This window comes from Gloeocapsopsis sp. IPPAS B-1203 (assembly GCF_002749975.1).
GTDB lineage: Bacteria > Cyanobacteriota > Cyanobacteriia > Cyanobacteriales > Chroococcidiopsidaceae > Gloeocapsopsis.
Genome location: NZ_PEIG01000017.1, coordinates 57672 through 115342 on the forward strand (window position 1 = coordinate 57672; position 57671 = coordinate 115342).

A 57671-nucleotide genomic window follows, 5' to 3' on the forward strand; every position below is an offset into this window, starting at 1 on the left:
CAGATGTAGCTTGTTTAGTGGCTACGCAAAAATTCAACTTTATAGCCATCGCTCAATCTAATGCATTTGCAATAATATCTGCTATGATGTTAAAGCTGACAAGCGGATGTGGCGGAATTGGCAGACGCGCTAGATTTAGGTTCTAGTTCCGAGAGGAGTGGAGGTTCAAGTCCTCTCATCCGCATATAAACTAAAATAGCTGAAATGGTTATTTCGCAAGTTAGTCTGTAACTTTAGGCAAATTTTCTCTACGTAGGAATTTCTCTAGAGAGATACTTTAATATGAAAAGAATCAGTCTTAACTAGAGTGTTAAAAACAGGGAGCATCACAGATCCCAAAGCCCAAACTCCAAATTGGATAAGATGTTAGGCAAGCTAATACGCGATCGCTATCAGATTGTTCAAGTCCTCAACACAGAAGGCTTCTGTCACACATACCTTGCCAAAGATACTCATCAACATCACCCAACAACTTGTATTGTTAAACATTTTCAGGCTGTCAGTGACCATCCTGAGTCTTTAGCCACTCTTAGAGGATTGTTCATTAGAGAAGTAGAAGCCCTAAAAAAACTGGGTGACTACGACCGAATTCCTCAACTTTTGTGTAATTTTGAAGAAAATCAAGAGTTTTACCTCATACAAGAATTCATTGCGGGAAATCCATTAAGTACAGAACTAGAACCTGGACAGAAATGGAGTGAAAGCCAAGTTATTCAGCTACTGCAAGAAGTATTGCCGATTTTAGAGTTTATTCACAGCCACGGGCTGATTCATCGCAACATTCAACCTAAAAATATCATTAGAAGACAACATGACGATCGCCTAATATTAGTAGATTTTAGTTCTGTAAAACAAGCTTGGACACGAGTCGTTACTAATCAGGGCAAAACTAGTTCTAACTATTTTCTCAGCGGACCTGCAACAATTGCTATCGGCACAGCAGGCTATATGCCAACCGAACAAGCCCAAGGAAAACCACGTCCAAACAGCGATATTTACGCGCTTGGGATAATTGGAATTCAAGCTTTAACAGGTTTAAACCCCACACAATTTACACAAAACTTTGAAACAGGAGAAATTAACTGGCAAGATCATTGTCCTCAGGTTAGCCCAGAGCTTGCTAATGTGTTAAATAACGCAATCTGCTATCACTACAGAGATCGATACCAAAGCGCAACTGAAGCACTGCAAGCAATACAACCTTTAGTTATGAAGCAGTTACTTTCTCCAACAGTTATCAGTCAGAAAACTCCGACATCAAATTCAGATACAACTTATTTAGATAAAGACTTAAAACAGCAAGGAGACAAACGCGATCTCACTTTTCCGAGTAAATCTACACTACTTTTTGGAAGTTTAATTGGTAGTGTGGCTGCTGTTTTGATTATTGGTGGTAACTACTATTTCACGCGATCGCTACAGCGTACTCCAGAAATACGACCTTCTGTTTCGCCTTCCCCAACTACGCTGAACAAGATTGTATTAGATAAAACACTCTCAGGACATTCTGATACTGTCTGGTCGGTGGCGGTAAGACCAAATAGCCAGAATATCTTAAGTGGTAGTAGCGATCGCACAATTAAACTGTGGGATTTTAGCAGTGGTAAACTACTGCGGACTTTTTCTCGACATTCTGGTACAGTTTGGTCAGTTGCTGTTAGTCCTGATGGGCAAAGCTTTGCTAGTAGTAGCAGTGACAACACCGCAGATGTTTGGGATTTAACAACAGGAAAATTTTTATGTACGCTTGCTGGACATTCTGGTATAGTTTGGTCTACTGCTTTTAGTCCAGACAGTGAAACTCTGGCGACTGGTAGTGACGATCGCACAATTCGGCTGTGGAGTATGACTACAGGAAAAGAATTTCGTCAGTTATCAGGACATTCTGATGCAGTAAGAGCGATCGCCTTTAGTCCTGATGGGCAATATTTAGTCAGTGGAAGTAGTGATACGACAATTAAAGTTTGGGACTTCCGTAGTGGAAAAGTTTTAAGAACACTGCAAGGACATAGCGATCGCATTCTCACTGTTGCAATTAGTCCAGATAATCAATTACTCGTCAGCGGTAGTGTAGATAAAACAATCAGAATTTGGCAACTTAGCAGTGGAAAATTATTACGCACTTTGTCTGGAAATCCTCATTGGGTAAATACCGTTGCTATCAGTCCTGATGGTAACTTGCTTGCAAGTGGTATTGGTAAAAAATTAGAAGTTTGGAATCTCAATACTGGCGAGAAGAGATATATACCCTTTCAAGAAGCAAGTGACATTACTTCTATTTTTTTCAGCACAGATAGTAAAAATATTATTAGTAGTAGTAGAGATAATTCAATCAAGATTTTGCGATTATAAAAACAGCCTATCACGGCTTTGACTCATTACGAAAACGCTTAGTAAATTCAGGATAATTTTCTAAATCTTGCAATGACTCCAATGGTAGCATCTCAATCCAGTTTCCTTCTACATGGAGTTTGTCTATATAAGTATAAAAAGCCTCTTGATCGTCTCGATGTGTAAGAACATAATCGTGCAATTCTTTTTGAGACATAGCTTGAAAGTTAAGTTTACTCATGCAATGTATCTCCATCTGCCGTTTGCATATATTTCTATGATATTTTCTTCTCTTGCTAAGCGAAAGATGTTTCCTGTACGTTCATCCATGCGAACGATGTTGATAGGTAAGTAAAGCTTAGTGAAGCAGCAGCACAATACATAACACTGCGTTTTTTGCTCCAGTGTAGGGATACCCTGAACTCCTCAATCTTCTTCAATATTCCGTGATTATCGCACACCTGCCAAGATGAATGCGATCGCCTCTTGAGTATGTTTTTCCAACATTGCTTTACTGAAAACCCGTTTACCTTGAGGATGTTGTTGAATATTTCCCGCACCAATGAAATAAAATAAGCAACTTCCCATAATATTAATTGCTGAGATAAAAGGATCGATTTGACGAAATACTCCCGCTGTAACTCCGCGATCTAAGATATTTACCAAAGTTGTATCAATGCTTAAAGAACTACTGCGCTTATAGTATTTCCCTTGATTTTGTACAGCTTCATGAAACATGATTGTTGGTAATTTTGGGTTGCGTGCGACACAATCAAGCAATGCTGTCAAAAACTTCTCTAATGCTGCTTCAGGAGATAGCGCTTCTAAATTCAATTGTTGAGTAACTTGTAAAAGTTCTGCGTGCGATCGCTCCAACACTGCTTGATACAAACCCTCTTTGTCTTTGAAATAATAATAAATCATCGACTTTGCCACACCTGTTTTTGCGGCGATCGCCTCAGTTCTCGCAGCCATTAACCCATGTTGGGCAAACTCTGCTTCTGCTGCTGTCAAAATAACGGCTTGAGTTGCTTCAGCATCTCGACACTTCTTAACCCTCTGTACTTTTTCAGATTTTGCTGGACGCACCACAGTTGTTTTAAGAATCAATAGCAGTGGTTAGTATAACGTTTATCGACCGAACAGTCAGTTGACAAAGACAAAGTTAACTTATTTAATTAAAATTAATCGACAGACTTGTCAGTTGATAAAAATCCTAGAAGGAGCTAAACAAAATGCATGCGGCAAAAATAATTATCATTGGTGGTGGAATTGGTGGTGCAGCAACAGCATTAGCTTTACATCGTGCGGGCTTTGATTTCACAGTTTATGAACGATCGCAACAATTACGCGAGGTTGGGGCTGGGATTGCACTCTGGGCAAATGCAACACATATCTTGCAGAATTTAGGTTTACTGAATAATGCAATGCAAGTTGGTTGTCTTACCACAAATTATCAATTCAACTCGCAACACGGTAAGGAGTTAGTCAACATTGCTGTAGATAATTTTGAGTTACCCGTTATCGGAATTCATCGCGCCGAATTACATCAGTTACTATGGCAGAATGTTCCGCGTGAAAAGTTCATTTTAGGAGAAACCTTTGAGCGATTTGAACGTAGTGAAAGCGAAGTTTGTGCTTACTTTAAGTCAGGTTTGAGTGTTACCGGAGATGCTTTGATTGGTGCGGATGGTTTGCGATCGCGAGTGCGAACATCACTGCTAGGCGATCAACCGCTAACGTACCGTAACTTTAAAACTTGGCGTGGTTTGACCGATTATATTCCGAGTAGATATCGCCCTGGCTACATTCAGGAGTTTTTAGGGCGTGGTAAAGGTTTTGGGTTTATGATGCTAGGCAAAGGAAAAATGTATTGGTACGCCGCAGCTTACGCCCCAGAAGCCCAACCGGATGCGGCGATCGGTCGTAAACAAGAATTAGAAAGAATGTATCAAGACTGGTTTCCATCGATTCCTGAATTGATTGCTGCCACAGAAGAAGCTAACATTTTGACAACGGATCTTTATGATCGTCCCCCAATCCAACCGTGGAGTCAGCAAAATATAACATTACTTGGTGATGCTGCGCACCCCATGCTACCTACAATGGGACAAGGAGCTTGTACTGCTTTAGAGGATGCGTATGTCATTGCCAAATGCTTGCAAGCATCAGATCCAATAACTGCTTTCCAAAATTATGAATCCTTACGATTTGAGCGCACTAAGGCGATCGTTGTGCAGTCTTTACGCTCAAGCAAAATGGGTGAATTAACACATCCTTTAGCTGTAGGCTTTCGCAATACTTTTATGAAAGTTATGAGTTCAGCAATTAGTAACAGCTTCCAGTCACTTCATGCTTACAGAGCTTAGATATTATTCAATACGGTTTCATAATGTTCTACCGTTGGAAACGGCTCATAGAAATGATGCAATAGAGAACGCCACTCTTGATACTCTGGAGATTGTCGAAATCCAACTATATGATCTTCTAACTTTTGCCAGCGTACAAGCAATATATATCTATTTGTAGTTTCTAAGCAACGTTGCAGTTCATGAGAACTGTATCCAGGCATAGAAGCAATGATAGTTGAAGCAGTTTTGAAAGCAGTTTCAAATTCAACAGCCAAACCAGGCTTAATGTCGAGAATTGCAACTTCTAGTATCACAGGTTGGAATCCTAACTCAACATCGATTGCGACTTCTCTTAAAGTACTACCATTACTAATAAACTTCAGCTAACTTGAGCCTAGATGCTGGTAAAGCTTCAAGTACTGTGCCCCACGCATAGCTTGAGGGTTTTGATACCAATCATGTTTGCCACCGTGACGGATGAAAACACAACCCATTTCCTCAATCTTCTTAATTAAGTCTCTGCGCTTCACAGCACTGCAAGTTCTGCAACTTTACGAACATTTGGAATAGTGCCACTTGTTAACTCATTGTAAATATCGAGCAGATTGTCTCTTAATTCCTCTTCCGTCTCGCCTTGAGTCCAATAGTCAGGATATTCTTCGAGAAAGCCTAACCACATATCATCATCTTGCCAATAAATGTACCTCTGTTTCATCTGGCACCTCTTTTTGAACTAAGAAGTAAGTCAACTGAAGTAAATATTCTTAAGTTAAGGCAGGTAAGATGCCTACCCCACATTTAGTGTTTGATCTAATGCACTTACTTAAATTGTTTGAGTATCAAAAAGTAACTGCTATTGCTTGATATATAGATACATTTACCTCACAGAAAATGCTTCACTAAAGCGCCGTGTTACTGGTTCGAGTAAGAACGTTAAAACTGATTTGCGGCGAGTGACAATTTCGCCTGTTGCACTCATACCTGGAGTCAACTGTACTTCTTGACCGCGAACTTGTAGTGCATTTCTCTCTAATTTAAGTCGTGTGGGAAATACTAAGCCTAACTTTTCGTCGTTAACGGCATTAGGACTCACACTAATCACTTCAGCATTAATTGTGCCAAATTCTTGAAAAGGGAAAGTTGCCAATTTTACTTTTGCCCGCATTCCTTCGCGAATGAAACCAATATCGCGGTTGAGAACGCGAACTTCTAGTAACAATTCTTCACCATCAGGGAGAATAGATAGTAACTCTTCTCCTGGTTGTACTGGTCCACTTGTGGCTTTGATGCTATAAATTGTGCCATCGACTGGAGCTGTAATAACTTCTTGTTCGCGCTGTTTTTGGGCTTGAACTAGTTGTCCTTGAACTGTTGCTTGCTCTTCTCGCCGTCTATTAAGTTGCGTTAAGATTTCGCTTTGGCGTTCTGATGCCAAACTTGCTGCTTGATCGCGTGCTGCTTGATACGCTTGTTCGGCTTGGCGCACTTGTTGTGCTTGAGCCGCAATCTCTTTTTCTATTGACATCACGCGATCTTGTGCTTCGACAATGCGCGATCGCGCATTAGTGATTCCATCTTCGGCGTTAGTCACACCTGCTTGCGCTTGCAAAACAGCGTTTTGTGCTTCGATATAATCGAGGCGAGGTGCTGCACCATCTTCTAGAAGAGTACGCAGGCTAGCTTCGCGTTTTTCAGCGTTTGCCAGTAAACTTTTAGCTTTTTCTGCGATACTTTGGGCATTAGCTTGGTTTTGCTGAGCGTTGGCTACAGTCGTTCTTGCATTCACAAGGTTATCTTGCAAACGGCTTAAGCGTACTCTCGCTTCGTTAGCTACTGCTGCTTGACGATTTGCTTCGGCTACTGCTGCTGCTTGACGTGCTTCAAAGTTTTGCATCCGAGAACTGAGTAACTGATCTTGAAGACCGGTTCCTGATGCTGCTGCGCCAGTACGTTCTGCTTCTAATCGTTCGAGATCTTCACCAATCAATTGTGCCGATCGCGTTAAGCGATCAACTTCAGCTTGAGGTAAATCGGAGTTTCGTTCCACAAGAACATCGCCTTGATTGACGCGATCGCCTTCTCGTACTCGTACCGCTAAGATTGATCCTTCTCCTAGTGCGCGCACTGGTCGTACTTGTGTAGACGCGATTAATTCTCCTGGTGCTACCGCAACTTCATCAATCCTGCTAAAGTGCGCCCAACCAATTGCACCAAACACTAGCAAACTAATGCTTCCTGCTAAAAGTCTGGTGTATAAAGGTGGTAATTCTTGAACTGCTTTACCCAACTCGTATGAGAGGAACTCATCGGGAGTTGCAAATTGCTGCTTCACCTGCCGTGATTGTGCGGGTGAGGAAGCTAGTGTCGGACGTTTTACTCTTTGCTGCGTTGTATCCATCTGAAACTGATGGTGCACTACCTAATGATGTTTAACTGATCTAGCGAAGACTATTCACAATTTTGCTATATCTAAAGTAAGGCTTAACTGATGTTAGTTCTTCAGATTTAGCTAGTAGTTGTTAATTATACTAAAAGTCTTGTATTACCACTTAATCTTTATTTTATGATACTGCAACTGCTTGTCCTGATTCATACAATTCAATCATTTTTAGTTCCCATTTGCTTTGTTTGTGCTTGGGCATTTATGAGTGCGATCGCCTGGAGTTTGTGGACTGCAGTCCGTGACGGTGTTGAGACTAGCAAGCGTTTGCATCAAATACCGTGTAGTCATTGTCAATATTTTACTGGTGACTATCGCTTAAAATGCACAGTTCAACCGAGTATTGCCAGTACCGAAGCAGCAGTTGATTGTCTCGACTACCAACCAAAAACGAATCCTCTACTATACTAAGCAACATCTGACTGCATTAACTCTTTTCAAGTTTTCTCAATGCTCGTACAAAAACTCAATGCCTGTCCTGAATTTCTGGCTGGAGATAGCACGCATTTACGCGAATTATTGCACCCAGATAAACAAGCGATCGCCTTACGCTACAGTCTAGCTCATGCTACTTTACCCGTAGGAGAAACTTCACAGCCGCACTCGTTGAAAACGTCTGAAGTTTACTACATTCTCAGCGGAAAAGGTGAAATGCATATCAACAATGAAACTCAAATTGTCGAACCTGGTGATGCGGTTTACATTCCTCCTCATGCAAAACAGTTTATTCACAGTTGTGGTGATGAACCATTAGTTTTTATTTGTATTGTTGATCCAGCATGGCGCAAAGAAGATGAAACGGTTTATTAAAGAGCGTCTACTACGCATTTTGGTTTTATCATTGGGATTTGTTTGGTTGTATAGCATTCCAACTTATGCTGCAACCACATTTTCCCTAGCCGAGACGTCTTCCTTAACTTTAACAAGAAAAAATTTAGCCTCTTCACCGCAAATACTATCTAATCTGTCAGATCTTTTGCCACATCTAGAGAAAGCAAATGTAGTTTATTTAGGAGAAACCCACGACAACCCACAACACCATCAAATGCAGTTAAATATCATTCAATCACTGCACAAGCGACAGCCAAAAATTGCGATCGCGCTTGAAATGTTCCAACGTCCTTACCAACAATTTCTCGATCAGTATATTGCTGGAAAAATTACAGAGCAAGAACTCTTAGAAAAAACCGAATATAATCAGCGTTGGAGTTTTCCGTGGGAACATTATGCTCCAATCCTCCGCTATGCTCAAGCAAACAACTTACCAGTTTTAGCTTTAAACACTCCTTCTGAAATAACTCGCCAAGTTGCTCGTGAAGGATTAGCTAGTCTGACACGGCAACAACGACAATTTATCCCGCCTGCTACAGAGATTCGCACAGATAATGCTGAGTATCGTCAACTGATTCTCGGTGCCTTCGAGCAACATCAACAAGCTGGACACGGTTCAAGTTCGGACTTGGAAAACTTTTTCCTCGCTCAAGTTTTATGGGATGAAACAATGGCAGAAAAAATTGCTCAGTTTCACCAAGCAAATCCTAGCTATCAAGTTATAGTATTAGCAGGACAAGGACATATTATTTATGGTTATGGTATCCCTAGCCGCGTTGTTCGTCGCTTACCTAAAAATATTATTCAAAGCTCTGTTTTATTAAGTCCTCCGGAAGAAAAGGTTAATACTAATAGACCAATCGCGAATTTTATTATTGATTACCCTAATCTACAACAAATCACTCCTTAAAACGAAAACTTGTGACTAGTGAACTCGCTATTAATCTAAGTAAGTAAAAATAATTATTAATTGCAAATTTTAGGCTGGTTAATAGTTAATTGTTGCTGCAATGAGCAAAAATCATTGACCAATCACAGCACTCAAGTCCTCGAGTTACGTTTATTAGACCTCCTGCGTGAATGCTGGCGAATAAATTCGCACCTAAATAAACAAGATCCACCAATTCAGAGTTCTGAGTGATGAGTTTTGAGTGTTGAGTTAGGCAAATTCTTTATAATTCAAAATTCAAAATTCAAAATTCAAAACTTGCCTGGATAGCCCCGAAGGGAGTCGTAGAGCAACTACGATTCATGCAGGAGGTCTATTGTTCACTCACTTACTTATTCTTTTACATTGCTAAGAAGTTTCTGTTGTAGGTGTGTAGTTTAGTGGTAGCGTAACAGTAAAAGTTGTGCCAACTCCAACTTCACTTTCCACAGTAATTTGACCGCCATGTAAATCAACGGCATCTTTAACGATAACTAGCCCAAGTCCAGTTCCAGGAAGCTTGCCAGTATTACTACAACGGTAAAAGGAAGTAAATAGATTTGCTTGATCTGCCACAGGAATACCGATTCCGCAATCTTGGACGCGAAAGATCGCAGTTTCCTCATCACAAATCAAGTCCAGTTGAATGTTGCCACCTTGAGGAGAGTACTTAATAGCATTTGAGAGTAAGTTTGTGAGGATGTATCTTAACAAAGTTTCATCTAAGCAAGTTTGGTTGCAGTAGCCTTGACTGATAAATGTTATTTGACGCTGATCGCCAGTACCGAGGTGTAGTTCTTCAATTAAAGAATGACAAAAGTCTACAAGATTAAGAACAGTTGGGTTAAATTCTAGTTTTCCTGCTTCTGCTTTACTAATGATCAGAATATTATCTAATAACTGCGTTAACCGTTTGACGCCCGTTTGAATTTGGTCAAAATATCTATTTTTTTGCTCCACGCTTGCTTTGCGATCAAACTTTTCTAGCATGGTAGCACTCATTTTGATTGCAGTTAAGGGTGTACGAAACTCGTGTGATGTATGAGCAATGAAACGAGATTTGAGTTCGCTTAGCTCTTTTTCTTGTGCTAATTCCTGACGTGTTTCTTGTGCTTGCTTGCGCTCGGTGATATCTTGAGTCAATCCAACAATGCGATACACTTCTCCTTTCGGGTTGTGAACTGGAAAGGTGCGAGTCCAAAGCCAGCGCACTGAGCCATTAGGCTGTACGAGTCGAAACTCAACGTTATAGGTTCCATAAGTAGTTTTGCGGTCTTTGGGAAATACGTGTTTGCGATCTTCTGGATAAACAGCATCGAGCCAGGAGTTCGGATTAGCGTACAAACTTTCACAAGTTTTACCCCAGATTTGCTCGTAGGCAGGACTAATGTAGATGATCTCATTCACATCAGGATCGCTAATCCAGAATACCTCTTGAATATTTTCTGCAAGTTGCCGAAATTTCTCCTCACTGGAACGCACTGACTCTTCTGCTTCTTGAAGTTCGCAGATTTTCATCTGCAACTGTTGATTACTGATTTTCAAGTCATTTTCCTGCAAAGTTAGTGTTGAAACTAGCTTGTTAAGAGACTTAGAGAGATTGGCAACCTCATCTCGACCTTGCACAACTGGAATATTGAGTCTTGTATTTCCTTGACGGATGCGGTCGGCGGCGGCAGCGATCGCCAACATTGGTTTTGTAATATGTTCAGCAATTACCCAACCTAGAATTGCAAATAACACACCTAGTGTGACGTTCCAAGCAAATATTTGGTGCTGTAACTGTCGGGCTGGAGCAAAGGCTACATCTGTTCTCTGCCGTACCAATACCAACCACCCCAATCCAGGGTAATCACGATAACCACTACTGCGAGCAAAGCCAGTTAGATAGGTATGTCCATCGAGCCAGGTTTCAATTCTATAGCTATTTAGCCCACGTTGAGCCTCTTTAACACTCATCAAAGGCAAAGGTTCTGCTGGTAAGTTGTCTGCTTGTGGTTGTGCGTTAAACCCTGGTGGACCTAATAATTCGCTGCCATCTTCTCGAAGAACAAACATTTCTGTGTTACGGCTCTGCAGCGATCGCAATAGCGATTTTTGCACTTCCTGAGACCACGTCCAACTGAGATGAGCACCTAGTACGCCTCGCGGATTACCTTGAAGATCTACCACTGGTGCTGCTACATCGACAAAGCGTAGTGGCTCATTACTGGGACTTGGTAGTAACTTAGCAAGCTTGAGGGCTTCATGGACATCACCTACATAAGGAGCTTGTTGTCCACCAATAAACCAAGGTCTTTGAGCAACACTTACGCCTTCTAGCAATTTTCCAGTACTCGCTTGGACAATACCCTGATTATCTGTTAAGCCAATCCATGCATATTTGGGATAAGTACTTTGCAGCTTTTCTAAGAGTGTGCGCTGCTCTAGCAGGTTAGAGTTTGGATTGCGAATAATATTGAGCGTGCTGACGATTTGAAGATCGCGGTAGCGCTCGAACATTCCTCGATCTAGTTTGTCAGTCATCTGATATGCTAGCTCTGCGAGCGATTGACCAACATTAACTTTGATTTGCTCGCTTGCTGTATAACCTACAATTAAACTGGCTAATATCGAGAGTAAGAAAGCAATAACACCAATTGCCAGTCCAAAACGGGCTTTTAAGCTGCGATGTGGATTAAGATTAGCCGTCAAGTCGCGTGAAAACCTAAGCATCCAAAGCATTCTTCGCCATGTTCTCCTGGAGAAAAGTCTTTGGCAGTTGTACCGTTCTTCTATTCATCGCAACATCCACTCTTGCTTTTTTGCGGTATTTACTGATTTCTGGCGTCTACAGTAAAGTGCGTTCTCGCACAGTAGCATTACGCAACAGAACACATAGCAAAACTTAACCTCACCTCAGTTCTACATCCAACCGAAATTTTACTTAAGTTACGCAATTAAACTGAGTTTGTAGCTGGTTTTACCTAAAAAGACAGTATTTTTTTATACTGCAAGATATCTTCCTCACAAATGCGCGAGGTGCTAGTTGTAGAGCAGATAGAGTCCTTTGGTTATAAAATTTTAATGTGCAATTTTTTGCATAAATGGACGAAAAACTGGTACTAATTCAGGGCGACTAACCACTAAAGTGGGAAAAGAGCGATCGCCATAATCTTTGCCAGAGACTAGCGGAAACAGAGGTTGCGAATGCAGGGATACCCAAGCGCCCCCTGCCGCTTTCACAATTACCCAAGCACCAGCAAGGTCCCACACTTTAGGTGTTGCTTCAACTGCACCTAAAGTCGTTCCAGCGGCGACAGTGAGGAAGTTGTAGCTAGCTACGCCAAGCATCCGAATTTTACAAGGAAAGCCTGGTTGAATGACTGAAGTACTCCGCGCACACAAGCTAAAAAAGTGATTAGAACTTGGAGCATCATTACTACTGTGGATCGGACAATGATTGAGAAATGCCCCCGTAGGCATTGCTAATTGTGATTCTCCTGGAAAAAAGCCATGAAAGACTTGATCGAGGGGTGGTAAGTAGATGCACCCAAAAACAGGAGTTCCTTGGTAGAGCAAACCAAGCGAAATTGCCCACAGTGGAATTCCTCTAGTAAAGTTTGTCGTACCATCTAAAGGATCGATGACCCAGCACCACTCACTTCCAGGAAAAGTTTGATCGCCTTCTTCACTCAAAATACCGTGATCAGGAAAATGAGTTGCGATCGCTCCACGAAATTCTTGATCTGCCCATTTATCCGATTGTGTGACCAAACTTCCATCAGCTTTTTGTGACGCTTGTACGTGTCCAAAATCTTTGAGAAGTTGTGTTCCTACACGTTGGGTTGTTGCTTGCGCAAAGTCGAGAATTGATGTCCAAAAATCAGTATTCAATCTAATTCATTCTCCAATATTGAGGCGATCGCTTGTTTAGCATTTGAACGAAATTCTGTGACATCAACGCGGTTCAGGAACCAAATCGCAAGTATCATACCACAAGCTTGCAAGGTAAATACTAAGCCATAAGAGAAGACACGATCGCTAAATAGCTGTTTGCCAATATCTAAAACTGCACCACCCGTTACAGTTGCTACCGCCCGCGCGATCGCTTGTGCCAATCCCCATGCACCGATAAAAGTTCCTGCGGTTTCTGCTGCAGTTAAATCAAGCATCAAACTAATCGCTCCTGTTGTTGTCACACCGGAGGCTAAACCAAATAAAAGCAACGCTCCTTGTAACATCTGAGGATTTGCACTGAACCCCGATACTACAACTAATACTAAAGACATCGCAACCGTAAAACAGCCTAACTGAGCGGTTTTTTGCTTACCAATCCGTGGCACAATCAAAAATCCAGTACTGCTAATACCCAACAGTGTTCCTGTTCCCCAAAAAGCATTTAGCCGCGTCGTCTCCGAGACACACATCCCAAAAACTTCACCACCATAAGGTTCCATCACTGCTTCTTGCATAAATAAGCTCATCGTCATCACAAGTAAAAAAGAGAAAAAGAGCCCCGTTTGACGGCTAGCACTCAGCACTTTCAACGCGCGTGGTAAGGTAATTTTGTCTTCTCTATCTGCTATAGTCGAACGCGACGTGTAGCGCGAATATTTCTTTTCAACACCCAATGTAGATAATACTGCCAAGCCAAAAACAACAGCAGGTAGTACTAAGAACAAGCGATTAATTGCATTTTGCAAAAACGCTAGATTTTGCGGATCGCTAAAGATAGAAACACTAGAAACTGCTTCCTGGCAAGTTGTCGGTGCAGGGAGTAATCCAGCACTAATAATTGCTCCAATAACAATACCAACCATGAGCATTGACCAGACAATACCAACAAGTTGAGAACGATTTTCCTCATCAGAAACATCAACCAGCAGTGCAGCAAAAGGCGTAGAACTTGAACTCAGCGCTAACCCATACAAAGCAAAAATTCCAGCTAACAGTGCTACCCAACCGTAAGTTTGAAATGTCCAACCTTGTGAGTGAACACTATTTCCTAACTGCCAAGTGACTTGTACTGCAAGAAAAGATGCGATCGCAAATAACGCAGCACCAATCCAAACATAACCAGTGCGGTGTGTTCCACCAATCTTTTTAGCATCCGACAATTGTCCAAACCATAATCGCGCCGGAGCAACAAATTGATGCATTGCAATTGTCCCCGCGACTACAGTTGCAGGAATAACTAGCTCATTAATCATGATTCGGTTGAGTACCCCTAGTGTCAGGATAGACATAATGCCCAATCCCATCTGAAATAAGCCCAGTCGAAACATTGTTAAAAGGTTAATTTTGGGAGAATGCTCCAATGACCCCTTTGACATAATGATTCATACCTTAAAATTAGATTTTGGATGATAGAAAGCGTTTTCTAGCTTGCATCAAGTCGATTGGTATCGTTAAAAAGCGAGTTATTCGCTCTTCATATTGTCAAGCAGAGAAAGTGACCTAAAAAGCGATTAAAATGCTCGTTTTCGTAGTTACCTATTACGTAAGTCCTAAGATATAAAACACTGTTTAATAGCCTACAGACACAGACAGCCGCAATCCACAACGATACACTAGAAGAATATAAAGAAGTGTAAAGAAGTGGTAGCAATAGGTGGAAACAATTAGATTAGGACAAGATGGTTCAGCAGTGACACCCCTATGTATTGGTACATGGGCTTGGGGCGATAAACTCTTTTGGAATTATGGTAGTGACTACGATGTCAATCAACTACGAGAAGCTTTCAAAGCCGCGTTAGAAGCTGGAATAACCTTCTTTGATACTGCTGAGATTTACGGATTTGGGCAGTCAGAAGAGTTTTTAGCGCAATTTATGCAGCAGACAACGCAATCAGTACAGATTGCGACTAAATTTGGTCCTTTTCCTTGGAGATTTACAGGTCAATCAGTCTCGGATGCTCTAACTGATAGCTTAAAACGCCTGCAACTACAAAAAGTACCGCTGTATCAAGTGCATTGGCCTTTTACTTTCTTACTCAGTCAAGAAACACTAATGAACACTTTGGCTGATGAAGTGCAACGTGGCAGAATTGAAGCTATAGGTGTCAGTAACTACTCAGCCGAACAAATGCGCGAAGCCCACGAGTTACTTGCTAGACGCGGCGTACGTTTAGCGGTGAATCAAGTACGCTATTCACTAATGACACGGCAAATTGAGACGAATGGTATTTTGGATACCGCAAAAGAGTTGGGGATCACAATTCTAGCGTATAGCCCGTTGGCACAAGGCTTACTCACAGGTAAATACTCAGCAGACAACTCTGAAACTCCTACTGGCGCGCGCAGAATTGATCCGCGTTTTAGTAAAGACGGTTTGCGAAAAATAGAACCAGTATTATCATTACTGCGACAAATTGGTGCAAAACGCGATCGCACTCCTGCTCAAGTTGCGCTCAACTGGTTAATTACCCAAGGTAATGTTATCCCTATTGCTGGAGCAAAAACAGCCGCACAAGTCAAACAAAACGCTGGTGCTTTAGGCTGGAAACTCAGCGACGATGAATTTGGGCAATTAGACTTAGCGAGTCGTTCCTGGCGATAAGCCGAGTACGTAGCATAGGGAAAGCAGTCGTCTTTCCCTACAGAATTTTCTTCGCAACGATGAAACTTTTAACCGATTGGGGCTTCACTCGTGCAGGATGGCGCAGTAATTAACATGGTGAATACTGGGTACTCGCCCAAGCTTTTTTATTGAGTTGTGTTGTATTACCTATTTACCAACCTGCCATGCTTGGCGAATCAAGTAAATTAATCTACTTTGTGTAGGTTATAGCCTTTGGAATAGGATTAGTTGCTGCTGTTTTTCTTTTCAAAGGCTTGTGGGATCTAGGTGATAGTCTTACTCCATTACCATATCCTAAAAATAATGGACAATTAGTGCAAACTGGCGTTTATGGTATTGTGCGCCATCCACTTTACAGTGGTGTAATTTTAGCTGCACTTAGTTGGACTATGTTCGTACTTAGTTTGTCTTACTTAGTAAGAACTGCAATTTTATTGACTTTTTTTGACCTAAAGCTAGCAAAGAAGAAGCCTGGTTAATCCAGAATCCAGATTATCCAGACTATTGTCAACTTGTCAAAAAGCTAATTTCTCAGATTTACTAGAATTTAGCTATTTTTTGAGACTGATTGCGAACGTGGCGATCGCAAAATCGGTTTTGGTGTACTTTGTTTTTCGGGTTCAATTGTTCCGCCTTCTGACTGCATCCAAGCGGGACGAGTTGAATCATATGCCATCTGTAATGCTGCTGCGGCGATCGCATGTACGTCATACTCATTACTGAGATCGCGCACAATTGGCAAGAAAGAAGCTAGACGTTCTCCCGAGAGCACCTCTTGTACTTGAGTTTGCAGCTTTTCTAGATGACGTCCTTCAATTTGCGCCCGTGTAGGAATCGAAAGCACTTTCCAACTTTGGCGAACGTGCCGTTCAATGAGTTGCTGCTTACGCCGTTCAAACGGTTGTACCAGTGCAATTGCGGTTCCTTCTTTACCTGCACGTCCAGTACGCCCGATGCGATGCACATACGTTTCAACACTATCAGGTAAATCGTAGTTGATAACGTGCGTTAAATCTTCTACATCCAAGCCACGCGCCGCAATATCTGTAGCAATGACCCAGCGGACTTGCTTGTTACGAAAGCGCATTAATAGTCTTTCTCGCGCTTGCTGAGTGAGATCGCCGTGGTACTCATCTGCGCTGTAACCTGCAGCTTGCAATTGATTAGTTAGTTCAGCCGCTGTCTTTCTAGTACGCACAAAGATCAATGCTGATTCAGGATCTTCCAGTGCCAAAATGGGCTGTAATGCTCGTGCTTTACTCCAATGACGCGGGATCAAATATGCAACTTGATTGATGCGTGTTGGAGCAGCCTTTGGTTGTTCGACTGTGACTGTTACAGGCGATCGCAAAAACTTCGTTACTAATTGCCGAATTGTTGATGGCATCGTTGCGGAGAACAACGCTGTTTGCCGTTCTGTGGGTGCAGTCTGTAAAATCCTTTCGACGTCGTCAATAAAGCCCATGCTTAGCATTTCATCGGCTTCATCTAATACCATCCAATTGATTTGATTGAGCTGTAGGCTACCTCGGTTGATCAGATCAATGACTCGTCCAGGTGTACCAACAACAATTTGGACACCGCGCTTTAATTGCAACATTTGTCGGTCAATTGATTGACCACCGTAAATTGCTGCTACGCGGACATTTTGATCGCCAATAAAGCTCGAAATTGCTTCTTTTACCTGCACCGCTAACTCTCGTGTTGGTGTCAGGATCAAAGCCTGCACTGATTTTTGGTGGGGATCGATACGCTCTAGAATCGGCAAAGAAAATGCGGCTGTTTTTCCGGTACCAGTTTGAGATTGTCCCACAACATCGCGCCCTGCTAGTAAGTGGGGAATCGCTTGCGCTTGAATATTTGTTGCTGTTGTAAATCCAACTTTTTCTAAATGTTTAATACGTGTTTCTGAAAGACCCAAGCTTTCAAAGGAAAAATTCATCTAGTCTCCTAATATGTATTGTGTTTCGCTTTCAACGAGCCACTAATTAGTTATTAATGGCTATCTGACCGTAAAGGTCGTAAATATCGGCGTCGGTAATCTTGACTGGTACCAGAGAACCTAGCCGCGCTGCACCCTGAACGTAAACTAAACCATCGACTTCTGGAGAGAAGCGGGTAGAACGTCCTACTAAATCCCCAGTTTCTGGATTTTCTTGCTCAATCAGCACGTCTATTACTTTGCCGACTTCCTGTTGATTCTTACGCCATGAAATCGGCTGCTGAATTTCCATTACCGCATCGCGTCGTGCTTCCATGACTTCCTGTGGTAACTGATTTGGCAAACTATACGCCGGAGTTCCTTCTTCTGGAGAGAATGTAAATACTCCTACGTGGTCGAATTCGTGACGCTGAACAAACTGCTGTAGATGCTCAAAGTGTTCGTCAGTCTCTCCAGGAAATCCAACGATAAATGTTGTTCTTAGCACCGCCTGCGGAATTGCTTGCTTAATGCGTTCGATAATTCCATCGTTAACTCGCCCTTGCCAAGGACGGTTCATGGCTCGCAGAATTTCTGGATGTGAGTGCTGTAATGGTAAATCTAAATAAGGTAGAACATTAGGTGTTGCTTGAATTGCCTCAATGACTTTTGGCGTCAGTCCTGTAGGATAGGCATAGTGCATCCGAATCCAAGGAATATTGACTTTACCTAATGCCTGTAAGAGTTCCGCTAAGCGCGGCTCTCCATAAAGATCGACACCATAGTTTGTCGTAATTTGCGAAATTAAGATAATTTCCTGCACTCCTTGCGCCGCTAATTGTTCTGCTTCTGCCACAATTGATTCAATCGAGCGCGATCGCTGATTTCCTCGCAAATGCGGAATAATACAAAACGCGCAGCGGTAGTCACATCCTTCCGCAACACGCAGGTAAGCTACACCTTCAGTTGTTGTTCGGTAGCGTGGCGTTGTCTCATCAGCAATATAAGTTGGTTCTGCAGTTACTTCTTGAACTCTTTCTCCTTCTTCTACTCGGTGAATCACGTTGACTATTTTGTGATAGTCACCTGTTCCTACCACTGCTACTGCTTCAGGCAACTCTTCCATGAGTTCTTGCTGGAAGTGCTGTGCCATACAGCCCGCAATTACAATTTTTTTTCCAGCGTCTGCTAGTTCTACCAAAGTTCGTACAGATTCTTCCCGCGCGGCTTGAATAAAGCTGCAGGTATTTACTATGACATAATCTGCTAGTTCTTCGTTTGTATCTACACCATAACCAGCTTCAACTAGAAGCCCTAGCATGTGTTCCGTATCGATTCGGTTTTTCTCGCAGCCCAAATGAGAAATCGCAATTGTTGGCTTATCAACCATAGAGTAAGTTACTTGTGTTTAGCAGTCTAAAATATCGCTAGCGGATTTTACTGCTTTAAAAACACAGATTCATCAGCTTACTCCACCAGCGCTAACAATGGATTGTAATGCCGTTTCTTTGCTGGGCTGAGAGGATAAAACCGAATTACGTTTAAATTTCTTAATTTTAAACTTAAAGAAATACCAATTGTTAAACTGGTATTAAGCTACCCTACTTTGCCCTGTGCATTGTTTTATTTGTAGGAACAATAGTTGTTACCTACCCTGGTGTTGGAGTGGCAAGCTCCTGTTCACCTGAATAGTATCTTAACATATCTTATGAATACTGTGCTGCTAACTTCAATAAAGGATAAATTATGTCATCGCTGCGTATACTATTTAAGTTGCTTTGTTTAACTGCGCTCAAGCTGAAGCGTCTGTAGTGGAGAAGAAGTGGACTTAAAGCAGCTATTTAAAACTCCTAACCCAATCATAGGCGTAGTTCATTTACTGCCGTTACCCACTGCACCTGGCTGGGGTGGAAACCTCAAAGCAGTGATTGACCGTGCCGAACAAGAAGCAACAGCGCTTGCGAGTGGCGGTGTTGATGGTATCATCATCGAAAACTTCTTCGACGCGCCGTTCACGAAGAACCAAGTAGATCCTGCTGTTGTTAGTGCTATGACAGTAGTGATTCAACGACTGATGCATCTTGTGGCTGTTCCAATCGGGGTAAATGTCTTACGTAATGATGCTCACAGTGCCTTAGCGATCGCCACAGTCGTCAAAGCACAATTTATTCGTGTCAATGTGTTGACTGGTGTCATGGCAACTGATCAAGGATTAATTGAGGGGCAAGCACACCAATTGCTACGTTATCGTCGCGAAATTGGCAGCGACGTCAAAATTTTTGCGGATGTGCTTGTCAAACACGCACGACCTCTAAGTTCTCCTAATCTAACGGTTGCGGTACAAGACACTATTGAGCGCGGTTTGGCTGACGCTGTTATTTTGTCAGGTTGGGCAACAGGTAGCCCGCCAGATTTACAAGATTTAGAACTCGCGAAAGCTGCCGCCCACGACACGCCAGTTTTGATTGGGAGTGGTGCTAGTTGGGAAAATATTTCCATACTCATGCAAGCTGCAGATGGCGTCATTGTCTCCTCATCGCTGAAACGTCACGGTCGCCGCGAGCAAACAATTGATCCAATTCGTGTTAACCAATTTGTAGAGGCTGCAAGGAGTAGCAAGCAGAAGCTCATTGAAGACCAGATAGAAATCAAAGACCAAGGTTCAGAAATTAGAAGTTAGCAGTATGCCACAATGCTAATTTAAACTTGTCAAAATAAAACTGAGGCAATAAAACAGTTTTAGGATGAAAACATATCACTACTAGCCACTAACCATGAGTCGCCGACGTATTCCTTGGATTCATCGATGGTCCCGTCCGCTAATTGCAGCGATCGCGCTGTTAGGTGCAATAACCACCGCGTACTTAACCATAGTAAAATTTACCCAAAGTTCCACTGCTTGCCCTGCGGGTAACTGCGATCTTGTCCTTTCTAGCCCTTATGCGACAGTTTTTGGACTACCACTAGCCTTGTTTGGCTTTTTGGCTTATGCCAGTATGACAGCTTTTGCTTTGGCACCTTTGGGTATTAATCCAGGACGAAAGAAAGAACTGCGTTCCCAAGTAGAGAATTGGACTTGGTTGCTACTATTGGCTGGTGCGATCGCCATGACAGTCTTTAGTGGCTACTTAATGTATCTACTTTTTTCACAAATTCAAGCGACGTGTATTTACTGTATTGCCTCGGCAATCTTCTCGGTTAGCCTACTGGTTCTGACCGTCGTTGGTCGTGCGTGGGAGGACATTGGACAAATTTTCTTCACAGCGATCGTTGTCGGTATGATCACCTTAATTGGTACTCTTGGTATCTACGCAGGAATCAACCAACCAACAGCAACAACTCCAGGACAATCAAGCACAAGTTTAAGTCCAACGACAGCACCAACACCAGGTGTTGGCTGGCAAATTACCACGACCTCCGGAGAAGCTGAGATTGCTTTAGCGCGTCACCTAAATCAAATTGGTGCTAGGGAATTTGTAGCTTGGTGGTGTCCCCACTGTCACGAACAAAAGGAGCTTTTTGGACAACAAGCCTACGCCGAAATCAATCACATTGAATGTGCTGCAGACGGTCAAAACGCACGTCCTGATCTTTGTCAAACGGCAGGTATTCAAAGCTTCCCAACTTGGGAAATTAACGGTCAATTGTATCCAGGTTTAAGATCTTTACAAGAGTTAGCAGAACTTTCTGGCTACAAAGGTTCACAAAATTTTCGATACTCTCCCTCATAATGAATTGTTAGTAGGTATGATTTTGAGACTACCTACCCGAAAGAAGCTAGTCTTTTTTACCTAGCTGTCGATTTCTCAACCTAATCTATGCAAAATATTTTTGCCTTTGTAATGATTCCTCGCCTTTATGGGAAATCTAGCATTAGCGAAGGTTGGGCATCTGAGGCATGGGCAAAACTAGAGATGACAGCAAGGGGCTGAAAAAAAGGCTATTTAGAGAACAACACACACACAATAGTCGGCGGGTGTGGCTTACAGCATTGAGTGTTGCTAGTTGCATCTTATTATCACGTTACTTTGGAATTATCCAATCTTTAGAGTGGGCGGCTTTCGATCAATTTTTTCGTTTACGCCCGCCAGAACCTGTAGACGAACGAATTATAATCGTTGCTATTGAAGAAGCAGATCTTCAGTTTATCGGGCAGTGGCCGTTACCAGACACATTAATTGCACAGCTATTGCAGCAATTGCACCGCCACCAACCTCGCATGATTGGTTTAGATTTGTATCGAGATTTGCCAGTAGAACCTGGACACAAACACCTGCAACAAGTATACAAATCACTTCCCAACCTGATCGGTATTGAAAAACTAGAAGATCAGCACAGCGCCGCAGTATTACCCCCACCAATTCTAAATCAGCAACGTGTCGGTTTTAATAACGTTATCCTTGATGCTGATGGAAAAGTGCGCCGTAGTTTACTTTATTGGACAACACAAAATAAAACTCATGAAAGTTTTGCTCTCAAGCTTGCTTTGGGTTACTTAGCATCTGAAGGAATTTTTCCCCAACCAGCACAAAATCCCAATTATTTACAACTTGGTCAAAGTGTACTCCCCTGCTTTAAGCGCAATGATGGTGGTTACGCACAAGCTGATGATGGCGGCTATCAAATCATCTCTAATTTTCGTCATATCCAAAACAGTTTTCGCACAGTATCGCTAAGTGAAGTGCTAACGAACAAAGTGCCAGCTGAGGCGTTTCGCGATCGCATTGTTCTGATTGGTTCTACAGCACCTAGTCTAAAAGACTTTTTTTTCGTTCCTTACAGTACTAGGTTACCAACAACAGCAGCGCAACCAATTACAGGCGTAGAGTTGCAAGCTAACATTGTCAGTCAAATTCTTGATGCAGCACTGGTTGGACGTCCAGTCATTCAAGTTTGGTCAAAGGTAACAGAAAGCTTATGGATTTTTGCTTGGACTTTACTCGGCGCATCACTCAGTTGGCGCTTGCGCAAACCAACTAAATTTATCTTGACTATTGCAATGACAAGCGGGCTACTTATGGGCATAGCCTACGTAGCTTTTCTTGATGGTTGGTGGATACCTATTGTTCCGCCACTACTGGGTATTTATGGTTGTGCAGTAGCGATCGCAAGTCATATTGCTTATCAACAAGAGGGGTTACAACGTTCTAAAGAATTTTTACAAGAAGTCATTAATACAATTCCCGATCCTGTCTTCGTCAAAAATCAACAACATCAATGGATTGTGTTAAACGATGCGTTTTGTCAATTTATTGGTTATCCACTTGAAGAATTGCTGGAACACTCAGACGATGAATTTCTGCCTCAAAATGAAGCTGACGTTTCTTGGCAACATGATGAAATTGTCTTTGCTATTGGAAGTGCTATAGAAAACGAAGAAGAACTTACTGATTCTGAAGGTATCACTCATCTTGTTGCTACGAAAAAATCACTGCACAAAGACGCGGCTGGTAATTTATTTTTAGTTGGGGTGATGCGCGATATTACAGAACGTAAGCGCATCGAAGAAGAACTCAAGCGTACTGCTGCAGAACTTTTACGCTCAAATACTGAATTACAACATTCGCAAGATCGTTTGCGTTATCTTGCCTATCACGACTCACTAACAGGTTTGCCTAATCGTAAGCTATTTTACGACCATCTTAATCAGTCTTTAGCATGGGCAAAAAGTAATAATTTATCGCTAGCTTTGCTATTTATTGACTTAGATGGGTTCAAGCAAGTCAACGATACTTTTGGGCACGACAGCGGCGATCGCTTACTTGTGACAGTAGCACAACGATTAACTTCATCTCTGCGTGGTAGCGACATTGTTTCTCGACTCGGTGGCGACGAATTTACTGTCATTCTTCCTGGGATTGCTAAGGCACACGACGCTGCTGCTGTTGCTGAAAAAATCTTGACGACTCTCTCTGAGAAATTCGATCTGAACGGGCAGACAATTATTATTACTGTCAGTATTGGAATTAGCTTTTATCCCTTCAATGGTGATACACAAGAAACCTTAGTGAAACAAGCTGATCTAGCAATGTATCAAGCCAAGCAGATGGGTAAAAACTGCTACAAATTTGCTTAGATTTGGTTGCCTCCATACCATAAACCTTTTAAATGAATGCGAGTGCGAGTTCGTTCGCACACTATAAACAAAGTCCAACTCTATGGAGTTCTGAATTATGAATGTTGAATTTTGAATTGAAGAAGTTTTAATTCAAATCTCCTGAAACTTTGCTTGGGTAGCTCCGAAGGGAGTCGGAAAACCTTTGTAATGCTATCTCTTTTTATTTGAAGCTCGTTTTAGTAAATTTACTGACGATAAATATCCATTTTATAAGCTTGTGTAAATTCACTATGACGAATACGTAAATGTACGGAAGTTTTAGGAGAGATATGAAATACTAAATTAAATAGCAATCCATTAGCACGTATGGCGACTCATCTCACAATTAAAACTATTGCCACACTTGTTGTCGGATTACAGTTATTTGACATGATAGGCACAAATGACTTTCTAAGTATTATTTTTAACACAAAATTGCTCAAGCATGTACCAGCAGTAACAATTGTTTCAGCGGCTGATCTAGAGTCGCCGACTGTGAATCCTAACCTACCAGTGAATTTTAATTTTGTTCCACCTCCAAAAGGTGCGCCTACTAGAACTCAAGGTTCCGGAACCAGGTAAGATAGGCTGGTGTAGGAAAATAAAGATAGGTTTTGACTAGGTAAACACTATAGTCCTTGGCTTTTTGTTAAGTTAATCGCTTTTGTACCATTTATCCTCTTTAATCAAGGTATGAAATTGCCAGTTGGGATCTGTTTGAGGATAATCTAAGCGATAGTGTCCACCACGGCTTTCAGTACGAAAAGAGGCACTTTTGAGAATAAGATAAGCTACATCAAGTAAGTTCCGAGTTTCTCCCCACAAACGCAACTGCTGTTCAGTGTCAGATGAATTGACGATCGCTGTCTGTGTTGCAGATAAATCACGTAAGAACAGACTTAATGGTAAAGCAGCAAATTTATGTTGCCAAGCTTCAACTTGAGCGATCGCATCTTCTAATCTATTTGCTTCACGACATATTCCTGCACTTTGCCACACTAAACGCGGTAATTCCTGACGCCACATTGTTAATTGTTGTTGCTGCAAGAACCAGTCATTTTCCGCTAATGGTATATCTATAGTTGGATCAGTATGACTATTATCTTCAACTGAAGTCACTAATTCCGCATTCAAATATGCCATCTGAGCGCCAAAAACAATACATTCAAGTAGTGAATTACTTGCTAAACGATTAGCGCCATGCACTCCTGTACTTGCAGTTTCGCCTACAGCATATAAGTTAGGAATTGAAGTTTGGTTATGCAAATCTGTCACAATTCCACCCATCCAATAATGCGCTGCAGGCGCTACAGGAACGGGTTCAGAAAATACATCAACTCCCCATTGCTGACATACTTGAATAATATTCGGGAAACGATGCAAGATTGTTTCTTGAGGGATTGGGCGTAAATCTAACCAGACATGAGCAGTTGCTGGATCAGCAGCAGTACGCTGTAAGTGATTAAAAATAGCACGACTCACAACGTCCCTAGGTGCTAACTCTCCAGCAGGATGGTAATCAAACGCAAAACGGTGTCCTATTGCATCAATTAAGTGCGCACCTTCACCGCGTACAGCTTCGCTGATTAAAAAGCGGGGCGCACCAGCTTTTGTTAAAGCAGTAGGATGAAACTGCACAAATTCCAAATCTCTCAGTAAAGCGCCAGCCCGCCAAGCGATCGCGACTCCATCTCCAGTACTGATTGCGGGATTCGTTGTTTGGGCGAAAACTTGTCCACCACCTCCGGTTGCCAAAACCACAACCTTTGCTTTTACCCAGGTAATACAACCTTGATAAAGCAAACAAATTCCTTGACAATGTTGCTGGGAATCGAGCCACAAATCTAAAGCATACGCTTGCTGGAACACTTGAATATTTTGACGCTGCAACACTTGTGCTGTGAGTGTTGTTGTCACTTCTCTACCTGTCGTATCAGCAGCATGAAGTACGCGACGGCGAGAATGCGCGGCTTCTAAAGTTAAAGCCAAATCCTGATCGCGGCGATCAAATGCAACTCCCAGCTTGACTAAAGATTGTATGCAACTTGGTGCCATCTTTGCCATGAATTCTACAGAGGAGCGATCGCATAAACCCGCACCTGCTTGTAAAGTGTCTTCAATATGTAGTAACGGTGAATCATCCGGCGCGATCGCTGCTGCAATTCCGCCTTGTGCCCAATCACTAGCAGAAAGCGATACAGTATCTTTAGTCATTAAGCCAACTTGAAGATGTTCTGGCAGACACAATGTAGTGTAAAGCCCTGCAGCACCAGCACCTACAACTATGACATCAAATTGAGTTTGAAAATCTATTTGAGACAAGGCAATCAAAGTTAAACTTTTGAAGTAAATTTTATAGAGTCATTAGCGATTAGCTAATAACAACCCTTCTTATATAAAAATAGCCCACTCCAGAGGAGTGGGTTGTTCGCAGAACGTGTTTTAGACGTTATCGATAGATTCCGTTGTTAACGCGATCGTCGCCCTCAACAAAAGCTGCTTCTGGTTCTGTCACTGTAAATTTGTCTAGATTCGCTTGCAAGAGTTCTTTTTGGCGATCGCTCAATCCCTCAATCTCTAAAACATCCTCAACATTTTCATAGGGAGCATTCTTGATAATTTTCTTGGCTAGATTAGGATACATTCCTGGATATTGTTGAAATGCTCTGACGTTGGTATTGTTTAAATCAATTTTTCTACCAAAGTCTGTAGCTAGCTTATCATCTGCTCGTCTTGGTTCTGCTTCAACTCCCAAAATTGTTACTGAGGGTAGAGTTACACTACTCCAATCAGCAGCAATAGCTTGTTGAGGTACACCAAGCCATCCCATGCACCCTACTATCAAAAACAAAATTGTCAATACACGTATCAATCGTTTCACGATTTTTCTACCTCTTTCCATCAATCTGAAATCAACACACAGCAGGCTTTAGAAACTAATATATAGCTTTATTGATCCTGAAGCTATCACTTGCTGCATGGATTAAGTAGATCTTGATACTTGGAGAGGTGAGAATTTAACTTTTTACATAGCTTTTGTAGAATCATTCCACCAATAGATTACGCCGCAAGTGCAGCCAGCCAAAAGAGAATATCTACCAAAATCGTACTTAAAACAGCACCGCTGAATGCCCAAAAATGCAGTTGCTTCTTAATTAAGGGCAAAATACCAACTGTTAGGAGAACGCTTGCTAAGATCAGTGCCCACAGTTGCCCCCAAGGAGTGTAAACTTGCACTAAGGCACTTTGTAGAATGGGTGCAGCTAGTGTTGGCTCTACCTGCATTAACTGTCGCCAATAAGGAATTAAATCAACTAAATAAAAGTATATATCTGTAACTACAGTTCCAAATAAAGAACCAAGGTAGAAAAAGCTACCTACTAGCCCCCAGTTGCGCCGGATACAAATAATGGCAAATGGCAATGCGATCGCTTCTACAGGTAAATGTAACAAAGGTTCCCAGCGCAGCCAGCCCCAATACAAAGAGCCTGCTAGCCAACTCCAGCTAAATCCGAATAACAGATCGCCCCAAAAATGAGTTGCTGGGCGTGACATTAAAAATAAGCTGATTGCGATCCATACGCCTGTCAGAGCTAGACTTAAGCTCGGTAGCGATCGCACGAGGGGTGCTTCAATAAATACTGGTACGGATACTAAAAACACAGCAGCCGCAAAGACTAACCATGCTTGGCGCGAACCAAGTTTATCTGTAGGGATTGAAGCAGTGTATGAGGACAATGTATGATTAACCAATGATTTGTTATGATTCTTTACTTAACTTAATCTTATTAGACTTTATTCTAACATTAATCCCCCCAGGGGGCATATTTATCATAATCTAAATTGGATTAAAGCGATTAGCTAGTGACTTTACCAGGTGAGTTACTCTGTTCAAGAGAAGGCATCCAACCAAAGTAAGAATTTCTTAAAGATAACTAGCAGATCTGGTTCAGAGAGATATTTGCCGCTATGCTGTACGAGACATTGGTATACAAACTAGGCATATGGCATTATCCCTATCTCGCTGGTTCAAACGCGCAAGCACAGGTATAGCTGCATTCGCAGTTGTCACCTTACCAAGCAAAGTGTTCAGCCAACCGACTTCAGAGATAGTTGCAAGCACTCAACAAATTCAACAGATAGATGTGTTTCAAAGTATTTTTCTCGGTATGGTACAAGGGATAACCGAGTTTTTGCCGATCAGTAGTACTGCACATCTTAAAGTAGTACCAGTTGTTTTAGGATGGGGCGACCCAGGTGTTGCTTATACAGCAATAATTCAGTTAGGTAGCATTAGTGCGGTGTTGTGGTATTTTTGGAGTGACCTGAAGCAAATTACCACAGGAATAGTCAAGGCGATCGCCACAAACAACTATAACTCTTATGACTTCCGTCTCGGACTGGGAATTATTTTAGGCTCGATTCCTATCATTTTTTTTGGACTACTGATCAAATTTTTCATCCCAGATTACGATAATTCACCTGTAAGGAGTCTAGCTGCGATCGCCTTTACCTCGATTGGACTGTCGTTGTTACTAGGACTTGCTGAGCAAGTAGGAAAGCGCAAACGCGATTTAAATAGCCTCAAGCTTCAAGATAGTCTTTGGGTAGGCTTAGCCCAATCTTTATCATTAATTCCTGGAGTTTCTCGCTCTGGTTCTACCTTAACTGCAGCACTCTTCACCGGATTAGATCGCGCACCTGCTGCACGATTTTCATTTTTATTGGGTATTCCGGCAATTACCTTAGCTGGATTAGTGGAACTTAAAGGTGCTTTGGAGATAGGATTAGGAAATACAGGGTTACTACCCTTGGTTACTGGTGTCATCTCTGCTGCTGTGTTTTCCTATGCCGCGATCGCCTGGTTGTTACGGTTTTTACAAACTCACAATACCTGGGTGTTTGTCGCGTATAGGTTAGCATTTGGAATAGCAATCCTTACTGCAATTAGCACTGGACTACTACAAAATACTTAGTAGTCTGCACTTCTGTTCTATGAGTTACGCTGTTCGCCCTGCTAAAATAACTAAAGTGCTTCCGGAGTCCATCGCCGCAGAGATTGGCTTTGAACCTGGCGATGCAATTGTAGCAATCAATGGTAGTCGTCCCCGCGATTTAATCGATTACCAATTTCTGTGCGCGGATGAAGTATTAGAACTCGAAGTTCTCGACGCTGCTGGCAAAAGCCATCAAATTGAAATTGAAAAAGACTACGATGAAGACTTAGGCTTAGAGTTTGAGAATGCTTTATTCGATAACTTGATTCAGTGTAATAACCGCTGTCCGTTTTGTTTTATCGATCAGCAGCCACCTGGTAAAAGGCAAAGCTTGTATTTTAAGGATGACGATTACCGTCTGAGCTTTTTATATGGCTCGTACTTAACTTTAACGAATTTGCCACGCAGAGAATGGGAACGCATCGAGCAATTAAGATTATCGCCATTATACGTATCTGTGCATGCAACTGAACCTGAAGTGAGAGTTCGGCTATTAAAAAATCCGCGTGCCGGACAAATATTACAACACATCGAGTGGTTTCAACAACGACGGCTACAAATTCACGCTCAAGTTGTCGTTTGTCCAGGGATTAATGATGGAGTTCACCTGGAACGAACGCTACTCGATCTCGCCAAATTTTATCAAGGAGACACACCTGCTGTTGCCTCTGTTGCAGTTGTTCCTGTGGGTTTGACACGATTTCGCCCTGCAGAAGATGAACTGATTCCAGTGACTCAAGCAAAAGCACAAGAAGTTATTGCGCAAGTGCGATCGCTGCAAGACAAGTTTCGCACTACATTTGGTTCGACATTTGCTTGGTTAGCTGATGAGTGGTTTTTAATTGCCCAAGCAGATCTTCCACCGGAGTCACATTATGAAGATTATCCCCAAATTGACAATGGTGTTGGTTCAATTCGGGCTTTTTTAAAAGAGTTTGCGATCGCATCTTTAAATCTTCCTGCGAGCGTTTCTGCACCCCGCAGCGTTACTTGGGTTGTCGGTAATGCAGTAGAACACGCTTTTCAACCAATCTTACAGCAACTTAATCAAATCATAGGTTTACGGGTAAATATGGTTGCTTTATGTAGCAATTATTGGGGACAAAATATTACTGTAACTGGGTTACTCACCGGTCAAGATTTACTGCAAGGCTTACAGGGAAAGGATTTAGGAGAAAAAATTTTACTGCCATCGATGATGTTGAAGCAGGGAGATACGTGTTTTCTAGATGACATGACGATTGCAGAATTAGCTAGTAAACTGGAAACACCGGTGGTACCAATCCGAGGAGTAGACGAACTAATCAATATCTGTACTAAGTAATGTCTATATTAAGGTCAGTAGCCCTGGAATCCACTCCGCAGCAGGCTAAATATAAGTTGATAAAAATAAAATTATGCTTATTCCCATTAGCTTCATACTGCTTATCAGTCATGATGCCATTAGTGAGAATACAACCTGCAACAGCAGCAGATACAAGCGTCCTAGGAGTTGTAAAAAGCCAAGAGAATGCGGCGCAGTGGCAGGGAATAACTGAGCGATTGCAAGCAGCGAAAGTTGCGTATTGTGTGATTGACTTAGAAAATGTGAGAAACGCAACAGATTTAAGCGATCGCCCAGTGGTATTTTTACCTAATGTTGCTACATTGTCTCCAACACAAGCAATTGCTTTAGAAGAATGGATTAGCCAAGGCGGGAAAGTTATTGCAAGTGGTCCTGTAGGAAATATGAGTCAACCAGGAGTACGTCAACTATTGCGCTCGCTATTGGGCGCTTACTGGGGTTTTGAGTTGAATCAGCCTTCGCAAGTGCAACCTTTGAGAATCAATACCCAAAGTTGGGTGCGTCAACCAGGACTTGCTGGTACGATTCGTGGGGGAGTTGTGATTCCAGCAAGTTTGACAAGTAAACCCGCAGCAATTTGGCAATCGAAAGATACTCCCTCAGCAGTTGTGACAACGGAACGCTCTACAGTGTTAGGCTGGCAGTGGGGAACCAATACTGCCGCACCAGTAGCAATGGATAGTGCTTGGTTACGCGCAGCAGTGAGTCGCTATGTTCCTGTATCAAATGCGCAAACAACAACACCAAAAAACTGTAACGGTAGTGCAATTGCCATATCTCCGCCGCAACTCCAACCACCTGCACCAAAGCCTACTGCAATCGTCCCTCAACCAAAAGTAACACCACCCGTCAACCGCCAAGAGGAAGAAATTGAACGAATTGCGCCTAGAGGATTACTAGCACCCGATGGTAATAATCGGCTCGCAAATGTAGAAGCGATCGCTCTGCAACAAGAACTACAAAATCTCATCGGTCGGTTTGAGAGTGCTCAACTAGCTGCTAACGCTCAAAGCGGGATCAAAGCTAATCCTACCGTCGAGTCTAGAGCTGTAGCTCAAGCACTAACAGATGCAAAAGCAATTGCCAAGACGCTACCACAGCTAGTTCGGCAAGGCAACTATGTTGCTGCACGCAATCAATGGCTCAAAGCACAGCAAATTTTGTGGCAAAACTATCCAAGCGATCGCTCTCTTGCCCAACCAGAAATTCGGGCGATGTGGTTAGATCGAGGTAGCATTGTACGAGCGGGTTCAGAACAGGGATTAGCCAAAATTTTCGACCAACTCGCCGCTGCAGGAATTAATACAGTCTTTTTTGAAACGGTGAATGCAGGGTATCCAATATACCAAAGTAAGGTTGCACCCCAACAAAATCCGTTAATTCAAGGATGGGACCCTCTAGCTAGTGCAGTGAAGCTAGCTAAAGCGCGCGATATGGAGTTACACGCTTGGGTATGGGTCTTTGCTGCAGGAAACCAACGTCACAATACTATTGTTAATCTACCAGTAGATTATCCAGGACCATTAATTGCAGCTAACCCTGAGTGGGCGAGTTACGATAACCGAGGAAGTATATTTCCTCCTGGTCAAGAAAAGCCCTTTTTAGATCCAGCAAATCCTGAAGTCCGCAGCTATTTACTACGACTGTTTGAAGAAATTGTCAGCCGCTATCAGGTCGATGGTTTACAACTAGATTACATTCGCTATCCTTTCCAAGACCCTGGAGCCGAGCGCACCTATGGCTATGGTAAAGTAGCAAGGCAGAAATTCCAGCAATTAACTGGAGTCGATCCAGTCCAAATTTCACCCCGCCAACCAAATTTGTGGCAGAGGTGGACGCAATTTCGTACCCAGCAAGTTGATAGTTTTGTGGCAGAAGTTTCTGGGCACTTGCGGCGCAAACATCCTCAGATTATTTTATCTGCAGCAGTATTTCCGCTTGCTGAAAACGAGCGAATTCAAAAATTGCAACAACACTGGGAAGTATGGGCAAGTCGTGGTGATGTTGACATGATTGTCCCGATGACTTATGCATTAGATACGTATCGCTTTGGGCGTCTCGCCCAACCTTGGATTACTTCAAATAAGTTAGGTTCAACATTACTTCTACCAGGAATTCGTCTACTTGACTTACCTGTATCAACAGCTGTCGATCAAATTCAACTAGCAAGAGATCTCCCCGTCAGTGGATATTCATTATTTGCTGTAGAAAATTTGAGTGACGAGTTACAAACACTGTTTCAGCAGACTCAAGGTGGTAATACCCAAACACCAGTCCCCTATCGCCAGCCTTTCCAAACCGCAGCAGCTCGTTACAATAGCTTGCAGCAAGAGTGGAACTTTCTTGTCGTAAATAATCAGTTGCGACTCAGTGGGCGATCGCTTTCATTATTTAATGTCCAAGCCGCAGATGTAGAAAATGCCCTGAAGCAACTTGCTGCAGAACCTTCGCTTAGTCGCTTAACAGTGGCTAGAGCCGCGTTAACAAACTTTCAGTTGCAATTTAGAAGTTGGATACGCCCCTATGCTTTGGAAAATCCTTATCAAGCTAAAGTATGGGAAAATCGTTTGGCAACAATCGAAAGACTCCTAAACTATGGTGAAACAGTTGTCCTGAAACGCGAAGTAGCACCAGTTGCTAATCGGGAATAAACATCTTACAGCGCAGAAAACTTGACAGAATATATCTAACTAATTACGCTTGTCTTTCTGGTTTTTTCATCTTACACTGACTGCCGATGGAAAGACTGCTAATGCTTTATGCCGCAATACTTTGGACAATTACCGAGCAACGAACAGCCTTGGCAAACACTGAGTGCAATACAAGAATCGCAAGAAGGTCATACTGTCCGCTTTGATTGCGGTCAGTCATGTCTAAAGATTAATGTCCTTGCCTCTAATTTAATTCGCGTACGACTAGCACCGACAGGAGAGTTTATATCAAGGCGATCGTGGGCAGTTACCCAAGATGATACTGCATGGCTTCCGTCGTTTGAGGTGAAAAAGACAGATACTACTGTAGAGATTCAAACTGAACAATTGCGAGTAGTCGTTCAAAAAGAAAATGGTCAAATAGCTTGCTATGATTTAGCTAATCGTCCTTTTGCGGTTGATGCTGCGGGAATGGGCTGGCGCTTGGGAACAACAGCAGCTTGGAAGCAAATTGCGGCTGATGAGCATTTTTATGGTTTTGGCGAACGTACGGGCTTGTTAGATAAACGCAGTGAAGTCAAAACGAATTGGACAACGGATGCGTTAGATTACGGCTCGCTGACTGACGAAATGTATCAGGCAATTCCTTTTTTTATTGCTTTGCGTCCTGAAGTAGGCTACGGCATCTTTTTTAACACTACATTTTGGAGTCGCTTTGATATAGGTGTCGCACAGCCAGGAATTTGGCATATGGAGACACACGCAGGTGAATTAGATTACTACATTATTTATGGTCCAACACCAGCAAAGATTCTCGATACTTACACTCAGCTAACGGGACGAATGCCTTTACCGCCCAAATGGGCTTTGGGTTATCATCAATGTCGCTGGAGTTACGAATCGGAAACAGTTGTTCGAGAACTTGCCCAAGAATTTCGCGATCGCGAAATTCCTTGTGATGTGATTCATCTTGATATCGACTATATGCGGGGATATCGAGTATTCACCTGGAGTCCGCAGCGGTTTCCTCATCCAGAAAAGTTAATCAAAGGACTTGCAGAAGATGGCTTCAAAACAGTTACAATCATTGACCCTGGTGTGAAGTACGAACCAGAAGCAGACTATCACGTCTTCGATCAAGGAATTGCTCGCGATTATTTTGTGCGCAAAGCCGACGGACAATTATTTCATGGCTATGTATGGCCTGATAAGGCAGTGTTTCCCGATTTTATGCGTGCTGATGTGCGTCAGTGGTGGGGAGAATTACACCAAAGCTTAACAGAAATTGGGATTGCGGGAATTTGGAATGATATGAATGAACCCGCAATCAACGATCGCCCGTTTGGGGATGAAGGTGAGAAGATCTGGTTTCCATTAGATGCACCACAAGGAGGGGTGAAAGAAACGGATTGTGTGACTCATGCAGAGACGCATAACTTGTATGGTTCGATGATGGCGCGTTCTTGTGCAGAGGGGTTAGAAAAGTTACGACCGAATGAGCGATCGTTTGTGTTGACACGATCAGGATTTGCAGGAATTCAGCGGTGGTCGTCGGTGTGGATGGGTGACAACCATTCATTGTGGGATCATCTAGAAATGTCGCTCCCGATGCTTTGCAATATGGGCTTATCAGGGGTTGCCTTTGTCGGATGCGATATTGGTGGATTTGCTAGTAATGCCACAGCAGAATTATTTGCACGTTGGATGCAAGTTGGAATGCTGTATCCCTTGATGCGCGGTCACTCAGCCCTGACAACCGCACAACATGAACCTTGGACATTTGGCGATCGCACAGAAAAGATTTGTCGCGAGTATATTAATTTACGCTATCGGTTATTACCGTACATTTATACGTTGTTTTGGCAAGCTGCAACCACAGGCGCACTGATTTTACGTCCCTTACTCTACGACTTTCCTAACGATCCGCAGACATATACGTTACATGACCAAGTGTTACTCGGTTCCTCACTCATGGCTGCACCAATTTATCGCCCTGGAGTTGAGCATCGGGCAGTCTACTTACCAGCAGGAACTTGGTATGACTGGTGGAGTGGTGAATGCTACATGGGACCAACACATATCCTTGCCCACGCCCCACTAGAAAAAATGCCACTTTATGTTAAGGCAGGAGCCATTATTCCGATGCAGCCTGTGATGCAATATGTTGATCAGCGATCGCTCGATCCCTTAACAATACGTGTTTGGCAAGGTGAAGGTGAATTTACCCTCTACGAAGATGATGGAAACACTTTTGCCTACAAAGATAATGCTTACACAACAACAAAATTCAGTGTAAATACCGAAGAAAATCAAGTGATTTTTGCCATTAATCAACGTGAAGGAAGTTTGTTTTTACCCTCGCGAGAAGTGATTGTTGAGCTTGTGGGAGTCAACGAACAGCGATTTAATGATGATGGCACAGCACGGCAGTTGGTTTTTAATTTAAAACCTCAGTAGGCATCCGCATGAGTATGAACGACAAAACACTGAAAAGCAGGAATTTTTTAGACAAATGGACAAATTAACTAAAATTAAGAATGGTACAACAGATTGAGAATGCGCACTAGCGAGCAAATTCAGGCAGAGATTGAGGAAAAGTTTGGTTTTTTTCCACCATTCTTTAGTCCAGCACTGCATAATTCACAGGTGTTGGAAAATTTGTGGCAGCAAACACTCATTGCCTATATTCATAATCCTCTGTCTGCGGTTTTTAAGGAAAAGCTGAGTGCTTACTTATCGCGCTTTTGTACTGTTCCTTACTGTATGATTTGTCATAGCTGTACTCTACGTCCTTTAGGAATGAAAGCTGAGGAAGTATTGCAGCTATTGGAAACTCCACCTCCAAATGTGGAAGAAATTGAATCTCATCTGCAGATCTTAGCTACGTACGCCGAGTTGAATGTTTTACCTGAAGCAAACTCACCACTAGAAGAAAGTTTACTGATTTGCGCCATATTTATCTTTTTGGAAGGAGAAGCGGCAGAAACCTACCGCACTCAGCTACGCCAAATCTTGGGAGCAAGCAGCTATCAACACTTAGTTGCATTTGTTGCCTATGTAAAAACTTGTCATGTATGGGCAGAAGCTAATCCTGAGGTTTCTTATGAAGCCGATAAACGCGTATTAGATAATCTTAGCTCTCTAGTGACTGAGGAACCAAGATTAATAGAATTTTTTCGTAACTATGCAGAGAAAGTCAAACAAGAACGGCAAACTCGCGCGGAACGTCAAGCAATTCTGGCAGAACGACAACGGAATTTAGAAGTACTGCGAGAAAGTGAAGAACGATACCGTAAATTGGTAGAGTTATTGCCAGATACGCTTTTTGTGCAATGTGAGGGTAAGTTTGTATTTGCTAACAGTGCCGGAGTAAAACTACTTGGTGCTGATAATGTAGAGCAATTAATTGGTCAACCAGTGTTCAATTTTATTCACTCAGAAAGCCAAGAAATTGCCCAAGAACGAATTCAAAAACTCAAAACGGGAAAATCTGCACCATTTATTGAAGAAAAATTTGTCCGGTTAGACGGTAGTGTAGTAGATGTCGAAGTAGCTGCTTTCCCTTTTGTGTATTCTGGAAACCTAGCAGCACAAGTCGTGGCGCGGGATATTAGTCTGCGTAAGCAAGCTGAAAAGGAACGTGCTGAACTTCTTGCACGCGAACAAGCTGCACGCACAGAAGCTGAAAGTGCAAATCGCAGTAAAGATGAATTTTTAGCAATAGTCTCGCATGAGTTGCGATCGCCGCTGAATGCTATGTTAGGGTGGGCTAGATTACTGCGTACTCGTAAGTTTGATGCGGTTACGATGGAGCGAGCTTTAGAAACAATTGAACGTAACGGTCAAGCACAATTACAATTACTTGAAGATTTACTCGATATTTCACGAATTATTCGCGGCAAAATTTATCTTAATGTTTGTACTGTTGATATTTTATCTGTAATTACTGCCGCGATTGAAACTGTACAACTTGCCGCCGATACGAAGTCGATTGAGTTATTGAGTGTAGTCGAAGCATCTTCATCTATTCTTGTTCGTGGGGATTTTGCACGGTTACAACAGGTGATTTGGAATTTACTTTCTAATGCGATTAAATTTACTCCGAATGGTGGGCAGATCGTAGTGCGATCGCAACTTATTGATTCTATCGTTCGGATTTCTGTTAGCGACACAGGTATAGGCATTAGTGCCGATTTTCTACCATTTGTTTTTGATCGGTTTCGTCAAGCTGATAGCACAACTAGCCGAAAAGAAGGTGGTTTAGGTTTGGGACTTGCGATTGTCCGCCAGTTAGTCGAACTGCATCACGGTACAGTTTATGTTACTAGTGCTGGTGAAGGACAAGGAGCCACTTTTACTGTTGAACTGCCATTATCTAACCATCAGGTAACAAACCAGCAGGATGTCGTGTCATCATTTACCACTGCCAGAAATCACCTGACAGGATTGCGCATCCTTATCGTTGATGATGAGGCTGATATTCGCGATTATGTGACTACGGTTCTAGAAGAATATGGCGCACAAGTGCAAGAAACTGCCTCTGTCGATGCGGCACTAATTGCGATAGAAAAATCGCCACCAGATATACTTGTTAGTGATATTGGTATGCCGCAACAAGATGGTTATAGTCTGATTCAAAAAATTAGGACATTAACACCAGAACGTGGTAGAAATATACCTGCGATCGCACTCACTGCTTATGCAAGAGATGAGGATCGCCAACGGGCTTTAGCGGCAGGATTTCAACTTTATGCCACTAAACCTATTGAACCAGTCAAGCTAGTTGTTGCTATTGCAAAGTTAGTTGGGAGAAGTACTTGATGTTAATGGATTAGGTTGCGTTTGTTTTGCTTGCGGTACAACTGTTAAGTAAGGATTCAGTAGGTTTTCTTCTACCCACCCAGAGTAATATTTTAGAGTTGTAGTATTATCAGAAATCTCTGTTAGTTCTAGATCGCCACGTACTGTATTGAAATTACTAGGACGATTTGGTTCTACAATCATACTTGTGGTAATTCCACGAGGACCACCACCAAATTCATTGTGTGCAACTTCATCCCAACCGCGTACAAAGCGATCGCCATGCCAATGCCATTCTGAACCTGCCCAATCAATTGTAGGTTTTCCTGGTGGAATCAACTGAGGAAATTGCGCAGTTCTCACACCTTCATCAAGCGTTATAGTAAAGCCTGGTTCATAGCGAACTTCATAGCGACTTTGACGTGTTTGATAATCGAGAGGATGCGACCACAAAACTTCCACTGCTTCATCTTGGCTATTAGATAATGTCGCTGCCGGAGTTTTTTCTAGCAATCCGCGATAAATTGGTACTTCTGCAGGCAGTTTAGCCATTAATGCAAACCGCCAACACAACCAGCGATCAAGATTTTCACTAGCTTGCCACTGTAGTTGACAAACACCATTTCCTGTCCCTACCCACAGCGTATCGCCTGCTACTTCAAGCTGTGTAGGAATTGCTCCTACAAGCGGGCTATTATGGACAGTATAAGCATTGAGACTACCCGAATCGGGATTTGCTAAATCTGGGCGGTAAGTAACTAGCCCATGCGCAGGAATATGAGGATTACCCTCTCCGCTAATCTTTGTTCCTAACCATAGTGTAGGAGCATCTGCATCGCCAGTAACGACTAAGTCTGTAATCTGCTGTGAAGCAATTTCCTGTGGTTGAAATAATGTAAATTGATCTGTTTGTGGTTCGTAGCTGACAATTGTGGTGATACCATTATTACCTTCACCTTGCTCAAATGCGATCGCCCACCAAATCCGCTGTCCATTACTCACCGCAGCCGTTATTTGTGGTATTCCTAATTTGGTGCCAGTACTTGAATATCCGTTCCGAATAGCAGATTCCTGCAAATCTTTGAGTGTATATAGTATTTTTTGCTGAGGTTGCTGATCAGGAGTAACTAATTCAAATATAACTTTGTCGTCTTCTGGTAATACCTCCGGACGAGATAATAAATCGTCTTCACTCAGAGTATAATTCGGTTCTAGCAGTACGCGATATTGATATGCTCGTTCATCAACATTAACAGATTTAAATGATGGATTAACTATTTCTTTTGCTGCTTCCGAGTAGTTTTGTGGTGGTTGTAAATTGCTAGGTAAAGTTCCTGATTGAACAGTCCAACTGCTGTTAGCACGACAAAATATAAAGTCATATTTTGCTGTTTGAAAGTTTATTGTATTGGTATCTGTAACAATATTACGAGGCTGAAAATCAGAATAGTTAAAGTAGCCTTGAGAACTTTTTTGTAAACCGACTTGTGTAGGTCGTGGACAAGAGTTAGTATTGTTAGCTTGCGAGATTATCTGTGAATTACAAGCGTTTAATAGCCATATAATGCTCAATAAGGTAACGATCTTCATAGTATTAAATCTCAAAGATGCTAGCGACTAGACAAACAAAGTCCATCTTCGTGAACGAATCAGGCAGCAAGCAATTGAGCAATTATTTGTATTTCTTTTTTAAGGATGCGATCGCAGACTGTAGATAAAAAAGATCACTGACCTCTTCTTCGTAACTAAGCTTTCTCAAAATAAATTGACGCGTTTTTTAGTTACTTGGTTCTAATTGCAAACGTTGTAATTCCTGTTGTAAAAACTTGCCCCATTCTGCGGCTAGAGGAATTTCTGTAAATGGGATATGTATTCGTGTTGATGGTAGCAGAAATTCTAAGGCAACCTCGCGACCTTTACGCGGTAAGTCATTCATATTTATAGGTTGTTTGTCAACTACTAATTGAATTAATTGAACGTCTTTTAAGGAAAAAGTTTGTAATTCAATAAGCCCTTTTTGAGTTGGCTTTCCCCAAGTTAAGTCAGTTCCTTGTTGACCCAAAACTGCATAAATATCGTATTTAGCACGCTCAAATTGTTCAGCCCAAACTCGATAGTTTTCTACTTTTTGATATTCGTTTTTACCTTGCCAAGCTAACCAAATAAAAACCCCTAGCAGTGCTAGCCATAAAATTCCCCGTTCCATAATTCAAGTTTCCGTATTTATACTTAATAAGTGATCTAGTCACACTGTAACTATCTTGCAACATCAAGGCACTAGCGACAGTACATACGTTATGTTGATTAGTAAACTAGTGCCGAAGGATGATATGAAAAAACTTTTATTAGTAGGCTTGGTTTTAATTGGACTATGTTTTGGCTTGTTCAACTTTAAGGGCTTAGCAAGTCAGGGTGAATTTGAGGAGATCGTGCTGGACTTTCGGGAAGATATTCCCATATTCCAAATTGACAATCAACTTAGTGCGATCGCCCAACAATTTAATCTCGCCCCCCAATTAAATAGTATCTTTTCTAAACCAGATAATGTGTATATTGTCAAGGGAGATCGCGCCACACTCAAAGCACTTCAGAAATCTCCTGTTGCTAAGTCTACCGAATATATTGAACCGAACTACATTTATAAAGCTTTAGAAGTTCCTAACGACCCAGAATATAACAAACAGTGGAATTTACGCAGTATTAAAGTTGAGTCAGCATGGGATGAAACTAAAGGTAGCGGCGTTACCGTTGCAGTGATTGACACTGGTGTTTCTCCGGTTCCTGATTTAAAGCAAACCAAGTTTGTACGGGGTTACGACTTTGTAAACAACCGTGAAACGGTTACAGATGACAGCGGACATGGAACGCACGTCGCAGGCACAATTGCCCAATCTACAAACAACAATTATGGTGTTGCAGGTATTGCTTATGAAGCAAATGTGATGCCCTTAAAAGTGTTAAGTGCCTTTGGTGGTGGAACAGTTGCCGATATTGCCGAAGCCATTAAATTTGCGGCTGACCATAATGCTGATGTGATTAATATGAGTTTAGGTGGTGGCGGTGATAGTCACTTACTTAAAGATGCGATCGCCTATGCACATCGTCAAGGTGTCGTCATTATTGCAGCTGCTGGGAACGCCAACAAAAATGCAGCTTCGTATCCAGCACGTTATCCCCATGTCATTGGCGTTGCCGCCCTCGATCCTGCGGGTGAAAAAGCACCTTATTCTAACTTTGGTGCAGGTGTTGATATTTCTGCACCTGGTGGTGTGGGTACCGGTGCAGGCGGAATTTTGCAAGAAACAATTAATTCTGATGGACAAGCAATGTTTGTTTCTTTTCAAGGAACAAGTATGGCAGCCCCTCACGTTGCAGGTGTTGCAGCGTTAGTGAAAGCCACTGGCATGAAAGAACCCGATCAAGTTCTCAATGTCTTGAAAAAATCCGCAATGCGCGTTAAAAATGATACGTTAAACCATTATGGTGCAGGACAACTCGATGCGGCAGCTGCAGTTAAACTAGCGGTACGCGGACAAATCAGTTTTCAAGACTTTTTCCGGTGGTTGCGTGACAATGGCTATCTCAATCCGCGATTTTGGATTGATGGTGGTGCGGTGGCACTACTACCCAAACTAGCAATGGTTTTGGGTTCTTATCTCCTTGCATGGTTTCTCCGCGTTTACTTCCCGTTTACTTGGAGTTGGTCATTATCAGGTGGGTTAGTTGCAGGTAGTTCAGGGTTATTCTTTCTGCGCGGATTCTACATCTTTGACTTTCCCCAAGTTCCCTTCCGCGTTATGGGCAGTTCAATTCCGGAAATTGGTAATGCGATCGCAGGTAACAGTATTTTAAATCCGCTCTTTGCTAGTGTACTTATTCCCTTTATCCTAGTTGCCTTCCTCTTAAATAAACCTATGTGGAAGTGGTTTGCAATTGGTACAGCTTTAGGCGTTGCAGCGTGTTTAGGTGTAAATGCTGTTGTTTCACCTGCGGTTTGGGGATTGGGTAGCGGTGCGATCGCCCGCATATTTCTATTCATCAATGCTTTAATGTGTTACAGCCTAGCACTGTTAGCCGTCAAAGAGGAGCAAGCAACATGAGTATTACTGTTACAGGGACAATACAACGAAGTGACATGGGTGCTGGAGCGTGGGCGCTATCAACAGACGATGGTACAACCTATGAAGTTCATAATGCCCCCAAAGACTTACTCCAACCAGGAAAAAAAGTCAAAGTTACAGGACAAATCCGCGAAGATGTCATGACGATTGCCATGATTGGACCTGTCCTAGAAGTGCGATCGTTTGAAACTGTAAGCGAGTCGTGAGACAGATGTCTCTAGTTGAATAACCAGACCGTTGTTTATTCAGTTGCTAGTGCTACTTATTACTCTTCTAACCACTAACGATTACACTAATCACTTGCATCCAACACCGCTTGCAGTTTATTTCTAAATTCTCCCTTGGGATGACCGCCTTTCACTTCGCCTAAGATCTTGAATTCGCCTTCTGGAGAATCACAGATTAAATAAGTCGGCCATCCCATCTCAGCCTTATCAGGATACTGTGTTAGCAGAATTTTACGATACTTACGATAAGTTGCCGTATCCTGCATCTTAACGTCAATAAACTGCAACCCTAGTTCTTCACTTACCTTTTGGTCATAAAACGACATTTTATGACAAATTCCACAGTCCTCTGACGAAAACTTAATAACAGCTCGCTCCATTATTTGTATCCTCTCTCAGATTTGATCTTGATTCAAGACGTAACACAGAATGAATTAAGTTATTTATTTTATACGTCTTAGGTAGCAGATTTAGCACTCCTTAATTCTGCACATTAGGGTATGTAAATGAGTTTGTGAAATAGGTAATTTGAAGTATAAAAAGTTTACATGGTGCTAACAGGAGATTTTACATGGTGCAAGCAGTAATCTTAGACGTTGATGGTACATTAGTACTAAGCAATGATGCTCATGCACAATCTTGGGTTGACGCATTTGAAGCCTTTGGCTACCACATAGCATTTGAACAAGTTCGACCATTAATTGGTATGGGTGGCGATCAAGTGATACCGCGCATGGTACCAGGACTCAATAAAGAAGAGGGCGATGGGAAAAAGGTTTCCGAGCGGCGTAAAGAACTTATTCTCCAGAAATATGGACCCAAGCTACAAGCTGCCTCTGGGGCAAGAGAATTAATACAGCGCATGAAGCAGCAAGGATTAAAGTTAATTATTGCTAGTTCTGCTACAAGTCAAGAGTTAGAAATTTTACTTAAAGCTGCAAAAGTAGACGATTTACTTGATGAAGCAACAACATCAAGTGATGCTGAAGCTTCTAAACCTGAACCAGACATTGTAGAAGCTGCATTAAGTAAACTAAAGGTGCAACCTAACGAGGTTGTGATGCTAGGAGATACACCTTACGATGTTCAAGCAGCAAGTGCTGCTGGTATTGGAATGATTGCAGTGCGTTGTGGTGGGTTTGAAGATGCACAACTTGAAGGAGTTCAAGAAATTTATGATGATCCTGCTGACTTGTTGGCACACTACGATGAGTCACTCTTGAGTAAAAAGTAGAAAAATTCTCAGCAGCATTAATATACACTTAAGAAACTTATCCTAAAAAATATTGGCTAAAAGAATTTAGGATACTGAGCTAGTTTGTGTTTTGTAGCAACCTAGCATTTTTAAATTGCATAATACTTGTACGTTAAATCAAATGTTTTAATTGATATTTGATGAATGACGGCAATGTAGATATTCCTGTTTTTATATAAGAGCAAGGTAACACTTGCATACTTTATTAACGCTTAACAAGATTTACTCACAAAATAACCGCAGCGTCACTTACCATGATAAGCGTCTAACACAAAAAAAGACTCTTTGCAAGAGAAAAGGTACTGACAAATTAAAATCAATTTTTTGCGCGTAGCCCAGCCACTTCAGAGGATTCACGCTCAAAATAATTCAATCATGTAGATATGCTTAATGAAACAAAATGAAATAAATATGGGGAGAAAAAATTGTTATCAAACCGCACTTTTATGCAGAGCAGTCGGTGGTGGGAAATGAGTACTCTAAAACAAACTTTAGAACAATCACCTAAACTGACCAGAGATTCCAAGCTGCATACAGCTACTTCTAACACAATTTGTTAGTTGTGCTATTCAGGATTAACGCCATGAACGTTAGTAATTGGAGAAAAAAGCGTTTTGACTGGGAGCAATATAGCGTTGCATTAGGGACTGTAGCCATCACTCTCATCATCAAGCTGCTACTGACGCCAATCATTAATGACGAAAGTCCTTTCTTGTTATTTTTCTTTGCGATCGTTACCAGTACTTGGTATGGTGGCAAACATACAGGGTTCCTCGCAACAGGTTTAGCAGCTTTAAGTGCTGATTATTTTCTTATTCCACCTTTTCACTCTTTTTTTGTTGATGGTGTAGGATTTGGCTTTCGCCTAGGCTTGTTTGTCTTTGAGGGAACTGCAATTACTCATGTCGTTGCACAGTTGAATACTGCTAAAAAACAAGCTGAAACAAATAAGATAGAAGCCTTACTTTATCAGGAAGTTTTGCAAGAGAGTGAAGAGCGCTTTCGTCTATTTGTCGAAAGTGTTGGAGACTATACAATTTTTATGCTCGACGTTAATGCCAATATTGTTAGTTGGAATGTGGGAGCAGAAAACTTATTTGGATATCAAGAAGGAGACATTCTAGGAAAACATTTTTCTTTGCTGTTTACCATCGAAGATATTAATAGTGGAAAACCACAACAAGAGATAGAACAAGCGATCGCACAAGGACGTACTGAAGGACAATATTGGCATATTCGGAGTAATGGTACGTGGTTCTGGGCAAATAGCGTCATAACAGCCTTACGTGACAAAGAAGGTCGTTTGCGTGGTTTTGCTAAAGTTATTCAGGACTTTACAGCTCATCATGAAGTAGAAGTCGTTTTGCAAAAAGCTAATGAAGAATTAGAACTGAGAGTTCAAAATCGCACATGTGAATTACGTAATGCTAACGAACAGTTACACAGCGAAATTATTGAACGTCAGCAGATTGAAGAAGCTCTATTAGATAGTCAAACTCGTCTTCAACTCATTAACAGTATCTCAACAGCAATGATGTTGGGTATGTCGGTAGAGCAGATTATTAAACGTACTGTTAGACAAATTGGTGAGTGTTTTCCTACGCTACGAATTGCTTACTCAACAATTGATCAAAGTGGTCATTTAACTGTTGTTCATTCTCTAGAACCAGAAGGATTACCACCACTTCAGGGAATCACTTTCGATTTGAATATGATGCCGCAATATCTTCAAGCAATACAGATGAATGCACCCGTTGTGGTAGAAGATATTATGGAAGACTCGCGCTTTTCTAACCAAAATCGTGCTTTATTCTGTACTTACGGGATTCGAGCCTTTGTTGACGTGCCATTACAGCATTCAGAAGACTTGATGAGTTTGTTGTGCTTTGACGCTTCGCAGCAAAGAAAATGGAGTAATCATGAAATTGGAACACTAATTGTCATTACTCAGTATCTTTCAATTATTATTAAAAATGCTTATGCGCAACAAGAACGCGATCGCGCAGAACTCGCTTTGAAACAAGCGCATGATGAGTTAGAACTGAGAGTTAAAAATCGCACAGCAGAACTTGCAAAAGCTAACGAAGAGTTAAAAACAGAAATTTATGAGCGTCGGCGCATCGAGGAGTCACTACGACAAAGTGAGGAGCGGTTACGCTTTGCGCTGAATGCTGCTGATATGTTAGCGTGGGATTGGAATGTCCTCACCGATGAAATTAGTCAGTCAGACAACGCAGATGGCGTCATTGGACTTCCGCCAAATACACAACTCAACAATGCAACCGAATTTTTCACTTTAATCCATCCTGTAGACCGCGATCGCGTGCTGCAAGAGCTTCATAATACTTTAGCCAACAGAAATCTTTACAGCGTAGAGTTTCGCATTGTCCGCCCTGATGGTTCAATCCGTTGGATGGCTAACACAGGAAGGGTTAGTTGTGATGTTGCAGGGCAAGCAATACGTGTAAGTGGTGTTTTACGAGACATTACTGAGCAAAAACACATTTCCGATCAAATTCAAGCTTCACTTGCAGAAAAAGAAGTTTTGCTTAAGGAGATTCATCACCGTGTTAAGAACAATCTACAAATTATTTCTAGCCTCTTGAGTTTACAGTCAGGATATATTGAAGATCAACAAACTCTAGGAATTTTAAAAGCAGGGGAAAATCGCGTAGCTTCAATGGCTTTGATTCACGAGCAATTATATCAATCTGAAGACTTAGCAAAAATTGACTTAGTAGACTATATTCAAAATTTAGTAGCAAACTTATTTAGTTCTTACGATGTTAACTCTCAACAAATTAATTTACATTTAAATATTGGAAATATTCTTCTTTGCTTGGATGTTGCTATTCCTTGTGGCTTGATTATAAATGAATTAATTTCTAATTCCCTCAAACATGCTTTTCCAAACTATAAAAAAGGTAATATCTATATTGAAATGTATACGATTAACGAGCAATATTACCTCAATATTAGAGACGATGGTGTAGGATTACCACAATATATTGATCCAAATAATACTGATTCCTTAGGACTACAAATTGTAGCTGCTTTGACTCAACAACTGGAAGGTAGCCTTAAGATTAATAGTAATAATGGCACAGAGTTTCAAATCAAGTTTCAATGTTAACAATTATTTAAGGTTAATAAATAACCACAATGGGTCAGGCAAATATCTTAATTGTAGAAGATGAGCTTCTCGTTGCCAAAGATATACAAAATCGGCTAACTAAATTCGGATACAATGTTGTTGCTGTGATCTCATCTGGAAATGAAGCCATCAAGAAGGCAGCAGAAAAAACTCCTGATTTAGTCCTTATGGATATTCGCTTAAAAGGAGAAATTGATGGAATTGAAGCAGCACAACTAATTTATCAAAATTTAAATATTCCGATAGTTTATTTAACAGCTAATGCGGATGATAGTACATTAGAAAGAGCTAAATTAACTGAACCATTTGGCTATATATTAAAACCTTTTAAAGAAAAAGAACTCAAGACAACTATTGAAATTACGCTCACAAAGCATCAAATTGAAAAAAAACTGAAACAAAGTGAACAATGGTTAGCAACAGTACTGAAAAGTATTGGAGATGCTGTTATTACTAGCGATGCTTGTGGTGCTGTCACTTTTATGAATCCTGTCGCTGAAGATCTAACAGGCTGGAAGCATGAAGAAGCTTGCGGTAAAGATGCAGCAGAGATATTTAATATTACCCATGAAGTCACTCGCCAAAAAATAGATAGTCCCGTTGTCCAAGCATTACAAAAAGGAACAACGGTTGGCATTAGTGAAGAAACACTTCTTATTACTAAAAATGGTCATGCAATTCCTATTGATGATAGTGCAGCACCAATAAGGGATGACAAAGGAAATATTACTGGTGCCGTATTAGTTTTTCGTGATATTACTGAACGGAAGCAAGCAAAAGAAGCACGTCAAAAGCAAATTGAGCAAGAAAGGCTTGTTGCTCAGCTAGAAAAACTGAATCAACTCAAAGACGATTTTTTGAGTACAGTTTCACATGAGTTGCGTACTCCGATCGCTAATATGAAAATGGCAATTCAAATGCTGTCTGTTTCTAACAATACAGAGCGCAGTCGGCGATATTTAGAGATTTTACAAGCAGAATGCACGCGAGAAACTGAGCTAATTAATGACTTGCTCGATTTACAAAGGCTAGAATTAGCATCTTATCCAATGGTACTCACAGAAGCCATTCATTTAAACGATTGGTTACCAAAAATCATTGAGCCTTTTTGTAACCGTAGCGAACAGCGTCAACAGATCTTACAAATTGATATACGTCCTCACTTATTGCCGTTGCTTTCTGACCGTGCTAGCTTAGAGAGAATTATCGCTGAGCTACTTAATAATGCCTGTAAGTATACTTCAGCTCATGGCAAAATTGTTCTAAGTGTTGAGCAACATAGTCAATTGCCAGAAAATAATCCAAGCTTTGTAGATGCTAAAAAGACAGAAATACTACCTGTAACAAAAACAATTTTTAGGGTTAGCAATCAAGCAGAAATTTCTGCTGAGCAATTACCAAGAATCTTTGAGAAATTTTATCGCATTCCTCAAAGCGATCGCTGGCAGCAAGGAGGTACAGGTTTAGGACTTGCTTTAGTTCAAAAACTTGTCGAACATCTGCAAGGAACAATTCATGTTAATAGTCATCAAGGGTGGACAACATTTACTGTCACTTTAAGTAGTGTAGTAGGCAATGATCTCTAAGTATTAAACAATAATGAATTTAATTATATAGAACCTGATTCAAGGCTGAGCCATCAGGAACACAACCAATTTGATATCAAGTTAAAAACTAGTTTTGCATTAACTTATTGAAATTAAGAAACCTTATCTGCAGAAAAAACATCTAAGTAATTGAGCAAGATAAAGCATTGATCGTTGCACTTAAGGAGTAAAGCAGCAAAATAGGCAATAAAAATTAAGGGAAGGAGTAGTCAGTGTCTAAATATAGATGCTCAAGCATCAAATAGTGAGGTTTCTATTCAAAATCGCGAACAAACCCTTTATTCTTGAGCCTTTCCCTATCCATAGATCAAGTAGGAGCGACTGTGACGCAAGAATTTTACCTCTGCGTAGCTTATATTGGACATAACACTTACAAACTACAGACAAAACAAGTACCAGACAAAATCTTACTTGCTGAAGAAGTTGTAGAGTGGAATGTAGAGGAGTGGTTAATTCATGCAGAACAGATTAGCACAAATGTTGAACCATTGAGCGATCGCTACAACTTATATACATTGATTGCGTTAGGTAAGCAGCTTTTCTCGGCATTATTTACAGGAAAAATTAAAAATAGCTGGAACGCAGCACGAAACATTGCCCAGCAAGAGCAAGTAGTATTGCTACTGTCGCTAGAAATTGACACTGCTAACTTAGCAAGTGTACCTTGGGAACTTCTTTATGCAGAAGAGCGTTTTTTGATTAGCAATCCTCAAATTGCGCTGAGAATTAACCGCTTACAAGCACCATCTAGCAATGTATTAGCACAAATGAATTGGGATTCAGTTATTCATAACATCCGATCAGAAGATGAGAGAAGGTTAGTGATAGAATCTCTTGCTGAGGAAGAGTGGGAAGAAATATTTATAGATGATGGTGACAGCGATCCTGCTTATGCAGAAGATTCAGCTGTTGTTGCAGATATTTTTAGTCAACTAGCCGCATCGCCTCCTTCTACTCCTAAAAAGGAAGATGCTGCAGTATTTTCTGCACGCGAGACGCAAATAACAACCCAGCAACAAGTTGAGCCACCGCCTCAAAAAACATCAGACAGCGTTTTTACTACTTTGGTAGTTGGAACTTTGATGATGGCACTTGTCGCGATCGCAACTTTGTTATGGGGACATCAACCATTACGACAAATTACTGCATCTTTTACACCATTAGGAATAAGTAGATTAAATCATCGCCACTGGCACGCTGTTAGTACACAAGAAGTCACTGCGATCGCTATCACTAAGTTTAAACAAGGAGACTTCAATACTGCGCAGAACTTGGTGGAAGAACTTCTAAATCGCAACGATTTACAAAATGCTCGTGCAGCACTTGATATAGTTTCTTATGCTAAAACTGATACAATCTTGTATCTCCGAGGGCGTTTAGCATGGCAATCTTTACAGATGGAACAAGCGCGTCGTTACTGGGAAGATGCTGTTAAGCAAAAACCACAAATTAAGTATTACAATGCGTTAGGCTTTGCCTACTACGCACAAGACGACTTGCATCAGGCTAATGATGCTTGGTTTGAGGCATTATATTTAGCTAATCAATCGCCTACACCAGAGCGGATAAATTCTAGCTCCAGCAACAGTAGCGAACTCCTGACAACGTACGCTGGTCTTGCCTTAGTCTTACATCAATCAGCGCAGAATCAATCGTTGGATAAACAAGCGAAATTGGTTTATGAAGCTGTGAAACTCCGTAAAAAAGTCTTAGCAGAAGATGCAGTGAATTTTCAACCTCAGCAGCTTGAGCGCCAATGGCTATGGCATCAAAAAGCAGTTGCAGACTGGCGATCGCTACTTCAAATCAGCGATCAGAGGTAATTTGTTTGCGACTCAATGACTCTTTCCACCTCCGTAAGCTTACTGTTAAAAATCGTATCTTAGTACACGAAGGCATACTTTACTTGAGTAGCCGCGACTTTAGTTGAAGGGTATCTGTGATTTATTCATCATAAGTTTTACCCAAAATAGAAGACAAGGGACGGTGCTTGCGAATATCCATCATTTCTGCTAACGATACTTTTTCAACATCCACCGCTTGGAGTTCTTCTGGTGGCAAGATAGTCACTCTGGGATCTTCACTACTACCATGACTATCTGATATTGGGATAGTGTCTTTGACTTCTGCAGTAGGAGGTTCGGAGATTTGTGGTTCTCTAATCTTGGCAACGGGAGGAGGTTCAACTGATTCTGTAACTTTGACAGATGGTTTAGGAGGAGGTACCGAGATAGTTGGTTCAACGACACTGGTTTCTACACGAGGACTAATTCGTGGTAGTCTCTTGCGCGTTCGGCGTTGACGGCGTTGACGTTTTGGTTGCGACGATGAACCTTGTAGTTGTCGGAAGACGACTCCATATCCAGCAGCACAAGCAACAATAGCACCAACTACCCATATAGCAATGCGATCGCTGCCTGAAGTTGCTGTTTCAGGTGTCGGAGCCACCAATGGTACAGGATCTACGCGATCAACAAAGCCAGTAAAAGTCAAACTGAAAATCGAAAGAGTAGCGATTAGAAGTAATATTAACCATAGCAAAGGCCAAAGCAGCCAAGGTGATAGCAACAGGGCAAATAGTGAACTCAAAGCTGAGGATTTTGCCGAGGATCGGCGTCTCGCACGAGCTAGCTGTAAGTTACTACGTTGTTGTGAGGACTGCTGTGTACTCTGATTGTCGTCCATAGCTAATTTCAGAGGCGTACACCCTGTTTTGTTTTTAATTATCTAATAGATCTGGAGGTTAGCGATCGGGAATTGGGAAAGTTGAGGTGACTGGGTGTGCGGGTAGGCGGGAAGACTAAGAGAGTTATGAATGTTGAGTGTTGAGTTATGAGTTATAAAACTTTCTTCAATTCAAAATGTGCTAAGGCACCGCTACGCTAACAAAACTCAAAACTCAAAACTCTATTACCCACACTCCTACACTCCCACTAGTCACTAACCATGTCGTTCTAACGCCAATTGAATTAGTTGATCGACTAATTCAGCAAAAGGAACACCACTTTTTTCCCACATTTGCGGATACATACTTGTTGCAGTAAAGCCAGGTAACGTATTAATTTCATTGATTAAAACTTCTCCAGTGGCTTCGACATAGAAGAAATCAACTCTTGCTAAACCCGCTGCATCCACAGCTGCAAAAGCTTGGAGTGACATTTCTTGAATTGCAGCAGAAACAGATTCGGGTACAGGTGCAGGGATTGATAAGTTTGCTTTCCCCGCAGTATATTTCGTTTCATAGTCGTAAAAATCACTCGCGAATGTAATTTCTCCGACAACGGAAGCTTTAGGGTTATCATTTCCTAACACAGCACATTCAAGTTCGCGAGCCACAACTCCTGCTTCCACAATCAACCGCCGATCGTAGCTAGCAGCATTGTCTAGGGCAGTTTCCAATTCACTACGCGATCGCACTTTGGCAATACCTACTGAGGAGCCTAAATTTGCTGGTTTCACAAAACAGGGATAACCAAGGGTTGCTTCAATTTGGTCGCATAATTTGGGAAATATACAAGGATTAGACCATACTTGAGCGCGGTTAATTGCCATATATTTAACCTGTGGTAATCCAGCTTGGGCAAATGCCATTTTCATAGCAATTTTATCCATACCCATTGCCGAACCTAGTACCCCAGATCCTACATAGGGAACTTGCATTAATTGCAACAATCCTTGTATTGTGCCATCTTCACCATTAGGACCATGAAGAATAGGAAACCAAACATCTACATCTGTAACTGGCGTAGAGGAAGAAGAGAGTAAATCAGGAGATGTTGGAATCGGTAGCGATGTTTGGTTGTGTGATTGGGTATTTGATTCATTGAGTTGCAAAGGAGTACCAGAGGTAAGCACTTGTTGGGCAATTTCTCCAGGAAGCCAACGCCCATCTTTTTGAAGATAAAACGGTAGTAGTTCGTATTTCTGGGCATTTTGATCTGATAAAATCGCTTGTGCGATCGCCCGTGCTGAACTAATCGAAACTTCGTGTTCTCCCGAACGACCACCAAACAATAATCCTACTCGCAATTTGCTCATCTGCTATTTACCTTTAGGTGCTCCTCATTGGGCAATAGCGTATCATAAGAGAGGTCAGAGGTCAGAGGTCAGAGGCTAGGGAAATTATAAAGCTGAGGAGCTTGAGAGAGTCGTGAAGTGTTGAGTTAAGAAAAACTCCTTTAATTCAAAATTCAAAACCATTTACTAGCCACTCCTCACAACTCAAGGTGACATGCGATTGCGATAAACGCTAAATTCAGCTTCTAATTCAGGTAAGTGGACTTGTTCGCATGAAAGGGCTTCAAGTTCATCAGCAAATTCTCGTAGCCGTTGAATATTCGATTGTAGCCGCGATTTAATTCCTTGTGCGCCTAATGCTAGACAATCAGGGCAAATGTCGCCATACTCTATACCTTGGTTACTATACACTGATGCTCTTGCTGTTTTGAGATTGTAAAGGCAACCACAAACTAGGCATTTATTCTGCCGTCCTCGTGTAGGTTCTTGATGAAAACGAATTTTCATACTGCAATACCCTGCAACTTGTTTAACATCAGATCGCTTAAAAGTTAGTAATTGGTGATTAGCTATTAGCTTTAATTTGATGCTAAATACTTCCCAATTACCCATTACCTATTACCTGACCTAAATGATTTCTAATGTAGTCAAATTGTGACCGGTTGCCGTACCACAACTTCACCCGTCAAGCTAAAAGCACGTACTTCAGTAATTTTTACCTGTACTAGCTTACCTTTAAGTTCAGCAATATTTCCAGGAAAGAAAGTTAAGCGATTACCACGCGTGCGCCCCATTACTTGCGTAGGATCTTTGGGGTTTTGATCTTCAACGAGGACTTCTTCAATTCGATCGAGATAACGCTGAGAACGCTCTGCTGCTTTAATAGCAACTAGGTGATTGAGACGCTGTAGGCGATCGCTTTTAACTTCTTCACTGAGTTGATTGTCCCATAAAGCGGCTGGCGTACCTGGACGAGGAGAATACGCAGCAGTATTCAAGTGATCGAAGCTAATATCATCCACCAGCTTGAGCGTATTTTCAAACTGTGCTTCAGTTTCTCCAGGAAAACCTACAATGGCATCTGCACTAATTGAAGCATCAGGCATATACCGCCGAATTGTATCAATAATCCGTCGATATTTCTCTTGCGTATAACCCCGCGACATTTGTTTTAAAACTTCGTTATCGCCTGATTGAAAAGGAATATGGAAGTGTTCGCACACCTTAGGTAACTCTGCACAAGCACGAATTAAGCGTTCAGTGAAATAACGCGGGTGACTTGTCGCAAACCGTAGGCGTTCAATTCCTGGTACGTCATGTACGTAGTACAACAAGTCAGTTAATGTATGCAGATGACGTCCTTCTGGTGTTGTACCTGGTAAATCGCGCCCGTAAGCATCAATGTTTTGTCCTAGCAAAGTAACTTCTTTAAAGCCTTGCTGACCTAGTTCTACCATCTCCGCGCGAATTGCTTCTGGCGATCGCGATTGTTCAATACCGCGTACATTCGGAACTACGCAATAAGTACAACGTTCATTACAGCCATAAATGACATTAACCCAAGCAGTCACCGTACTATCACGACGAGGCTTCGTAATATCTTCAACAATACGAATTGGTTCGGTGGCGACTATCTGATTTCCGGCAAAAACTTGTTCTAGTAAGTCTTGTAAGCGGTTAGCGTGTTGCGGTCCCATCACTAAATCGAGTTCTGGTACTCTTCTTAGTAGCGACTCTCCTTCTTGTTGCGCAACACATCCAGCAACAACCAAAGTTAATTCGGGGTGTTCGTGTTTGCGCTTTGCTTGTCTACCAAGGTAAGAATAAACCTTTTGTTCGGCGTTATCCCGAATTGTACAAGTGTTATAAAGTACCAAGTCTGCTTGATTTGGGTCTTCTGACCACTGAAAGCCCATATCTTCTAGGATACCAGCCATCCGTTCTGAGTCGGCTTTGTTCATCTGGCAACCAAAAGTAGTGATGTGGTAGCGGCGGTTAAAAGTGGTCATTGCGATCTACAGGTGACAATAGAATACAGCATCCAAATTTCAATTATAGATTTTTGTTGGCAGCAGTTGAGAAGGCTTAGCTCGTTGCAACCATCTCAAATCATACTAATCAGGCTTTACTGCTTACGTTTTAGGTTTTGGTAGTTGCTTGAAAATTATTAATCAATGCTTAGGGTAGAGTTCTTTTAAGATCATTAGGTGAAAAGTCAAAATTTAAGTCATTCATAATTATTGATTGAGATATGGATGGGTATCAAAAGTTTGAGAATAGACAATATGAACTCATACGAGCTAGCGATATTATTCATGATGGAATTTGGCTAGAGCTTTGGGGTCGAACTAACGGAGTATGTGATGAGGTATTAACCTTTCTCTATTCAGATTCTAGTAATTATGTAACAAGACTTGACAAGAGGATTTTGAGGGGTAAATAAATATAAATCTTCAACGTTAGAGATCAACTAATGGTCTTAAAATTGAGCTAAGAGCAATAGGTTACATCCTAATATTGGTAAAAAACAGAACGGCAAGTTTAGAATTAAGCGACTTGCCCGTAAGACTAGTTGCTTTTCTAAATCAAAGTTGAGGCGCAACCCAATAATTGGACTATTCATCAATTGCTCTAAGTTTGAACTACCAATTTAACAATTATCAATAATTTAACACCACCAAAAACTATAGCATAAGTTGACTTTCAAAAAAAATTAACATACAGGAAGGAATGATTATTTATGTTCACAAAAATGATTGTTTTTTCTATTAGTGTCTTTGGTCTAGGCTTGGTTTTTAATCATGGTATTCAAGAGTTAATACCGAGCGTACAAGCTCATAAAATAGAAGATAAAACTGCGGAGCAATTTGTCTGCACCCCAAGTAACTTGAGCGGTAACTATGGCGTATCTGCTGATGGAGTGGTACTTGAGTCTAGCTTGCCTTTTATCCCTGTAGGTCCTGTTGCTTCTATTGGAAGACTCACTGTTAAAGGTAATAGCATTTTCGTGACTCTACAAGATAACCTTAATGGAAATGTTACGCCCTTTTTAGAATATACAGGTTCATTTGCAGTTAATCGAGATTGTACTGGGACGTTTGCAACAGTGAGTCAATTAAATTCCTCTCTTACAGCACAATATACATTTGTAGTTGTCAATCGAGGAAAAGAAATTCAATTTTTGCGAACTGGAGGGTCATCAGGAGTCAAAACCGTTATACGTGGTGTTGCTAAAAAACAGTAGTAGCACCCACTAGATTTGGCTGAGTTACAGTTGTCGCGATCGCAACGCAGAAACCCTGCATCACAACGATGAGTACTTGGGTTGAATTTGATAGTTCCTTCGTTCTTCTTTACTATGATCGTATTTCAGACAACCAAAGGCGATCGCACATCTCAATTTTGCTATGTGGCGATCGCCCCTTCACTTCAAGTATTCCCTGCGATCGCGCCTCTATCCTTATGGCGTTCCCTCATAATTTTAAGTAAGCGATTGCCCTTTCTCATCGAATTAATACACAGAGCGAACGCTAACTCAGTTGAGAGAAAATGTTGGTTATTGAGATTTTGAGGTAATGTTTGGATGCAAAACATCAAGATTATTGTTGAAAAGTACTCTGATGGTTATGTCGCTTACCCACTTGGTATTGAAGGAGTTGTGATTGGTGAGGGTAATAGTTACGAAGAAGCTTTGTCAGATGTAAAATCAACCATTAGTTTCCACATTGAAACCTTTGGTATAGGGGTTCTGGAGCCAGAATCTCCTGTCTTAGAAGTTTTTGTGGCTGAGGCAAGCATGTAATGCCTAAGTTTCCAGTTGATGCTCCTAAAGCAAAAGTTGTTAGAGCACTTGAGCTACTTGGGTTTCAGATTGTCAGAGAACAGGAGCATATCTCAATGATTAGAGAACAACGATGGCTCTCGAACTCCTCTAACACTACCGAATCACGAGCGCATTAAGGGAGCAACTCTACGAACTATTTGCACTCAGTCAGGTATTTCTAGAGATGACTTCTTAAACGCATATGAGCAAAGCTGAGCTTAATAAAGTACGATGGGTGGAATTATTACTCTATTATTTTTACTGAGGAGCTAGCTATACAAACGCGATCGCTTTTCGATACTTCTTAACACAATCGCCTCTTCACCTCAAGTCTTAGGTGCGATCGCACTCACCTTTCCAACAGACACAAAAGCGATCGCAATTTTGCCTCAAAGGAATTGTTGAGAAGTAAGGTGGACACTGCTCACCCTAACCGACTCTTGCTTTTTGCTACAGATCCCAAAGAATTGAGACAGGTATCTCAGCAAATCCCTTACCTCAACTGTGACAAAGGAATACTTACAGCTTGCCCATATTCTTTTTTAATCTTGAGATTACTTAGAAGACAACAATGTCACTCTGGGTAATGCTAGGTGCGCCCGTTAGTGTCGCTATCTGAATTTGCCCAGCCCCACCTTTACCATCTATGTCAAAGAACAGCGCCCTATTAGATTTGTTGTAGATGAACCTGTCAGAGGCATCCTGGGCTGATGAACCAAGTCTGAACTGGTCAGCCGTAATAGCACCCGCAGTTAGCCCGCCGCCAAAGCCAATACCAAAGACTTCGATAGTATCATCAACAGCTTTAAAGTCTTTAATGATGTCAATACCTTCATTTGGGGCATTGAATTCAAACCTATCCTTACCAGCACCGCCAGTCAGCGTGTCATTACCAGCACCGCCAACCAAGAGATCGTTTTCCGATCCACCGTTCAAGGAATCTTTGCTCCCACCTCCAAACAGATAATCGTTGCCTGATTCACCAAACAGTGAGTTATTGTTATTCTGGTCTCCATACAAGTAATCGTTGCCGCCATTTCCATGTAACTCGGATTTAACCTGGGTTGGTATTATATCGGCAGATATCACATTATCTTGACTATTCCCAAAACCACGAATAACTGGCGAGGCATAATCTGCTAAAGCCCTGACCTGAAGTTCTTCAACATTGTCAGGCAAGGTAAAGGAGGAAACGTAGGATACGACCTTGTCAAATCCCTCGTTGGGCGACTCTACAATCGACACATACTCAGAGGACACTCCCTGACCCACAGCATATGTGTCATTGTCTCGACCACCAAAAGCTGCCGCGCTAAGATCTATTGGGTTCGTTAGAGGCACTGTCGGATTACCTAGTTGGATGTAATCGTTGCCCTCTTCTCCATAAATCGTATACGACCCTGAATAAGCATACACGGAATCGTTCTCTGTGCCACCTTTAACTAAAGCGGCGTTTGGAGGTTGGTTAACTAGGTTATTGAGGTAAAAAACATCCCTTCCTCCATTCCCTTCGAGGGTATTAGCTCCATCATATTCATAAATTACGTCATTACCATCTCCTCCGTAGACAAAATCGTCGCCGTAACCACCTCTTAGCTCATCGTCACCAGATCCACCGAAAAGATGATCGCTTCCGATATCGCCGTAGAGCGTATCGTTATCTTCATTACCGTAAAGATTATCGTCGCCTTCGTCTCCATGAATGGTATCGTTGCCAAAACCTCCGTTAATGTAATCGGTTCCGCCTACTCCGGAAATATTATCATCACCTCCTAGCCCGAAAATATAATCGGTTCCTGAGCCAAAGGCAGGGTCGCCATAGATAATATCACTCTGCTCAGTTCCCCTAAGATTGAGATCGTCACCATTTTGTCCTTTGATAGTTACCATTTTGAGAGTTCCTTTTAAGTCACAAAGTCAGTAGAAAACTCACGGGACTTAGACACTACAGGAGAGCTACTGCTCTTGTATAAACCTTAACTCTGTATATCAGGTTTGACAGTTAGTAAAAGTTATAAAAAGAGGTATTAAAAATAAAATGATTGTCCGGAAAAAAACTGTTAACCTTTTAATAAACAAAAGTCTGTAATTCAGTTTTTGAGAAAATTGTAGACTTTCGTGCTTTTGCTTTTGAGGAGTGTAATAGGAATGGAATTAATCGTTCCTATTTAAGTATTCAGATGTCTAAATGAGGTTGTATTACCTCATTGCCA

General features: G+C 41.7%; 48 protein-coding genes, 1 tRNA gene and 2 pseudogenes. 28 read left to right on the forward strand and 23 right to left on the reverse strand.

The genetic code is table 11. The features are described from left to right. Positions 1-102 precede the first annotated feature (102 nt). Both CSQ79_RS23140 and CSQ79_RS23145 read left to right on the forward strand, forming a co-directional pair. Positions 103-184, forward strand: a tRNA-Leu gene (locus CSQ79_RS23140). Positions 185-363: 179 nt separating this feature from the next. After that, entirely contained in the window at positions 364-2352 is a 1989-nt protein-coding gene (locus CSQ79_RS23145) for a serine/threonine-protein kinase (RefSeq protein WP_099703469.1), read from the forward strand. A gap of 10 nt (positions 2353-2362) precedes the next feature. Here the strand turns inward: CSQ79_RS23145 and CSQ79_RS23150 are convergent, their stop codons facing one another. The 3 genes from CSQ79_RS23150 to CSQ79_RS23155 form a co-directional block, all read right to left on the reverse strand. After that, entirely contained in the window at positions 2363-2572 is a 210-nt protein-coding gene (locus CSQ79_RS23150; protein ID WP_099703470.1) for a DUF6887 family protein, read from the reverse strand. Continuing rightward, entirely contained in the window at positions 2569-2709 is a 141-nt protein-coding gene (locus tag CSQ79_RS29055; protein ID WP_502693960.1) for a DUF6888 family protein, read from the reverse strand. Before CSQ79_RS29055 ends, CSQ79_RS23150 begins: the two co-directional genes overlap by 4 nt. A gap of 72 nt (positions 2710-2781) precedes the next feature. Further along, positions 2782-3423, reverse strand: coding sequence for a TetR/AcrR family transcriptional regulator (locus CSQ79_RS23155; protein ID WP_099703471.1), 642 nt, complete (start codon positions 3421-3423; stop codon positions 2782-2784). A 143-nt stretch (positions 3424-3566) separates the two neighbouring features. Here CSQ79_RS23155 and CSQ79_RS23160 point away from each other — a divergent pair, with 143 nt between their 5' ends. Then, a complete protein-coding gene (locus CSQ79_RS23160) occupies positions 3567-4700 on the forward strand; it encodes an FAD-dependent monooxygenase (protein WP_099703472.1) in 1134 nt (377 codons plus the stop codon). On the opposite strand, the gene CSQ79_RS23165 is transcribed toward CSQ79_RS23160, so the two are convergent. The 4 genes from CSQ79_RS23165 to CSQ79_RS23175 all read right to left on the reverse strand — a co-directional run bounded on the left by CSQ79_RS23165 (position 4697) and on the right by CSQ79_RS23175 (position 7080). Beyond that, complete coding sequence (locus tag CSQ79_RS23165) at positions 4697-4996, reverse strand: antibiotic biosynthesis monooxygenase family protein (RefSeq protein WP_099703473.1); 300 nt, start codon at positions 4994-4996, stop codon at positions 4697-4699. The two genes, CSQ79_RS23160 and CSQ79_RS23165, sit on opposite strands and share 4 nt — an antisense overlap. A gap of 69 nt (positions 4997-5065) precedes the next feature. Next, positions 5066-5212 (reverse strand): type II toxin-antitoxin system HicA family toxin, encoded by a 147-nt coding sequence (locus tag CSQ79_RS27155; protein WP_143755493.1) that lies wholly within the window; start codon positions 5210-5212, stop codon positions 5066-5068. Further along, entirely contained in the window at positions 5209-5397 is a 189-nt protein-coding gene (locus CSQ79_RS23170) for a type II toxin-antitoxin system HicB family antitoxin (RefSeq protein ID WP_099703474.1), read from the reverse strand. Before CSQ79_RS23170 ends, CSQ79_RS27155 begins: the two co-directional genes overlap by 4 nt. Positions 5398-5559: 162 nt before the next feature. Continuing rightward, the gene (locus CSQ79_RS23175; protein WP_099703475.1) at positions 5560-7080 is read right to left on the reverse strand and encodes a beta-barrel domain-containing protein; all 1521 of its coding nucleotides are present in this window, start codon (positions 7078-7080) and stop codon (positions 5560-5562) included. 165 nt (positions 7081-7245) lie between these two features. Here CSQ79_RS23175 and CSQ79_RS23180 point away from each other — a divergent pair, with 165 nt between their 5' ends. From CSQ79_RS23180 to CSQ79_RS23190, 3 genes are read left to right on the forward strand one after another with little or no spacing between them, the layout of a single operon-like run. Then, on the forward strand, positions 7246-7533 hold the full coding sequence (locus tag CSQ79_RS23180) for a hypothetical protein (protein WP_099703476.1): 288 nt from the start codon (positions 7246-7248) through the stop codon (positions 7531-7533). Positions 7534-7572: 39 nt separating this feature from the next. Next, entirely contained in the window at positions 7573-7932 is a 360-nt protein-coding gene (locus CSQ79_RS23185) for a cupin domain-containing protein (protein ID WP_099703477.1), read from the forward strand. Continuing rightward, a complete protein-coding gene (locus tag CSQ79_RS23190; RefSeq protein WP_099703478.1) occupies positions 7916-8863 on the forward strand; it encodes a ChaN family lipoprotein in 948 nt (315 codons plus the stop codon). Before CSQ79_RS23185 ends, CSQ79_RS23190 begins: the two co-directional genes overlap by 17 nt. A 387-nt stretch (positions 8864-9250) precedes the next feature. Here the strand turns inward: CSQ79_RS23190 and CSQ79_RS23195 are convergent, their stop codons facing one another. The 3 genes from CSQ79_RS23195 to CSQ79_RS23205 all read right to left on the reverse strand — a co-directional run bounded on the left by CSQ79_RS23195 (position 9251) and on the right by CSQ79_RS23205 (position 14196). After that, positions 9251-11596, reverse strand: coding sequence for a sensor histidine kinase (locus CSQ79_RS23195; RefSeq protein WP_289501474.1), 2346 nt, complete (start codon positions 11594-11596; stop codon positions 9251-9253). 348 nt (positions 11597-11944) lie between these two features. Beyond that, positions 11945-12757: an inositol monophosphatase family protein gene (locus CSQ79_RS23200; RefSeq protein WP_099703480.1), complete on the reverse strand. Its 813-nt coding sequence runs from the start codon at positions 12755-12757 to the stop codon at positions 11945-11947. After that, positions 12754-14196 carry a BCD family MFS transporter gene (locus CSQ79_RS23205; RefSeq protein WP_099703481.1) on the reverse strand — a complete coding sequence of 481 codons (1443 nt, stop codon included), beginning with the start codon at positions 14194-14196 and terminating at the stop codon, positions 12754-12756. Before CSQ79_RS23205 ends, CSQ79_RS23200 begins: the two co-directional genes overlap by 4 nt. Positions 14197-14474: 278 nt before the next feature. Here CSQ79_RS23205 and CSQ79_RS23210 point away from each other — a divergent pair, with 278 nt between their 5' ends. Together CSQ79_RS23210 and CSQ79_RS28705 are read left to right on the forward strand one after the other, a co-directional pair. Continuing rightward, positions 14475-15422, forward strand: coding sequence for an aldo/keto reductase (locus tag CSQ79_RS23210; RefSeq protein WP_099703482.1), 948 nt, complete (start codon positions 14475-14477; stop codon positions 15420-15422). A 275-nt stretch (positions 15423-15697) separates the two neighbouring features. After that, positions 15698-15922 (forward strand): methyltransferase family protein, encoded by a 225-nt coding sequence (locus CSQ79_RS28705; RefSeq protein WP_354000928.1) that lies wholly within the window; start codon positions 15698-15700, stop codon positions 15920-15922. 68 nt (positions 15923-15990) lie between these two features. On the opposite strand, the gene CSQ79_RS23220 is transcribed toward CSQ79_RS28705, so the two are convergent. Then, complete coding sequence (locus CSQ79_RS23220; protein ID WP_099703483.1) at positions 15991-17385, reverse strand: DEAD/DEAH box helicase; 1395 nt, start codon at positions 17383-17385, stop codon at positions 15991-15993. Positions 17386-17431: 46 nt separating this feature from the next. After that, the gene (gene rimO / locus CSQ79_RS23225) at positions 17432-18754 is read right to left on the reverse strand and encodes a 30S ribosomal protein S12 methylthiotransferase RimO (RefSeq protein WP_099703484.1); all 1323 of its coding nucleotides are present in this window, start codon (positions 18752-18754) and stop codon (positions 17432-17434) included. 432 nt (positions 18755-19186) lie between these two features. On the opposite strand from rimO, the gene btpA reads away from it, so the two are divergent. The 4 genes from btpA (at position 19187) to CSQ79_RS23245 (ending at position 24043) form a co-directional block, all read left to right on the forward strand. Further along, the gene (gene btpA / locus CSQ79_RS23230; protein WP_099703485.1) at positions 19187-20044 is read left to right on the forward strand and encodes a photosystem I biogenesis protein BtpA; all 858 of its coding nucleotides are present in this window, start codon (positions 19187-19189) and stop codon (positions 20042-20044) included. 94 nt (positions 20045-20138) lie between these two features. Further along, positions 20139-21095, forward strand: a complete 957-nt coding sequence (locus CSQ79_RS23235) for a vitamin K epoxide reductase family protein (protein ID WP_099703486.1) — start codon at positions 20139-20141, stop codon at positions 21093-21095. Positions 21096-21262: 167 nt separating this feature from the next. After that, positions 21263-23440: a CHASE2 domain-containing protein gene (locus CSQ79_RS23240; RefSeq protein ID WP_099703487.1), complete on the forward strand. Its 2178-nt coding sequence runs from the start codon at positions 21263-21265 to the stop codon at positions 23438-23440. 348 nt (positions 23441-23788) lie between these two features. Then, positions 23789-24043 carry a hypothetical protein gene (locus tag CSQ79_RS23245; RefSeq protein ID WP_099703488.1) on the forward strand — a complete coding sequence of 85 codons (255 nt, stop codon included), beginning with the start codon at positions 23789-23791 and terminating at the stop codon, positions 24041-24043. Between the two features lie 72 nt (positions 24044-24115). Here CSQ79_RS23245 and nadB read toward each other — a convergent pair whose 3' ends face one another. From nadB to CSQ79_RS23260, 3 genes are all read right to left on the reverse strand, one after another. Further along, positions 24116-25783: an L-aspartate oxidase gene (nadB, locus tag CSQ79_RS23250; protein WP_099703523.1), complete on the reverse strand. Its 1668-nt coding sequence runs from the start codon at positions 25781-25783 to the stop codon at positions 24116-24118. Between the two features lie 127 nt (positions 25784-25910). Then, positions 25911-26342, reverse strand: a complete 432-nt coding sequence (psbU, locus tag CSQ79_RS23255; protein WP_289501476.1) for a photosystem II complex extrinsic protein PsbU — start codon at positions 26340-26342, stop codon at positions 25911-25913. Between the two features lie 179 nt (positions 26343-26521). After that, entirely contained in the window at positions 26522-27214 is a 693-nt protein-coding gene (locus CSQ79_RS23260) for a DUF3120 domain-containing protein (protein WP_099703490.1), read from the reverse strand. Positions 27215-27465: 251 nt separating this feature from the next. Here CSQ79_RS23260 and CSQ79_RS23265 point away from each other — a divergent pair, with 251 nt between their 5' ends. The 5 genes from CSQ79_RS23265 to CSQ79_RS23285 all read left to right on the forward strand — a co-directional run bounded on the left by CSQ79_RS23265 (position 27466) and on the right by CSQ79_RS23285 (position 37275). Then, positions 27466-28437 (forward strand): undecaprenyl-diphosphate phosphatase, encoded by a 972-nt coding sequence (locus CSQ79_RS23265; protein WP_099703491.1) that lies wholly within the window; start codon positions 27466-27468, stop codon positions 28435-28437. Between the two features lie 19 nt (positions 28438-28456). Further along, on the forward strand, positions 28457-29782 hold the full coding sequence (locus tag CSQ79_RS23270) for a TIGR03279 family radical SAM protein (RefSeq protein WP_099703492.1): 1326 nt from the start codon (positions 28457-28459) through the stop codon (positions 29780-29782). A 110-nt stretch (positions 29783-29892) separates the two neighbouring features. Further along, a complete protein-coding gene (locus CSQ79_RS23275; RefSeq protein ID WP_289501478.1) occupies positions 29893-32454 on the forward strand; it encodes a family 10 glycosylhydrolase in 2562 nt (853 codons plus the stop codon). Between the two features lie 108 nt (positions 32455-32562). Beyond that, positions 32563-34911 (forward strand): glycoside hydrolase family 31 protein, encoded by a 2349-nt coding sequence (locus tag CSQ79_RS23280; protein WP_099703494.1) that lies wholly within the window; start codon positions 32563-32565, stop codon positions 34909-34911. Between the two features lie 99 nt (positions 34912-35010). After that, the gene (locus CSQ79_RS23285) at positions 35011-37275 is read left to right on the forward strand and encodes a hybrid sensor histidine kinase/response regulator (protein ID WP_099703495.1); all 2265 of its coding nucleotides are present in this window, start codon (positions 35011-35013) and stop codon (positions 37273-37275) included. Here CSQ79_RS23285 and CSQ79_RS23290 read toward each other — a convergent pair. Together CSQ79_RS23290 and CSQ79_RS23295 are read right to left on the reverse strand one after the other, a co-directional pair. Further along, positions 37255-38844, reverse strand: a complete 1590-nt coding sequence (locus CSQ79_RS23290) for a hypothetical protein (protein ID WP_099703496.1) — start codon at positions 38842-38844, stop codon at positions 37255-37257. The genes CSQ79_RS23285 and CSQ79_RS23290 overlap by 21 nt on opposite strands. Before the next feature lie 187 nt (positions 38845-39031). Then, the gene (locus CSQ79_RS23295) at positions 39032-39460 is read right to left on the reverse strand and encodes a hypothetical protein (protein WP_099703497.1); all 429 of its coding nucleotides are present in this window, start codon (positions 39458-39460) and stop codon (positions 39032-39034) included. A 124-nt stretch (positions 39461-39584) separates the two neighbouring features. Between CSQ79_RS23295 and CSQ79_RS23300 the strand changes: the two genes are divergently transcribed. After that, positions 39585-41354: a S8 family peptidase gene (locus CSQ79_RS23300; protein ID WP_099703524.1), complete on the forward strand. Its 1770-nt coding sequence runs from the start codon at positions 39585-39587 to the stop codon at positions 41352-41354. Beyond that, positions 41351-41581 carry a DUF5818 domain-containing protein gene (locus CSQ79_RS23305; protein WP_099703498.1) on the forward strand — a complete coding sequence of 77 codons (231 nt, stop codon included), beginning with the start codon at positions 41351-41353 and terminating at the stop codon, positions 41579-41581. The genes CSQ79_RS23300 and CSQ79_RS23305 overlap by 4 nt, the downstream gene beginning before the upstream one ends. Positions 41582-41667: 86 nt before the next feature. Here the strand turns inward: CSQ79_RS23305 and CSQ79_RS23310 are convergent, their stop codons facing one another. Further along, a complete protein-coding gene (locus CSQ79_RS23310) occupies positions 41668-41982 on the reverse strand; it encodes a thioredoxin family protein (protein ID WP_099703499.1) in 315 nt (104 codons plus the stop codon). Between the two features lie 191 nt (positions 41983-42173). Between CSQ79_RS23310 and CSQ79_RS23315 the strand changes: the two genes are divergently transcribed. The 4 genes from CSQ79_RS23315 (at position 42174) to CSQ79_RS23330 (ending at position 49441) form a co-directional block, all read left to right on the forward strand. Beyond that, a complete protein-coding gene (locus CSQ79_RS23315) occupies positions 42174-42836 on the forward strand; it encodes an HAD family hydrolase (RefSeq protein WP_099703500.1) in 663 nt (220 codons plus the stop codon). Positions 42837-43440: 604 nt separating this feature from the next. Next, positions 43441-45990 (forward strand): PAS domain S-box protein, encoded by a 2550-nt coding sequence (locus CSQ79_RS23320; RefSeq protein ID WP_099703501.1) that lies wholly within the window; start codon positions 43441-43443, stop codon positions 45988-45990. Positions 45991-46019: 29 nt separating this feature from the next. Beyond that, on the forward strand, positions 46020-47597 hold the full coding sequence (locus CSQ79_RS23325; protein WP_099703502.1) for a hybrid sensor histidine kinase/response regulator: 1578 nt from the start codon (positions 46020-46022) through the stop codon (positions 47595-47597). A 344-nt stretch (positions 47598-47941) separates the two neighbouring features. Then, positions 47942-49441 carry a hypothetical protein gene (locus CSQ79_RS23330; protein WP_099703503.1) on the forward strand — a complete coding sequence of 500 codons (1500 nt, stop codon included), beginning with the start codon at positions 47942-47944 and terminating at the stop codon, positions 49439-49441. Between the two features lie 121 nt (positions 49442-49562). On the opposite strand, the gene CSQ79_RS23335 is transcribed toward CSQ79_RS23330, so the two are convergent. The 4 genes from CSQ79_RS23335 to miaB form a co-directional block, all read right to left on the reverse strand. Beyond that, on the reverse strand, positions 49563-50303 hold the full coding sequence (locus tag CSQ79_RS23335; RefSeq protein ID WP_099703504.1) for a hypothetical protein: 741 nt from the start codon (positions 50301-50303) through the stop codon (positions 49563-49565). Between the two features lie 255 nt (positions 50304-50558). Then, positions 50559-51656 (reverse strand): D-alanine--D-alanine ligase family protein, encoded by a 1098-nt coding sequence (locus tag CSQ79_RS23340; protein ID WP_099703505.1) that lies wholly within the window; start codon positions 51654-51656, stop codon positions 50559-50561. 183 nt (positions 51657-51839) lie between these two features. Beyond that, complete coding sequence (locus tag CSQ79_RS28415; protein ID WP_289501479.1) at positions 51840-52142, reverse strand: hypothetical protein; 303 nt, start codon at positions 52140-52142, stop codon at positions 51840-51842. A gap of 140 nt (positions 52143-52282) precedes the next feature. Then, entirely contained in the window at positions 52283-53644 is a 1362-nt protein-coding gene (gene miaB, locus CSQ79_RS23350; RefSeq protein ID WP_099703506.1) for a tRNA (N6-isopentenyl adenosine(37)-C2)-methylthiotransferase MiaB, read from the reverse strand. 534 nt (positions 53645-54178) lie between these two features. Between miaB and CSQ79_RS28710 the strand changes: the two are divergent. The 5 genes and pseudogenes from CSQ79_RS28710 to CSQ79_RS27165 all read left to right on the forward strand — a co-directional run. Next, positions 54179-54289, forward strand: a pseudogene (locus tag CSQ79_RS28710) (IS1 family transposase); the annotation flags it as partial. 86 nt (positions 54290-54375) lie between these two features. Beyond that, positions 54376-54879 (forward strand): hypothetical protein, encoded by a 504-nt coding sequence (locus CSQ79_RS23360; protein WP_099703508.1) that lies wholly within the window; start codon positions 54376-54378, stop codon positions 54877-54879. 68 nt (positions 54880-54947) lie between these two features. Beyond that, a complete protein-coding gene (locus CSQ79_RS28420; protein WP_289501480.1) occupies positions 54948-55124 on the forward strand; it encodes a hypothetical protein in 177 nt (58 codons plus the stop codon). A gap of 94 nt (positions 55125-55218) precedes the next feature. Further along, positions 55219-55437: a type II toxin-antitoxin system HicB family antitoxin gene (locus CSQ79_RS23365; protein WP_099703509.1), complete on the forward strand. Its 219-nt coding sequence runs from the start codon at positions 55219-55221 to the stop codon at positions 55435-55437. Then, positions 55437-55674: pseudogene (locus CSQ79_RS27165) on the forward strand (type II toxin-antitoxin system HicA family toxin). Before CSQ79_RS23365 ends, CSQ79_RS27165 begins: the two are co-directional and overlap by 1 nt. A gap of 342 nt (positions 55675-56016) precedes the next feature. Here CSQ79_RS27165 and CSQ79_RS23370 read toward each other — a convergent pair. Further along, positions 56017-57348, reverse strand: a complete 1332-nt coding sequence (locus CSQ79_RS23370) for a calcium-binding protein (RefSeq protein ID WP_099703510.1) — start codon at positions 57346-57348, stop codon at positions 56017-56019. Between the last annotated feature and the right edge of the window lie 323 nt (positions 57349-57671).

Coding starts and splice junctions, on each gene's coding strand:
- CSQ79_RS23325 (WP_099703502.1), top strand. CDS start 46,020: ATGGGTCAGGCAAATATCTTAATTGTAGAAGATGAGCTTCTCGTTGCC.
- CSQ79_RS23340 (WP_099703505.1), bottom strand. CDS start 51,656: ATGAGCAAATTGCGAGTAGGATTATTGTTTGGTGGTCGTTCGGGAGAA.
- CSQ79_RS23160 (WP_099703472.1), top strand. CDS start 3,567: ATGCATGCGGCAAAAATAATTATCATTGGTGGTGGAATTGGTGGTGCA.
- CSQ79_RS23275 (WP_289501478.1), top strand. CDS start 29,893: ATGATGCCATTAGTGAGAATACAACCTGCAACAGCAGCAGATACAAGC.
- CSQ79_RS23335 (WP_099703504.1), bottom strand. CDS start 50,303: ATGGACGACAATCAGAGTACACAGCAGTCCTCACAACAACGTAGTAAC.
- CSQ79_RS23280 (WP_099703494.1), top strand. CDS start 32,563: ATGCCGCAATACTTTGGACAATTACCGAGCAACGAACAGCCTTGGCAA.
- CSQ79_RS23185 (WP_099703477.1), top strand. CDS start 7,573: ATGCTCGTACAAAAACTCAATGCCTGTCCTGAATTTCTGGCTGGAGAT.
- CSQ79_RS23150 (WP_099703470.1), bottom strand. CDS start 2,572: ATGAGTAAACTTAACTTTCAAGCTATGTCTCAAAAAGAATTGCACGAT.
- CSQ79_RS23300 (WP_099703524.1), top strand. CDS start 39,585: ATGAAAAAACTTTTATTAGTAGGCTTGGTTTTAATTGGACTATGTTTT.
- CSQ79_RS23240 (WP_099703487.1), top strand. CDS start 21,263: ATGGGCAAAACTAGAGATGACAGCAAGGGGCTGAAAAAAAGGCTATTT.
- CSQ79_RS23145 (WP_099703469.1), top strand. CDS start 364: ATGTTAGGCAAGCTAATACGCGATCGCTATCAGATTGTTCAAGTCCTC.
- CSQ79_RS23270 (WP_099703492.1), top strand. CDS start 28,457: ATGAGTTACGCTGTTCGCCCTGCTAAAATAACTAAAGTGCTTCCGGAG.
- CSQ79_RS23220 (WP_099703483.1), bottom strand. CDS start 17,385: ATGAATTTTTCCTTTGAAAGCTTGGGTCTTTCAGAAACACGTATTAAA.
- CSQ79_RS28420 (WP_289501480.1), top strand. CDS start 54,948: ATGAGTACTTGGGTTGAATTTGATAGTTCCTTCGTTCTTCTTTACTAT.
- CSQ79_RS23365 (WP_099703509.1), top strand. CDS start 55,219: ATGCAAAACATCAAGATTATTGTTGAAAAGTACTCTGATGGTTATGTC.
- CSQ79_RS23175 (WP_099703475.1), bottom strand. CDS start 7,080: ATGGATACAACGCAGCAAAGAGTAAAACGTCCGACACTAGCTTCCTCA.
- miaB (WP_099703506.1), bottom strand. CDS start 53,644: ATGACCACTTTTAACCGCCGCTACCACATCACTACTTTTGGTTGCCAG.
- CSQ79_RS23290 (WP_099703496.1), bottom strand. CDS start 38,844: ATGAAGATCGTTACCTTATTGAGCATTATATGGCTATTAAACGCTTGT.
- CSQ79_RS23310 (WP_099703499.1), bottom strand. CDS start 41,982: ATGGAGCGAGCTGTTATTAAGTTTTCGTCAGAGGACTGTGGAATTTGT.
- CSQ79_RS23370 (WP_099703510.1), bottom strand. CDS start 57,348: ATGGTAACTATCAAAGGACAAAATGGTGACGATCTCAATCTTAGGGGA.
- CSQ79_RS23180 (WP_099703476.1), top strand. CDS start 7,246: ATGATACTGCAACTGCTTGTCCTGATTCATACAATTCAATCATTTTTA.
- CSQ79_RS28415 (WP_289501479.1), bottom strand. CDS start 52,142: ATGAAAATTCGTTTTCATCAAGAACCTACACGAGGACGGCAGAATAAA.
- CSQ79_RS23245 (WP_099703488.1), top strand. CDS start 23,789: ATGGCGACTCATCTCACAATTAAAACTATTGCCACACTTGTTGTCGGA.
- rimO (WP_099703484.1), bottom strand. CDS start 18,754: ATGGTTGATAAGCCAACAATTGCGATTTCTCATTTGGGCTGCGAGAAA.
- CSQ79_RS23320 (WP_099703501.1), top strand. CDS start 43,441: ATGAACGTTAGTAATTGGAGAAAAAAGCGTTTTGACTGGGAGCAATAT.
- CSQ79_RS23170 (WP_099703474.1), bottom strand. CDS start 5,397: ATGAAACAGAGGTACATTTATTGGCAAGATGATGATATGTGGTTAGGC.
- CSQ79_RS23285 (WP_099703495.1), top strand. CDS start 35,011: ATGCGCACTAGCGAGCAAATTCAGGCAGAGATTGAGGAAAAGTTTGGT.
- CSQ79_RS23295 (WP_099703497.1), bottom strand. CDS start 39,460: ATGGAACGGGGAATTTTATGGCTAGCACTGCTAGGGGTTTTTATTTGG.
- CSQ79_RS23360 (WP_099703508.1), top strand. CDS start 54,376: ATGTTCACAAAAATGATTGTTTTTTCTATTAGTGTCTTTGGTCTAGGC.
- CSQ79_RS23305 (WP_099703498.1), top strand. CDS start 41,351: ATGAGTATTACTGTTACAGGGACAATACAACGAAGTGACATGGGTGCT.
- CSQ79_RS23235 (WP_099703486.1), top strand. CDS start 20,139: ATGAGTCGCCGACGTATTCCTTGGATTCATCGATGGTCCCGTCCGCTA.
- CSQ79_RS23190 (WP_099703478.1), top strand. CDS start 7,916: ATGAAACGGTTTATTAAAGAGCGTCTACTACGCATTTTGGTTTTATCA.
- CSQ79_RS23265 (WP_099703491.1), top strand. CDS start 27,466: ATGGCATTATCCCTATCTCGCTGGTTCAAACGCGCAAGCACAGGTATA.
- CSQ79_RS23205 (WP_099703481.1), bottom strand. CDS start 14,196: ATGTCAAAGGGGTCATTGGAGCATTCTCCCAAAATTAACCTTTTAACA.
- CSQ79_RS23315 (WP_099703500.1), top strand. CDS start 42,174: ATGGTGCAAGCAGTAATCTTAGACGTTGATGGTACATTAGTACTAAGC.
- CSQ79_RS23195 (WP_289501474.1), bottom strand. CDS start 11,596: ATGCTTAGGTTTTCACGCGACTTGACGGCTAATCTTAATCCACATCGC.